Source organism: Streptomyces sp. MS191 (assembly GCF_008042125.1).
GTDB lineage: Bacteria > Actinomycetota > Actinomycetes > Streptomycetales > Streptomycetaceae > Streptomyces.
Genome location: NZ_RDBI01000040.1, coordinates 969,461 through 1,017,235 on the forward strand (window position 1 = coordinate 969,461; position 47,775 = coordinate 1,017,235).

The following is a 47,775-nucleotide window of genomic DNA, read 5'->3' on the forward strand; positions in this document are numbered from 1 at the left end:
GTGCACCCCCGTGTGCACCCCCGTGCCGGCAGGTGCGCGACCCCGCTCCGCCGCCCCGTGCCGGCGGTGCGGAGCCGCGCCCCTTCCGTTGCCCTCCACTCTTCCGTCCGCGCAGGTCGAAGCCCATCCGCGCAGCTACTCATCTCGCCGCCTAGGTACGGGTACTCAGCCGTCCGTGCCGATGCCCACGCGCGGGCCCGGCGGTCTGACTACGATCGCGACCGTGTCCGTACTCCCCCTGGTCTTCACCAGCGGCTGGGCGAGCGGGATCAACGCCTACGCGGTGGTCCTGCTGCTCGGCCTCTTCGGCATCACCGGCCTCAGCGACGAGGTGCCCCCGTCGCTGGAGCGCACCGACGTCCTGATCGCCGCCGGGGTGCTGTTCCTCTGCGAGGCGGTGGCGGACAAGATCCCCTACGTCGACTCGGTCTGGGACTCCGTCCACACGGTGATCCGGCCGATCGCCGGCGCCGTCGTGGGCGCCCTGCTCGCCGGCCAGTCGGGGTCGCTGCCGGAGCTGGCCGCGGGCGCGGTCGGCGGCACGACCGCCCTGCTGAGCCATGTCGTCAAGGCCGGGACCCGGATGGCGGTCAACACCTCGCCGGAACCGTTCTCCAACATCACCCTCAGCCTGGCCGAGGATCTCGGGGTGGCGGGGATCGTCACCTTCGCGATCTTCAACCCGCAGGCGGCGGCGGTCATCGCGGCCGTCCTGCTGGTGCTGGGGCTGGTGATACTGGGCTTCCTCGCCCACCGGATCCGCCGTTTCCTGCGCCGCAGGGCGCAGCGCCGTGAGGAGCGGCGGCTCGCGGCGGCGGGGGCCCGGGTTCCGGGACCGCCCGGCTGACCGAGGTGCCGGCGGGGGCGGATAGGGTCCCTGACATGGCACGGATTGTGGTGATCGGCGCCGGGATGGGCGCCATGGCGGCTGCGGCCCGGCTGGCCGTGGCCGGCCACCGGGTGACGGTGTACGAGCGCGCGGCGACGTACGGCGGTGGCGTCGGCCGCTTCGAGCGCGACGGCTTCGCCTTCGACACCGGCCCCCATCTGCTGCATCTCCCCGCCGTCTACCGTGACCTGTTCGTCAAGACGGGCAAGGAGCCGCTGGAGGACCGCGTCACGCTGACGCAGGTCGACCCGGCGAGCCGGCACGTCTTCGCCGACGGCACCCGGGTCGACCTGCCGAACGCCTCGCGCGCCGGCACGCTGTCCGCGCTGGACGCGGCGCTCGGCGCGGGCGCCGGGGAGCGCTGGGGGGACTTCCTGGTCCGGGCCCGCGAGACCTGGGACCGCACCCGCCGACCGCTGCTGGAGGAGCCGCAGCCCGCGGACGCCTCCGCGCTGGCCCGCGAGCCGTACCCGGCCCTGAAGGCGCCGTTCCTGCGGTCCCGCACCACCACCCTGGCCCGGGTCGGAGCGCGGGAGCTGCGCGACCCCCGGCTGGTCGCGCTGCTGGAGTCCTACGCCTGGTCGTACGGCTTCGATCCGGTCGGCGCCCCCGCCTCGGCGGCCGTCCTGCCGTACATGGAGCAGACCTTCGGCACCTGGTACGTGACGGGCGGCGTCCGGGCGCTCGCGGACGCGGTGTACGAGCGGTGCGTCGCGCGCCGGGTCGAGTTCGTCTTCGGGGCCGAGGTCACCGGCGTGCGGGAGAAGGACGGCCGGGCCGCCGGGATCGAGCTGGCGGGCGGCGAGGTGGCCGAGGCGGACCACGTCGTCGCGGGCGCGCCCGTTCCCGCGTTGTACCGGCATCACGTCGTGGGCCGGGAGAGCGGGGGCGACCGGCCGTGGGACCGGGGCGACCGCACGGGCCGGATGACGGTCTGTCTGGCCCTGCGCGGCGCGCGGGAGGCGGATGCCGTGCACCGGACGGTCGTCCACGGCGCCGGGGACCGCCCCACCACGACCGTGCTGCGGCCCGACGACCCGTCGGTGCGCCCCGACGGCGGCCACGAGGCGGTCGCCCTCACCGCGACCGTGAACCTCCACCCGGGACACGACTGGGCGGAGATCGCCCGGGAGATGGTGACGGCGGCCGAGACCGCCGTGCCGGGCCTTCGCGAGCGGCTGCTGTGGCAGGAGGTCCGCACCCCTGAGGACACCCGCCGGGAGACGGGCGTCGCCGAGGTTCCCGGCCCCGCCCTCGCGGGCGGCAGCGGGTCCTGGCTGCCGGCGGCCAACGCCTCCGCGCTGCCCGGCCTGTACTTCGCCGGCGGCTGGTCCCACCCGGGCGGCGGGCTCGCCCACGCCGGAATGTCGGGGGCGCTGGTCGCGGGCCTGATCGTGGAGGGCGCGGAGTTCCGCGGCTCGCAGTGACCGGCGGACCCGCGGGGCGGGGCGGACCCGGCCCCGCGGACGGGTCGCCCCGCCGGCCCGGAGTCCGTCAGTACCGGTACTGCTGGTCGTTGTCGTACGGCTCGTAGCCCGGCTGCTGCGGGGGCTGCTCGCCCTCCCGCTGCTGCGGCACCCACACTCCGCCGGGCGGGGTGTCGTAGCCGTACGAGGCGGCGTACGGGTCCTGGTAGGCGGCGTACTGCTGCTGACCGCCCGTGCCGTAGTCGTACGTGTACTGCTGGCCGTCCGTGCCCGGGCCGATGTACGGGTCGGAGTAGGCGGCGTACTGCTGCTGGCCGCCCGTCCCGTAGTCGTACCCCTGCTGCGGGTACGCCGAGGGGTCGTAGCCCTGCTGGTCGTAGCCCGTCCCGTAGGAGTCGTAGCCCGTGCTGTAGGCGGGCTGCTGCTCCTGCTGGGCGCCACCGGCGTAGGAGGTGTCGTAGACGCCGTACTGGCCGGTGTCCTCGGGCATCGGCTCGGGCTCGTAGACCGCGGTGCTCTCGGCCGGCGCGGGTTCCACCGGCTCGTAGGAGAGGTCGGTGACCTCCAGGGTGGGGCGTGCCTCGACCGGCGGGCCCGACCGGCGGCGACGGCTCGCGCCCGGGCTCCCGCCGATCGCCCAGCCGGTGGAGAAGCCGCGGCGGAACGACAGGGTGACGTAGGTCTGTCCGACGGCGAAGGCGACCGCCCCCGCGATGATCACGGCGACGGACGGCAGCAGGACGCCGAGGACCACCGCCAGGAAGCCGCTGAACGCGAGCAGGCGCCAGCGCAGCCGCGCCTTGTACTGGAGCAGTACCTCACCCAACAGCCACAACGCGACGACACCGAACGCGATGTAGAGGACCGTCCACCCCATGCCCGCCCCTCTCCTACGGCCACCGCCGCGGGTCGGGGGCGGGTACGCCGATCACGACTGCTCGTGCAGTCCGAGATTCTCGTAGATCTCCAGCGTCGCGGCAGAGTTGTTCAGCGTGATGAAGTGCAGTCCGGGGACACCCTCGGAGAGCAGACGCGCACAGAACTCCGTCGCGAACTCGATGCCAATGGAGCGTACAGCGGTCGGATCGTCCTTGACGGCGAGGATCCGTTCTTTCACGTCCCCGGGGAAGACCGCGTTGCTCAGCTGGGGCAGCCTGTCCAGGGTACGGGCGTTCACCACGGGCATGACCTCGGGGATGATCGGCGTCTCGCAGCCGGCCTTCTCGACGCTGTCGCGCATCCGCAGGTAGCTCTCCGGGTCGAAGAACATCTGGGTGATGGCGTAGTCGGCACCGGCGCGGCACTTGTCCACGAAGTGCCGGATGTCCGTGTCCCAGTCTTCGGAGCGGGGGTGCATCTCGGGGAACGCGGCCACGCCGACGCAGAAGTCGCCGGACTCCTTGATCAGCCGGACCAGGTCGGCGGCGTAGAGGACGCCCTCGGGGTGCTCGACCCAGGTGCCGAGCGGGTCGCCGGGCGGGTCGCCGCGCAGGGCGAGCATGTTGCGGATGCCCGCGTCGGCGTACTGCCCCAGGACGTTGCGCAGCTCGGCGACCGAGTGGTCGACGGCGGTGAGGTGGGCGACGGGCGTGAGGGTGGTGTCGGCGGCGATCTCCTGGGTGGCCTTGACCGTGCCACCGCGGGTGGAGCCGCCGGCGCCGTAGGTCACGGAGACGAAGCTCGGACCGACCTGCTCGACATGGCGCAGCGCCTTCCACAGGCTCCGCTCACCCTTCTCCGTGCGGGGCGCGAAGAACTCGAAGGAGTACGAGCACTTTCCGGACGCGAGGATGTCGCGCACCGTGCGGGCGCGATCCGACCGGGTGGAAGCGGTTCCGAGAGCCATACGGGCAGGTTAGACGTGGTCTCCCCACCGCAGAAGCCGGGTCCGCAGAATGGACACGTTTTTGGACAGGCTCCGGAGGGCGATACCGGGCGGATCCAGGAGGTGTCCCGTCGATCTTGCCGGGCCGCGGGCAGGATCGGCAAGACCCCGGGGGCTTTCCGGGCGGGCCTATGCCGTGCGCTCGCGGACCCGCTCGGCGAGCCGGGCGGCCGCCGCGGCCGGGTCGTCGGCCTCGGTGATCGCCCGGACGACGACGATCCGGCGGGCGCCGGCGTCGAGGACCTCGTCGAGGGTGGTCTCGTCGATCCCGCCGATGGCGAACCAGGGCCGGTCCTGCTCGAGGGAGGCGGCGTACCGCACGAGCCCGAGCCCCGGCGCGTACCGCCCCGGCTTGGTGGGGGTGGGCCAGCAGGGTCCGGTGCAGAAGTAGTCGACGCCGGGTTCCGCGGCGGCCGCGTCCACCTCGGACTCGGCGTGGCAGGAGCGGCCGACGAGGACGCCGTCGCCCAGAATCGCCCGGGCGGCGGGCACCGGCAGGTCGCCCTGGCCCAGGTGCAGCACGTCGGAGCCGATGGCGTGGGCGACGTCGGCCCGGTCGTTCACGGCGAGCAGCTTGCCGTGGCGGCGGCAGGCGTCGGCGAACACGGCGAGGTGCTCCAGCTCCTCGCCGGCCTCCATGCCCTTGTCGCGCAGCTGCACGATGTCCACGCCCGACGACAGCACGGCGTCGAGGAACGCGGGCAGGTCGCCCCGGCTCCTGCGGGCGTCCGTGCACAGGTAGAGCCGGGCGTCGGCGAGCCGGGCGCGAGGCGTGGGCATGGGTGGATCCCCCCGTCGGTGCGGCGGCGCCGCGGGGGCCGGGCCGGGCCCGGTCCCCGCGGAACCTCCTGTGGTGTCGTCGGTGTGTCAGACGGCGAGCGCCTGGGCGCGGCGCTTCACCTCCGTGCCACGATTCTCGCTGAGGGCCTGCGCGGGCGTGCCCGGCAGGCTGGGGTCGGGAGTGAAGAGCCACTCCAGCATCTCTTCGTCGGTGAAGCCGTCGTCCTTCAGGAGCGTCAGGGTCCCGGCGAGACCCTTGACCACCTTGTCGCCCTGGATGAAGGCGGCAGGCACCTGGAGCGCCCTGTTCTCACCGCGGCGCACGGCGATGAGCTGGCCTTCCTTGACCAGCTGCCGGACGCGCGTCACCTCGACGTCGAGCATTTCCGCGATGTCGGGGAGGTAGAGCCAGGCGGGGACGAGAGCATCGGTCTTTGCGTCAATCTCGGTCACGGGACAAGCCTGCCATCCCGGACTGACAGCCGGTAGTCGGGCCCGGTGGATGCCCCTCCGGATCGGGCCGGATCGGTGAATTCCGGGCGCTAGACCGCCGCCGCCTTCAGGGGGACGGCCGGGTCGGCCGCGCGGTCCGGGTCCATCCGGGCGCCCGCCTCGATCAGCTTGCGGCCCTGGGCCAGGTCGCGCGGGCGTCCGACGGCCAGCAGCGCGACGAGCACGCCGTCGCGCAGCCAGAGCACGGACCAGGCGGCGCCGGCCGGGTCGCCGCGGCGGACGAGGTCGCCGGCGCCGGCGTGGTGGCCGGCGTACTGCACGAAGCGGCCGAACTGCTCGGACCAGAAGTACGGGACCGGGTCGTAGTCCTCGGGGGCGTCGCCGACGATGTCGGCCGCGACCGTGCGCGGGCCCTGCAGGGCGTTGTCCCAGTGGTGGACGAGGAGCCGTTCGCCGTAGCGGGCGGACGGGAAGGAGGCGCAGTCGCCGACGGCGTACACGTCGGGCAGCGAGGTCCGCAGCCGCGCGTCGGCCGTGACGGATCCGCCCGCGTCGAGGGCGATCCCGGAGCCGTCGAGCCAGTCGGTGGCGGGCCGCGCGCCGATGCCGACGACGACCGCGTCGGCGGGCAGGTGCCGGCCGTCGGCGAGGACGACGTGGCCGGGTTCGACCGCCGCCACCCGCGCGTCGGTGAGGAGTTCGGCGCCGCTCTCGGCGTACCACCCGGCCATGGGCGCGGCGACCTCGGCGGGCAGCGCTCCGAACAGGGGCCGCTCGGCCGCCTCGACGACCGTGACGACGCACCCCGCCTCGCGCGCCGCGGTGGTGAACTCGGCGCCGATCCAGCCCGCGCCGACGACCACGATGTCGTGCCGCCGCTCCAGGACGGGCTTGAGACGGGCGGCGTCGTCCAGGGTGCGCAGCAGGTGGACGCCGGGAACGCCCTCGGTGCCCGGCAGGGTGACGGGCCGGGCCCCGGTGGCGAGGACGAGGACGTCGTACGGGACGGGGCCGGCCTCGGTGTCGATCTCGTGGTCGGCGGCGCGCAGGCCGGTCACGTCCAGGCCGAGGCGCAGCTCGATGCCGAGCGCCTCGAAGTCGACGTCGAAGGCGGAGTCCTCGGCCTTGCCCAGGAGGACCGCCTTGGAGAGCGGCGGCCGGTCGTAGGGCTGGTGCGGCTCGGCGCCGATGAGGGTGACGGGCCCGGTGAAGCCCTGTTCGCGCAGGGCGACGGCGGTCTGCACGCCCGCCATTCCGGCACCCACGACGACCACACGCTGCGATGACTGCTTCTGCTCGCTCACCCGTCCACCTTACGCATCTGACGATCCGTCAGTAAGGGTGGGCCCTGGGAGCGGAACGGGGCGGGGGCTAGTCTGGCCGACGTAAAGCACTCGCGGGAGCCCGGACGCACCGGGCTGAGAGGGAGGCTGGGACGGCCTCCGACCGTACGAACCTGATCCGGGTCATGCCGGCGAAGGGAGGGGCTGGACGCCCATGCAGCCACGTTCAGGATCGGACGTCCTCGTCATCGGGGGCGGGATCATCGGCCTGGTCACGGCCTGGCGGACCGCGCTGCGCGGACTGCGCACCGCCGTCGTCGACCCCGGACCGGGCGGCGGGGCCGCCGCCGTGGCGGCGGGCATGCTCGCCGCCGTCACCGAACTCCACTACGGCGAGGAGACCCTGCTCGGGCTCAACCTCGCCTCCGCGCGCCGCTATCCGGGGTTCGTCGATGAACTCCAGGACGCCACGGGGCACGACGTCGGCTACCGCGCCTGCGGCACGCTCGCCGTCGCGCTCGACGCCGACGACCGCGCGCACCTGCGGGAACTGCACGCGCTGCAGACCCGCTGCGGCCTGGAGTCGGAGTGGCTCAGCGGGCGCGACTGCCGGCGCCTGGAGCCGATGCTGGCACCGGGCGTGCGGGGCGGGCTGCGGGTCGACGGCGACCACCAGGTCGATCCGCGCCGGCTCGCCGCGGCGCTGGTCACCGCCTGCGAACGGGCCGGCGTGATCTTCCACCGGGCCGTCGCGGAACGGCTGACGGTGGCCCGGGACCGAGCCGTGGGCGCGGTGCTCGACGACGGCACGGAGCTCCTCGCGGACCGGGTCGTCCTGGCCGGCGGCAGCCTCAGCGGCCGGCTGGCCGGCGTACCGGACGAGGTCCTGCCGCCGGTGCGCCCGGTGAAGGGACAGGTGCTGCGGCTCACCGTGCCGCCGGCGTACGCGCCGTTCCTGTCCCGGACCGTACGGGCCGTCGTCCGGGGCAGCCACGTCTACCTGGTGCCGCGCGAGAGCGGCGAGCTCGTCGTCGGCGCGACCAGCGAGGAGCTGGGCTGGGACACGACGGTGACCGCGGGCGGGGTGTACGAGCTGCTGCGCGACGCCCACGAGCTGGTGCCCGGCATCACCGAACTGCCGCTCACCGAGACCCGGGCCGGTCTGCGCCCCGGCTCGCCGGACAACGCCCCCATGCTCGGCCCGAGCGCCCTGCCGGGCCTCCATCTGGCCACCGGCCACTACCGCAACGGGGTGCTGCTCACCCCCGTCACGGGTGACGTCATGGCCGAGGTCCTGGCCACCGGCACGCTGCCGGACGAGGCGCGTCCCTTCACCCCCCGCCGTTTCTCCCCCGCACSCCCGGTGCACGCACGTCAGGAGCAGCCCGCATGAACGTCTCCGTGAACGGGGAGCCGCACGTGCTCGCCGGCCCCCTCTCCCTCGACGTCCTGGTCGCCACCCTGACCACGGCGCCCTCGGGCGTGGCCGCGGCCGTCAACGAGGCGGTCGTGCCGCGCAGCCGGTGGGCCGCGACCGTCCTCGGCGAGGGGGACCGGGTCGAGGTCCTCACCGCGGTGCAGGGAGGCTGAGCGATGTCCGACGATCTCCTCGTCCTCGGCGGCACCGAGTTCTCCTCGCGCCTGATCATGGGCACCGGCGGGGCGCCCAGCCTCGACGTGCTGGAGCGTTCGCTGGTCGCCAGCGGCACCGAACTCACGACGGTCGCGATGCGGCGGCTCGACCCGACGGTGCAGGGCTCGGTGCTGTCCGTCCTGGACCGGCTCGGCATCCGGGTCCTGCCCAACACGGCGGGCTGCTTCACCGCGGGCGAGGCCGTGCTGACGGCCCGGCTCGCCCGCGAGGCGCTGGGCACCGACTGGATCAAGCTGGAGGTCGTCGCCGACGAGCGGACCCTGCTGCCGGACGCGGTGGAGCTGCTCGACGCGGCGGAGACCCTGGTCGACGACGGCTTCACGGTGCTGCCGTACACCAACGACGATCCGGTCCTCGCGAAGAAGCTGGAGGACGTGGGGTGCGCGGCGATCATGCCGCTGGGCTCGCCCATCGGCTCCGGGCTCGGGATCCGCAACCCGCACAACTTCTCCCTGATCGTGGAGCGGGCGCAGGTGCCGGTGATCCTGGACGCGGGGGCCGGAACGGCCTCGGACGCGGCGCTCGCGATGGAGCTGGGCTGCGCGGCGGTGATGCTCGCCTCGGCGGTGACCCGGGCGCAGGAGCCGGTGCTGATGGCGGACGCGATGCGGCACGCGGTGGAGGCGGGCCGGCTGGCCCGGCGGGCGGGCCGCATCCCCCGCCGGCACTTCGCCGAGGCCTCCTCGCCGACGGAGGGCCGGGCGCACCTGGATCCGGAGCGCCCGGCGTTCTGAGGGCCGGGCGCCGCGGGGCGGGGCGCAGCCGCGGCGGCCCGCCCGTCCCCGCGCCGTCACAGCTCGGCTGCAGTACGGGCCCGTCCCGGCCACGCGGACCGCGTCGTGCCCACGGACTCGTAAACTCGGGGCCGTGGACACGACCCTTCAGGACCCCCTCGTCGGGCAGCTGCTCGACGGCCGCTACCGCGTCGACGCGCGCGTCGCCGTCGGCGGGATGGCCACGGTCTACCGGGCCGTCGACATCCGGCTCGACCGGGTGCTCGCGCTCAAGGTGATGCACCCGTCGCTCGCCACGGACGCGACCTTCGTCGAGCGGTTCATCCGCGAGGCGAAGTCCGTCGCACGGCTGTCCCACCCGAACGTCGTGGGGGTCTTCGACCAGGGCGCGGACGGCGCGTACGTCTATCTCGCCATGGAGTACGTCGCCGGCTGCACGCTGCGCGACGTCCTGCGCGAACGCGGCGCCCTCCGGCCCCGCGCCGCTCTCGACATCCTGGAACCGGTGCTCGCCGCGCTCGGCGCCGCGCACCGGGCCGGGTTCGTGCACCGGGACATGAAGCCCGAGAACGTCCTGATAGGGGACGACGGCCGGGTCAAGGTCGCCGACTTCGGGCTCGTACGGGCGGTCGGCTCCGCCACCCAGACCACGGGCGCCGTCCTCGGCACCGTCTCCTACCTCGCACCCGAGCAGATCGAGCACGGCACCGCCGACACCCGCGCCGACGTGTACGCCTGCGGCGTCGTCCTGTACGAGATGCTGACCGGCGGCAAGCCGCACACCGGCGACACCCCCGCCCAGGTGCTCTACCAGCACCTGAACACCGACGTCCCGGCCCCGTCGGCCGCCGTCCCGGGCCTCGCGCTCGAACTGGACGAGCTGGTCGCGGGCGCCACCGCGCGCAACGCGGACGTCCGCCCCTACGACGCCGTCGACCTGCTGGCCCGGACCCGGGAGGCCCGCGCCGCGCTGAGCGACGAGCAGCTGGACCTGGTGCCGCCGCAGGCGCGCCAGGAGGGCGCCGCCGGGCCGGGAGCCCCGTCCGAGGACCCGACCAGCGTGATCCCGCGCGTGCCGTCCGAGCGCACCAGCAGACTGGGCCTGCCGCCGGAGCCCGTGCCGGCCGCGCACGCGACGCCCGGACTCCCCCCGGCCCCGAGAGCGGGCCGGGCCCCCCTGCTGTCCCGCGGTCCGCTGCTGGTCGTCGCCGCCGTCCTGCTGATCCTCGGGATCGGCACCGGCGTCTGGTACATCAATTCCGGCCAGTTCACCCGGGTCCCGGCCGTGCTCGGCCAGACGGAGGCCGAGGCCACGAAGCGGCTCGCCGACGCCGGACTCGACGTCGGCGCGACCGACCGCGCCTTCAGCGAGGTCTACGAGCGCGGCACCGTCATGGACACCGACCCGGCCCCCGGCGAGCGGATCCGCGGCAACGGCTCGGTGAAGCTGACCCTCTCGCGCGGTCCCGAGGTCGTGAAGGTCCCCCACCTCAAGGGCAAGCCGCTGGCGGAGGCGAAGAAGCTGCTGGAGCAGGAGGGGCTCGCCACCGGCGTGGTCACGAACACCTTCAGCCGGTCGGTCCCGCAGGGCGCGGTGATCGGCTCGGACCCCGAGCCCGGCACCGAGCGCGCCCCCGACTCCGCGATCGCCCTGGTCGTCAGCAAGGGCGCCCCGATCGACGTCCCGGACGTGACCGGCGAGAGCGTGGCGGACGCGACGAGCACGCTCCAGGAGGCCGGCCTCACCGTGCGGGTCGCCACCGAGCGGATCGACTCCCCCGAGGACGCGGGCACGATCGCCGCCCAGTCACTGGCCGAGGGCAGCCGGGCCGCCAAGGGGGACACGATCACCCTCACCGTCTCCAAGGGCCCGAAGATGGTCGCCGTCCCGGACGTCGTGGGCGCCACGGTCGACGAGGCGCGCGCGGAGCTGGAGGGCGCGGGCTTCGAGGTGAAGGTCGAGAAGTCCTTCCCCTACCTCGGGAACACGGTCGCGGAGCAGTCCGTCGACGGCGGCTCCACGGCGGCCGAGGGCTCCACGATCACCATCACGATCAAGGGACTGTAGAGACTCATGCGCAACCCCGTCGGCGGCCACGTCCCCGTGGCCGGCGGCCTCGCCACGGTCGGACTCGGCTACGCCCGCACCCTCGGCGCCGAGACCGTGCAGGTCTTCGTCGCCAACCCGCGCGGCTGGGCGACACCCGCCGGCAACCCCGCGCAGGACGAACGCTTCCGCGCGGAGTGCGAGGCCGAGGGCCTGTCCGCCTGGGTGCACGCCCCGTACCTGATCAACTTCGGCTCCCACACCGAGGCCACCGTCGAGCACTCGGTCACCTCGCTGCGCCACTCGCTGCGCCGCGCCCGGGAGATCGGTGCGCGGGGCGTGGTGGTGCACACCGGTTCGGCGACCGGCGGCCGGCCGCGCGAGGTGGCGCTGGCGCAGGTGCGGGAACGGATGCGCCCGCTGCTGGACGAGCTGACGCACGACGACGACCCGTTCCTGCTGCTGGAGTCGACGGCGGGGCAGGGCTCCTCGCTCTGCTCGCGGGCGGAGGACCTCGGCCCGTACTTCGACGCCCTCGACCACCACCCCCGGCTGGGGATCTGCCTGGACACCTGTCACATCTTCGCCGCCGGCCACGACCTGACCGGGCCGGACGGCATGGCGCGCACCCTCGACGAGCTGGTGGCGACCGTCGGAGAGGGCCGGCTGAAGCTGATCCACGCCAACGACTCCGAGGACGTCGTCGGCGCGCACAAGGACCGGCACGCGAACATCGGCGCCGGGCACATCGGCGAGGAGCCGTTCCGGACGCTGTTCAGCCACCCGGCGACCGAGGGCGTCCCGCTGGTCATCGAGACTCCCGGCGGGGCCGCGGGGCACGCGGCGGACGTGGAGCGGCTGAAGAAGCTCAGGGAGTGAGCGGCCCGGCACGCGCACCACACAGTTGAGGAATACCCCAGGGGGGTATACGGTTCCTGTAGAGGCAGGAACCGCTACTCGACGTTTGGGGCCCGTCATGGAGCACGAAGCGCACACCGAGCACCACAGCACCGGTCACCAGGGCCACGGGAGCCACGGGGGTCACGCGGGACACGACGCCGGCGGGCACGGGAGCGGTCACGCGCACCACGCCTCCGGCGGGGTCACCTGGGCCACGGCCGCCAGGGCGACGCTGCACTGCCTCACCGGCTGCGCCATCGGCGAGGTGCTCGGCATGATCATCGGCACCGCGCTGGGCTGGGGCAACATGCCGACGATGATCCTGGCGATCGTCCTGGCGTTCTTCTTCGGCTACGCGCTCACCCTGCGCGGCATCCTGACGGCCGGCGTCGGCTTCCGGACCGCCGTCAAGGTCGCGCTGGCCGCCGACACCCTCTCGATCGCCGTCATGGAGCTGATCGACAACGGCGTGATCGCCCTGTGGCCGGGCGCCATGGACGCGCACCTGACGGACGCGCTGTTCTGGGTCGTCCTCGCGATCGCGCTCGCCGCCGCCTTCGTCCTCACCACGCCGGTCAACAAGTGGATGATCGGCCGGGGCAAGGGACACGCGGTGGTGCACCGGTACCACCACTGAACGGGGCCGGGGGCGGACCCCTCGGAGCTACAGCTCCGGGCCGTCCCCGGGCTCCTCCTGGTAGGAGTAGCGCTGCTCCGTCCACGGGTCGCCGATGTTGTGGTAGCCGCGCTCCTCCCAGAAGCCGCGGCGGTCGGCGGTCATGTACTCCACGCCGCGGACCCACTTCGGGCCCTTCCAGGCATAGAGGTGCGGAACGACGAGCCGGAGCGGGAAGCCGTGCTCGGCGGTGAGCAGCTCACCGTCCTTGTGGGTGGCGAAGATCGTCCGGTCCGAGGCGAAGTCGGCCAGGCGCATGTTGGCGCTGAAGCCGTACTCGGCCCAGACCATCACGTGCGTGACGTTCGCGGCCGGCGGGGCCAGGTCGAGGATCGTCCGGGCGGGGACGCCACCCCATTCGGCCCCCAGCATGCTGAACTTCGTCACACAGTGCAGATCGGCCACGACCGTCGCGAACGGCAGGGCCGAGAACTCCTCGTGGTTCCAGCACCGCTTGTCGCCGTCCGCCGTGGCGCCGAAGACCCTGAACTCCCAGCGGTCCGGCTTGAACTTGGGAACGGGGCCGTAATGGGTGACCGGCCAGCCGCGTTGCAGCCGCTGTCCCGGCGGAAGATCCGACTGTCCTGCTTCCCGGTGTACTCCGCTCTCCGGCTGACCCATGTCATCCATGGTGACAGACCGCGAGGGGTGGTCATGACCAGGCAACCTCCGACCTCGCACGATTAGGGCAACTCCCACTAAGCCTGCACTTACTGGACGCCCCCCATGCGTGGTGCGAGGATGCCGCCATCCTGCCCAGTCACGACACAGACATGCGTGGAAGGAGCCTCTGCGATGCAGGGCGACCCCGAGGTCCTCGAGTTCCTCAACGAGCAGCTGACCGGCGAGCTGACGGCCATCAACCAGTACTGGCTGCACTACCGCATCCAGGACAACAAGGGCTGGACGAAGCTCGCCAAGTACACCCGCGAAGAATCCATCGACGAGATGAAGCACGCGGACAAGCTGACCGAGCGCATCCTGATGCTGGACGGTCTGCCCAACTACCAGCGGCTCTTCCACGTCCGGGTCGGCCAGACCATCACGGAGATGTTCCAGGCGGACCGCCAGGTGGAGGTGGAGGCGATCGACCGCCTCAAGCGCGGCATCGAGGTCATGCGCACCAAGGGCGACATCACCTCGGCGAACCTCTTCGAGGAGATCCTGGCCGACGAGGAGCACCACATCGACTACCTCGACACCCAGCTGGAGCTCATCGAGAGCCTGGGCGAGGCGCTCTACATCTCGACGCTGATCGAGCAGCCGAGCTAGGTCCGTCCGGGCACGGCGGACGGCAGGCGGCGCCGAGCGGGCAGCGGGGGCCTCAGGCGGCCTCGGAGAGCTCCTCCGGTACGGCCGGCTCACCCGTCAGGGCCGGGACGCCCTGGTCCAGGAGCTCCCGTCGCGGGCAGTTGCCACGGCCCAGAATGGCTTGAATGCGTCGTACGCAGGAGCCGCAGTCGGTGCCGGCCTTGCAGGCGGAGGCGATCTGGCGAGGCGTGCACGCGCCCGCGTCCGCATGCTCCTTGACCTGCCTCTCCGTGACACCGAAGCATGAGCAGACGTACACGCGGTTCACCTCCCGCCGGGATCGATAAGGCTAACCTAACCTTACCCGGCGGGTCTGGCGCGTAAAAGCCCTCATGACGACGGTGGGGCACGGATCACATCGATCCGTGCCCCACCGTCGTAGGAAGCTACCTACTGATCACGCTCACTGGTCCCGGTACATCTCCGCCACCAGGAACGCCAGGTCCAGCGACTGGCTGCGGTTGAGGCGCGGGTCGCAGGCCGTCTCGTAGCGCTGGTGCAGGTCGTCGACGAAGATCTCGTCGCCGCCGCCCACGCACTCGGTGACGTCGTCACCGGTGAGCTCGACGTGGATGCCGCCGGGGTGGGTGCCGAGGGCCTTGTGGACCTCGAAGAAGCCCTTGACCTCGTCGAGCACGTCGTCGAAGCGCCGGGTCTTGTGCCCCGAGGCCGCCTCGAAGGTGTTGCCGTGCATCGGGTCGGTCACCCAGGCGACGACCGCGCCGGAGGCGGTGACCTTCTCGACCAGCTCCGGGAGCTTGTCCCGGACCTTGTCGGCGCCCATGCGGACGACGAAGGTCAGCCGGCCCGGCTCGCGCTCGGGGTCCAGGCGGTCGATGTAGGTCAGCGCCTCGTCGACCGTGGTGGTCGGACCGAGCTTGATGCCGACCGGGTTGGCGATCTGCGCGCAGAACTCGATGTGCGCGTGGTCCAGCTGGCGGGTGCGCTCACCGATCCAGACCATGTGGCCGGAGGTGTCGTACAGCTTGCCGGTACGCGAGTCCGTCCGGGTCAGCGCGCCCTCGTAGGCGAGCAGCAGCGCCTCGTGCGAGGAGTAGAACTCCACCGCCTTGAACTCGGCCGGGTCGGTGCCGCAGGCCTTCATGAAGTTCAGCGCGTTGTCGATCTCGCGCGCCAGCTGCTCGTAGCGCTGTCCCGACGGGGACGACTTCACGAAGTCCTGGTTCCAGGCGTGCACCTGGCGCAGGTCGGCGTAACCACCGGTGGTGAAGGCACGCACCAGGTTGAGCGTCGAGGCGGAGGCGTTGTACATCCGCTTGAGGCGCTCGGGGTCCGGGACGCGGGCCTTCTCGTTGAAGTCGAAGCCGTTGACGGAGTCGCCGCGGTAGGTCGGCAGGGTCACGCCGTCGCGGGTCTCGGTCCCCTTGGAACGGGGCTTGGAGTACTGCCCCGCGATGCGGCCGACCTTCACGACGGGCACGGAGGCCGCGTAGGTGAGGACGGCGCTCATCTGGAGCAGCGTCTTGAGCTTGGCACGGATGTGGTCGGCGGACACGGCGTCGAAGGCCTCGGCGCAGTCGCCGCCCTGGAGCAGGAACGCCTCGCCACGGGCGACGGCTCCCATCCGGGCGCGCAGCTGGTCGCACTCGCCCGCGAAGACGAGCGGGGGATACGACTCGAGGTCCGCGATCACATCGCGCAGAGCCTCGGCATCGGGGTACTCAGGCTGCTGCGCCGCGGGCAGGTCTCGCCAGGTCGCCTTGGCGACGGCGTGGGGTTCAGCGTTCACGGTCACACGACCCACAGTACGTGGCCGAGGACTCCGTCCACGCCAGTGACCGCTTGATGAGACGGAAGAGACGGACGGGACATCTTGGATGGGCTACCATCACCGGCATGTTCGCGCAGACGACCCGTAACTGGTGGTGGACCGCTCATCCGGCGGCCCACTGAATGCGCGTACCCGAACACGCGAAGGCCGCCCGAGGGGCGGCCTTCTTCCGTTTCCAGGGCCGTTCCTCTCCGCTCCACGGAAGGAACGACGTACCGCATGGACCTCTCCCGTCTCCTCGACGACTCCTGCCCCCCGTTCGCGCTGCTGCGCCGGCGCACCCCCGGACGTGACCACGACACCGTCGAGGTGCTGATCGGCGCCGTCCACGAGGCCGAGCGGCTCGCCGAACTGCCGGTCGGCGAGCGGCCGACGCTCGCCCTCGTGCCGTTCCGGCAGATCCGGGAGCGCGGCTTCGACGTCCGCGACGACGGCACCCCGCTGTCCTTCCTCGTCGCCGAGGAGGCGTACGAGCTGCCGCTGTCCGAGGCGATGGAGCGGCTTCCGGCCCACGACGTACGGGTGGAGGGCGGCGGCTTCGACGTGTCCGACGAGCTGTACGCGCGGACGGTGCGCCGGGTCGTGGAGGAGGAGATCGGCTCGGGCGAAGGGGCGAACTTCGTCATCCGCCGGACCTACACGGGCGAGATCCCCGGCTTCGGGCGGGCCGACGCGCTCGCGCTCTTCCGGCGGCTGCTGGCGGGCGAGCGAGGGGCGTACTGGACCTTCGTCGTCCACACCGGGTCCCGCACCCTGGTCGGCGCGAGCCCGGAGGTGCACGTCCGGATGTCCGGCGGGACGGTCGTGATGAACCCGATCAGCGGCACCTACCGGTACCCGGCCGGCGCGGCCCCGACCCCCGAGGACCTGCTGGCCTTCCTGGCCGACCGCAAGGAGACGGAGGAGCTCTCCATGGTGGTCGACGAGGAGCTGAAGATGATGTGCACCGTCGGCGACCGGGGCGGAGTGGTGATCGGGCCGCGTCTCAAGGAGATGGCCCATCTCGCTCATACGGAGTACGAGCTGCGCGGCCGTTCGTCCCTCGACGTGCGGGAGGTCCTGCGGGAGACCATGTTCGCCGCGACCGTCACCGGCTCGCCGGTGCAGAACGCCTGCCGGGTGATCGAGCGGCACGAGACCGGCGGCCGCGGCTACTACGCGGGCGCGCTGGCGCTGCTCGGCACGGACGCGACCGGGACCCAGACCCTGGACTCCCCCATCCTGATCCGGACCGCGGACATCGCCGCGGACGGCCGGCTGCGGGTGCCGGTCGGCGCGACGCTTGTACGCCACTCCGACCCGGCGGGCGAGGTCGCCGAGACCCACGCCAAGGCGGCGGGGGTCCTCACGGCGCTCGGCGTACGGGAGGGGCGGCCCCTCGACGCCTCGCCGCGGGCGCCCCGGCTGGCCGACGACCCGCGGGTGCGCGCGGCCCTGGACGCGCGGCGGGCGGACCTCGCGCCGTTCTGGCTGAAGATGCAGGTGCGGGCGGCCGAGCTGACGGGCCACGCCCTGGTCGTCGACGCGGAGGACACCTTCACCGCGATGCTCGCGCACCTGCTGCGCTCCTCCGGCCTGGAGGTCTCGGTGCTCCGCTACGACGAGCCGGGCCTGCGGGAGCTGGCGCTCGGCCACGAGGGGCCGGTGGTGCTCGGTCCGGGGCCCGGCGACCCGGGTGACGCGGCCGATCCGAAGATGCGGTTCCTGCGCGCGCTCACGGCCGATCTCGTACGGGACCACCGGCACGGGCTGCTCGGGGTGTGCCTGGGCCACGAGCTGATCGCGGCGGAGCTGGGGCTGGAGATCGTGCGCAAGCGGACCCCCTTCCAGGGGGCGCAGACGCGGATCGACCTCTTCGGGCAGGAGCGGACGGTGGGCTTCTACAACAGCTTCACCGCGCGGTGCGACGACCGGGCCGCGACGGAACTGGCGCTGCACCGGATCGAGGTGAGCCGCGACGCCGCCACGGACGAGGTGCACGCGCTGCGCGGTCCGGGCTTCGCCGGCGTGCAGTTCCATCCGGAGTCGGTCCTGACCCGGGACGGCGCCGCGCTCACCGCGTCGCTGCTCGCGGGGGTGCTGGTCTAGGGGTGCTGGTCTCGGGGTGCTGGTCTAGGGGGTGTCGGCCGGGACCAGGACGTTCTCGCTGCGCCGGCCCGCGGTGTAGTCGAGGACGTTCCGGACGGTGGCGTCGATGATCTGGCTGACCGCGTCGACGGTGTAGTAGGCCTGGTGGGAGGTGACCAGGACGTTCGGGAAGGTCATGAGCCGGGCCAGGGTGTCGTCCCGGACGATCTCCAGGGACTTGTCGAGGAAGAAGAGCCCGGCCTCCGCCTCGTACACGTCGAGGCCGACCCCGGCGAACCGGCCGGCGCGGAGTTCGGTGACGAGCGCCTCGGTGTCGATCAGACCGCCGCGGCTGGAGTTCACCAGCAGGACGTCGTCCTTCATCGCCTTGAGCGCGGCGGCGTCGATCAGCCGCTGCGTGGCGGGGAGAAGCGGGACGTGGAGGCTGATCAGATCGGCCTCGGCGAAGAGCCGCTCCTTGTCGACGTACGTCATGCCGAGCTCCAGGCAGGCGGGGTTCTCGGCGATGTCCCAGCCGAGCAGCCTCATGCCGTAGCCGTGGGCGATCCGGGTGAAGGCCTCGCCGATCTTGCCGGTGCCGAGGACGCCCACGGTGCGGCCGCGCAGGTCGCGGCCCATCAGTCCGGCGAGCCGGAAGTCGAAGTCGCGGGTCCGGTTGGAGGCGCGGACGATCCGGCGGTTGACGGCCGTCGCCAGGGTCCAGGCGAACTCGGCGACCGAGTACGGGGAGTAGTACGAGACGCGGGCGATGGTGAGGCCGAGCCCGGCGGCGACGTCGAGGTCGATGTTGTTGAAGCCGGTGGAGCGCTGGGCGATCAGCCGGGTGCCGCCGGCGTGGAGGGTGCGCAGCACGCGGCCGCCGAGGTCGGCGTTGACGCTGCTGGAGACGATCTCGTAGCCGGCCGCGATGGGCGCGGTGTCCTCGGTGAGGAAGACCTCCAGACAGCGGACGTCGTGGTGGCCCTCGAAGGCCTTCTCGATCATCGGCTTCTCGTCCGCCTGCACGCCGAACGCCAGGATTTCCACGGAGCCCCTCCGGGGGTGTGCCGGAATTGTCTGGTCCCGGCGAATATACGGCCCCCGGAGGCGCCCGGCCCCCGGGCCGCCCGGCCTCAGCCGAAGAAGACCCCGGCCTCGGCGTAGAGGGCGGGATCGACCGTCTTGAGCCGGGCGGTGGCCTCCGCGATCGGCACGCGCACGATGTCGGTGCCGCGCAGGGCGACCATCGTGCCGAAGTCGCCGTCCCGCACGGCGTCGATCGCGTGCAGTCCGAAGCGCGTGGCCAGCCAGCGGTCGAAGGCACTGGGCGTGCCGCCGCGCTGCACGTGGCCGAGGACGGTGGTCCGGGCCTCCTTTCCGGTGCGGCGCTCGATCTCCCCGGCGAGCCACTCCCCCACGCCGGACAGCCGGACGTGGCCGTACGCGTCGCGCGTCGCGTCCTTGAGGACCGCGTCCCCGTCCCGGGGCATCGCCCCCTCGGCCACGACGACGATCGGGGCGTACGTGGCCCGGAAGCGCGAGGTGACCCAGCCGCAGACCTGGTCGAGGTCGAACCGCTGCTCGGGGATGAGGATGACGTTGGCGCCGCCGGCGAGCCCGGCGTGCAGCGCGATCCAGCCGGAGTGCCGGCCCATCACCTCCACGACCAGGACGCGCATGTGGGACTCGGCGGTGGTGTGGAGGCGGTCGATGGCCTCGGTGGCGATGCCGACCGCGGTGTCGAAGCCGAAGGTGTAGTCGGTGGCCGACAGGTCGTTGTCGATGGTCTTGGGGACGCCGACGCAGGGGACGCCGTACTCGTCGACCAGCCGGGCGGCGACCCCGAGCGTGTCCTCGCCGCCGATCGCGACGAGGGCGTCGACCCGGTGCTTGGCAAGGTTCTCCTTGATCCGGCGGATGCCGTTCTCCGCCGTGAACGGGTTGGTGCGGGAGGAACCGAGGATGGTGCCGCCGCGCGGCAGGATGCCGCGGACGGCCCGGATGTCGAGCCGTACGGTGACGCCGTCCAGCGGACCGCGCCAGCCGTCGCGGAAGCCGGTGAAGGCGTAGCCGTACTCCTGGACGCCCTTGCGGACGAGGGCGCGGACGACCGCGTTGAGACCGGGGCAGTCGCCGCCTCCGGTGAGTACGCCGACGCGCATGAAGGTCTCCTTCGCCGTGGCGGACGGGGTACGACCCTCTGATGGTGACGTGGGTCACTCCGACAGGGAAGGGAGAGTGAGCGACGCGCCGGCGCCGGGCCCGGTCTCAGGCGTCGTCGAGGCCGCGCTCGATGGCGTACCGGACCAGCTCCACGCGGTTGTGCAGCTGGAGCTTGCCCAGGGTGTTCTGGACGTGGTTCTGCACGGTGCGGTGCGAGATGACCAGGCGTTCGGCGATCTGCTTGTAGCTCAGCCCCTTGGCGACCAGGCGCAACACCTCGGTCTCGCGCTCGGTGAGCTGCGGGGCCTTCGGCTCGTCGGCGCCCGCGGCCGGCTCGGGCTCGGAGGCCAGGCGACGGTACTCGCCGAGGACCAGGCCCGCGAGGCCGGGGGTGAAGACGGGGTCGCCGACGGCGGTCCGGTGCACGGCGTCGATCAGCTCGGCGGTGCTGGCCGACTTGAGCAGGTAGCCGGTGGCACCGGACTTGACCGCCTCCAGCACGTCGGCGTGCTCGCCGCTGGCGGAGAGCACCAGGACCCGCAGCGTGGGGTCGGCGGCGACGAGCTCCTTGCACACCTGCACGCCGGGCTTGGCCGGCAGGTTCAGGTCGAGGACGAGGACGTCCGGGCCGACGGCCTTCGCGCGCCGCACGGCCTGCTCGCCGTCGCCGGCCGTGGCGACCACGTCCAGTCCGGCCTCGGCGAGGTCGCGGGCCACCGCGTCCCGCCACATCGGGTGGTCGTCGACGACCATCACCCTGACCGGGCCGCCGTGCGCCGGCCGGTCGGTCCGCGTCTGCTGCTCGCTCATCTATCCGTTCACCTTCCCCCGTGGGTCCCGCGGGACCTTCAGTTCCACTTCCGTGCCCTGGCCCGGTACCGAGATCAGCTCGGCCGTGCCTCCCAGATCCCGCAACCGTCCCCGGATGGACAGGGCGACGCCCATCCGGCCTTCGCCCTCGGCCTGCGCGAGCCGCCCCTCCGGGATGCCGGGGCCGTCGTCCCGGACCGTGACGACGACCTCGTCGGACCAGTCCTCGACCAGGATCCACGCCCGCGCGTCGCCGCCCGCGTGCACCCGGACGTTGTCCAGGGCGGCGAACACGGCGGCCGTCAGCTCGCGGGCGGCGGCCGGTGCCAGCAGGACCGGCACGCCCGGGTCGGAGAGTGTGACCCGGGCCCCGGCCCGCGGGGCGAGCAGGGCGCGCAGGTCGACCGGAGCGTCGTCGTCCGGCTCCTCGACGAAGCGGACCACCGCACCCTCGGACTCGTCCTCGGAGACCAGTGAGGCCCGGGTGAGCCCGCCGGCGACCAGGGTGCGCAGCGCGACCTCCTGCTCCCCGGCCATCCGGCCCAGCTCGGCGGCCTCGCCGCCCAGCGCCGTGCCCCGCCGCTGCACCATCGCCAGCACCTGGAGGACGCTGTCGTGGATGTCGCGGGCGAGCCGCTCCCGCTCGCGGGTGGCGGCCTCGATCTCCAGGGCGCGGGCCAGGGTGCGTTCGGAGGCGCGGGCGACCTCCACGACGTAGCCGATGGCGATGGACGCCACCCAGACCAGCAGGACGTTGTGGAGCGTGTCCCGGCTGGGGCTGCCGCGCTCGGCCAGGTTGGCGACGGCCACCAGGGAGGAGGCGAAGCCGGCCCAGCGCCAGCCGCCCTTGATCGCGTACGCGAGGACGGCTCCGGCCGTCCATATGGAGGGCAGTGTCGGGCCGTCGACCGACCGGGCCTGCTCGTCCGCGAGCGGGGTGAGCATGATCCCGACGAGGGCGATCGCGAGGTCGGCGACCAGGAAGCCCCTGGTGCAGCTGACCGCGTTCGCCACCTTCGGGAGGGTGGCCAGCGTCCACACGCACATCACGGCGAGGAACGCGACCGCCACCCACGGCCGTTCGAAGGCGTCACGGGAGAAGACGAAGATCAGTACCGCGTAGATCATCGTCAGGACGCGGTAGGCGGTCAGCGCGCGCCACAGCGGCTGCTCGACCGACATGCGCACGACACGCTCGCGCTTGGCCATCTCCCCCACCCACCCCGGGTCCGCCCCCGCAGGGGTTACGCGCCGGACTCTTCCCGCGCCGCGATCTCGGCCTTGACGGCCTCCTTCGCGGCCTTCTCGGCCTCCGCGATCTGCCGCTTGGCGGCGGTCGCGTAGATGTCGACGTACTCCTGGCCGGACAGCTTCATGATCTCGTACATGACCTCGTCGGTCACCGAGCGGAGGATGAAGCGGTCCCCCTCCATGCCCTGATAGCGGGTGAAGTCCAGCGGCTCGCCGATCCGGATCCCCGGGCGCATCAGCTTGGGGACGACCTTGCCGGGCGGCTGGATCTTCTCCGTGTCGATCATCGCGACCGGGATCACGGGCGCGCCGGTGGCCAGGGCCACGCGCGCGAGGCCGCCGGGCTTGCCGCGGTAGAGCCGCCCGTCGGGCGAGCGGGTGCCCTCGGGATAGATCCCGAAGAGCCCGCCCCCCTCGATGACCTCGATGCCGGCCTTGATGGCCGCCTCGCCCGCGCCGCGCGCGCCGGAACGGTCCACCGGAAGCTGGCCGACACCCTTGAAGAAGGCGGCGGTGAGCTTGCCCTTCACGCCCGGCGAGGTGAAGTACTCGGCCTTGGCGATGAAGGTGACCTTGCGGTCCAGGACGGCCGGCAGGAAGAACGAGTCGGAGAACGACAGGTGGTTGCTCGCGAGGATCGCCGGCCCCTCGGCGGGAATGTTCTCGAGGCCCTCCACCCAAGGCCTGAAGGCGAGCTTCAGGGACCCTCCGATGGAGAACTTCATTGCGCCGTAGATCAACTCGGGTACCTTCCGTGTGCTGTGGGAGAGACCTTATCCCGTACGGCCTCGGCCGGGCCGCGACGGGCTCGGCACCATCGTGCGAACGGCCCTGGTCGGTGTCGGTCCGGTCGCGTACGGTGAAGGTCCTTCCCCTTTTGTCGTCGCTTCGTCGAACCCACGAACAGGAGACCCCGGTGCCGGTCCTTCCTGGAGCTGAGCCGTACCGCCATGAGGGCGGGGAGGTAGGCGTCCTTCTCTGTCACGGATTCACCGGTTCCCCTCAGTCGCTGCGCCCTTGGGCCGAGTACCTGGCCGAGCGCGGGCTGACGGTGTCGCTGCCCCTGCTGCCCGGGCACGGCACCCGCTGGGAGGACATGCAGCTCACCACCTGGCACGACTGGTACGCGGAGGTGGACCGCGCCCTCCAGGAACTGCTCGCGCGGTGCGAGACGGTCTTCGTCTTCGGCCTCTCCATGGGCGGGGCGCTGACCCTGCGGCTCGCGGCCCGCCACGGCGACGCGATCCGCGGGATCGTCCTCGTCAACCCGGGCAACAAGGTGCACGGCCTGGCCGCGCACGCCCTGCCGGTGGCCCGCCACCTCGTCGCCTCCACCAAGGGCATCGCCAGCGACATCGCCAAGGAGGGAGCGACCGAGGTCGGCTACGACCGGGTCCCGCTCCACGCGGCGCACTCGCTGCGGCGCTTCTTCCAGGTCGTCGACGCGGAGCTGCCGCAGGTCACGCAGCCGCTGGTGCTGCTGCACAGCCCGCAGGACCACGTGGTCCCGCCGGCCGACTCGGCCCGCGTCCTGAGCCGGGTCTCCTCGACGGACGTGACCGAGATCCTGCTGGAACAGAGCTACCACGTGGCGACGTTGGACCATGACGCGGAGCGGATCTTCGAGGAGAGCTGGGCGTTCGTGGGCCGGCTCGCTCCGCTGGCGGCCGACGAGAAGGGGAGCACGAGCGGTGGCTGAACAGCAGGACGGCGAGCGCGAGCCGCAGCCCATCGACGAGGAGGCGGCCTGGGCCGCGATCGTCGCCGGGTACGGCGAGGAGCCGGCGGACCCGCCGGGGGCCCGGCCCTTCCGGTCGGTGGAGGACCTGGCGCTTCCGGAGGAGGACCAGGGCGGGGACGAGGACGACGAGGACCACCAGGGCCCGGCCGCCGACCCGGAGGAACCGGGGAAGCCGGAGAAGCCCGCCCTCGGCAGCTCGATCGTGTTCGCGCCCGGTGTGCGCGTAGGGACGGGTCCGCGGGACTACGCGGTGGCGGACCCGGACGACGAGACCGGTGACGACCGGACCCCCGACGGCCGCGACGGCGACGAGGGCCACTTCGTACCCCCGGAGCCGCCGCCGCTGCCCGAGGCCGACGCGACGACGAAGTTCGCGTGGCTGGGCGTGGTGGGCGGCCCGGTGCTGATGCTGCTCGCGGTGCTGCTCCAGTGGGACATGACCTGGTGGCTGACGACGGTCTGCGTCGGCGGCTTCCTGGGCGGCTTCGCGACGCTCGTGGCCCGGATGAGGCACGACGACGACGACGAGGACGGCTACGACGACCCGGGGCGCGGCGCGGTCGTGTAGCCGGGGACGCCGGCTCCCCCCGGCCGGCCGCGGCTCGCGCCGGCCGGCGTGTCACGCGCGCGTGCCGCCGGCCGTCCGGCGGCCCCGTCGGTCAGCCGGCCGGGATGCGGACCGCCGCCAGGACCGGGAGATGGTCCGTCGCCGCCCGCAGGTCCGCCTCGGGGAGGTCCGTCGGGACGCCGCACCCGAGGAACTCCACGCCCGGGGTGGCCAGGATCGCGTCGATGCGCTGGTGCGGGTCGCCGGACGGCGAGGTGTACTCGCCGCCCCACGGGCTGACCGCCCAGCCGTCCTGGAGTTCCTTGGCCAGGCGGGTGAAGCTCCGGCCGTCGGGGCGTTCGTTCAGGTCCCCGGCGACGAGGGTGTGCGGCACGCCGAGCGCGGCGACCCGGTCGAGCAGCATCCCGGCCTGGGCGTAGCGCTCGTCCTTCCGCAGGCTCAGATGGCAGCTGACCGCACCGACCCGGGCTCCGCCGAAGCGGACGACGGCGGTGGCGAAGCCGCGCCGGTGCAGTCCGGGCGTGAGCGGCAGCAGGACGTCCTCGGTGCGCTCCACGGTGGCCCGCAGCGAGCACATCAGCAACGGCCCCGCGGCCGTGGCGCCGCCGGTGAGCACGACCAGCTCGCTCTTCGCGGCGAGCCGGGCCGCGTGCTTGCGCCAGCGGAAGAACCGCGGCGCCTCCTGGACGAAGACCAGATCGGGCGCGCAGGCCCGGACGACCCGGGCGAGGGCGTCCTCGTCGTCCCGGAGGGACCGGACGTTGTAGCTGAGCACCCGGACGACGGCCGAACCGTCCTCCTCGGTGCGGGAGTTGGGCAGGTCACTGATCGCCATGGCCAGCAACATACGACAACGCCCGCCGCATCCGCGGGGGACGCGACGGGCGTACGGGGAGGGCGTCAGGGCGCCTCACCCGCCGTCCCCCGCAGGGGGGAGCGGCGGGAGCCGGCTCGGGGCCGGCAGGACTTTACGGCTCGTCCTAGGGCGTGTTGAACACGCCCTAGCCCTGGCGCGCCAGGTCGGCCGCGCCGACCAGGCCGGCCTTGTTGCCCAGCTTGGCGGCGAGCACCTGGGCGTGCGGACGCCACTGTCCGCCGATCAGCCAGCGCCGGAAGGACTTCCGGATCGGGTCGAGCACCAGGTCGCCCTCGTCGGAGACACCGCCGCCGACGATGAAGGCCGACGGGTCGAACAGCGACGCGAGGTCCGCGAGACCCGCGCCCGCCCAGCGGGCCAGCTCGCGGAAGGAGTCCACGGCCACCTTGTCGCCCTGGCGGGCGGCGGCGCTGACGTGCTTGCCCTGGATGCCCTCGGGCGTGCCGTCGCCGAGGCCGAGGAGGATCTCGGCGTTCTCCGGCGTCGCGTTGGCGCGCTGCCGGGCGTACCGGACGAGCGCGCGCCCCGAGGCGTACTGCTCCCAGCAGCCCTGGCTGCCGCAGCCGCACAGCAGGCCGTCCGGGACGACCCGGATGTGGCCGAATTCGGCGGCCACGCCGAAGCGTCCGCGCCGCAGCTTGTTGCCGATGATGATGCCGCCGCCGAGGCCCGTGCCGAGGGTGATGCAGATGACGTCCTCGTGCCCCTGCCCCGCGCCGAACCGGTACTCGCCCCAGGCCGCCGCGTTCGCGTCGTTCTCGACGACGACGGGGAGGCCCACCCGCTGCTCGACCTTGTCCTTCAGCGGCTCGTGCCGCCAGTCGATGTTCGGCGCGAAGAGGACGGTGGCGCGCTTGTCGTCGACGTAGCCCGCGGCACCGATGCCCACGGCCTCGATCCGGTGGCCCTTGCCGGCCTCGGAGACGGCCGCTGCGATCGCGTCGACGATGCCTTCGGGGGTCGGCGGGGTGGGCACCTTGTGCGTGTCGAGGATGTTGCCCTCCTCGTCGACCACGCCGGCCGCGATCTTCGTGCCGCCGATGTCGACGCCGATGGTGAGTCCCATGTGTCCCTCAGTTTTCGGTCGAGCCCCGCTATGCCCAACCGTACCCGAGGGGGCAGGTCGTCCCGGTCAGTCCAGGTCGATGTGCTGCCCGGTTCCGGGCCCCTCGTCGTCCTTGCGCGGCTCGTCCTCGCGGAGATCGTCGCCGCCGAGACCGTCCGTGCGCCGGTCGTCGTCCCGCGTCCAGCGGGTCTCGTGGCCCTCGACCGCCGACCGGTAGGCGGCGAGCAGCTCGTTGCCGGCCGCCGCGAGGTGGTCGAAGACCTGCGGGTTCCGCTCGATGACCGGCTCGACGGCCGCCTTCGCCTGGTTGACGAACTGCTGCACGGCTCCCTGGGCGGCCATGCCCGTCAGCGGGTTCCGCAGCGTGGAGACCTTGTCGGCGACGGCGTCGAAGAGCTTGCGGAACTCCTCGGCCGCGGAGCCGGGCTCCGCGCCGTTCCGCGCGCGACGGCGGGCCTTCTCGGCCTCCAGGTCCTCGGCGCAGGCCTTGGCCCAGGCGTCCGAATCGCTCATGGCGTACTCCTTAGGCTTCTACCGTCGACGGTACACGCCGTGTCACCGGGACTTCGGCCAGAGCCCGGGATCCGGGGTGAACCGGACGCGCAGGTCGCCCTCGACGAGGCCGGCTCCCGTGACGGTGCAGCGGCGCAGGGCGGCCGGCAGGGGCAGGCTGCGCCGGAACGCTCCGACGGCGAGCAGGAGTTCGTCGCCGCGGCGGACGAGCGAGACCTCGCCCTTGACGGCACCGGGCAGCGGCAGGTGCCAGACGAGGACCCCGTCCTGGTCGCGGCGGTCCTCGACGGTGTGCCCGGGGGCGTCGACGGTGTGCGCCTCGTGCCGGACGGCGCCGAGGAGGGCGAGGTCCTCGGGACCCCGGGGGTCCCGGCCGAGGTGCGGGAGCTCGTGGACGGACGGGTGGGCCTCGCGCAGGCGCGCCAGGTGTTCGTGCTGCTGCGCGGTCAGCCCGGCGAGCCAGGGGTCCGCGGACTCGGCGGGGAGCAGCCGGTTGGCGACGACGAGGTCGAGGGCGACGCCCTGGAGGGCGAGGCCGAGCCGGGCGGTGCGGAGGGCGTCGGTGGCGGCGGGGCCGGGTTCGACGACGAGCCGGACGGCGGTCCCAGGGGCGTCGACGACCGCCTGGACGGCGGCGAGCTCGGTCTCCCAGCGGGCGGTGGTCTCGTACAGCCACTGGGCGGGCATCGGGACGCCGGCGAGCTGGGCCAGCATCGGGCGCAGGGCGCGGGCGGCCTGCCGCTCGGGCGGCAGGAGGCGGCGCAGGTAGCGGCGCAGCTGTTCGGGCAGGGCCAGCACGGCGAGCGCCTCGGGCAGCGGGGGCATGTCGACGACGACGAGGTCGTGGTCCCCTTCGGCGGCGTCCCGCAGGGCGCGGAGCAGGGCGAACCGGTCGCTGCCGGGCAGCTCGGTGAGTTCGGCGTCCTCGAAGGGGGCCGCTCCGAGGAGGTCGAAGGCGGTGCCGAGCCGGGCCTGGAGGGCGAGGAACTCGCGGCGGAAGTCGGCGCCGGGGTCGGGGCGGTGGATCCGCAGGCCGGCGGGCAGGTCCCCGTCGCCGAGGACCGTGGCGGACGCGGCGTCCGCCGAGACCAGCAGCACGCGGCGGCCGGCCCACGCCTCGACGAGGGCGGTCGCCGCGGCGACGGTGGTTCGTCCGGCGCCGCCGGGGCCTGTGACAAGGATGATCCGCATGCGGCGACGGTACCGGGACGCGCGGCGGCGCCGGTCGGGCGCTACGTCCTGTCCGGGAGCGGCGTCGCCCGTCCGGAGCCGGGCGGGACCCTCCGGACGGGCGCTACGTCCTGTCCGGGAAAGCCCTCAGACGCCCGCTTCGACGCGCTTCTTCAGGCCGGCCAGCGCGCGGTCGATGATGACCTTCTCCGCCTTGCGCTTGATCATGCCGAGCATCGGGATCTTGACGTCGACCGTCAGCTGGTAGGTGACCTCGGTGCGGCCGCCGCCGGCCGCCGGGGCCAGCCGGTAGGAGCCGTCCAGGGCACGCAGCATCTGGGACTTGACCAGCGTCCAGCTGACCTCGTTGTCGCCGGTCCAGGTGTACGCCAGGGTGTGGTCGTCCTTGATGGCCCCGGCGTCCAGCAGCAGCCGGACCTTCTCGGCGCGGCCGGCCGCGTCGGTCTCCAGGACCTCGGCCTCCTTCACCTCGCCCGTCCACTCGGGGTAGCGGACGAAGTCGGCGATCACGCCCATGACGTCGGCCGGTGCCGCCTCGATGGTGATGCTCGAGCTGGTGTGTTCGGCCATCGCGGTGGTTCCTCCACTGTGCGGTCCGGCGGAAGTCGTAAGGGCACTGGCGTGCCGACCCGAAGGCTATCGCGCCCCCGGCACCCGCCCCGCACCGCTCACCACTCCAGCGCCCACGGCCTGCCCGTCGAGGCGAAGTGGCCGACGTTGACGCACTCGGTCGCGCCTATCCGCATCCGGCGCACCAGCGGCTGGTGGACGTGCCCGAAGAGCGCGTACCGGGGCCGGGTGCGGTGGATGGCGTCCAGCAGGGCGCGGCTGCCGCGCTCGAAGCGGCGCGCCACCGTGTCGTAGGTCAGTTCCGGCACGTCGGGCGGGATGTGGCTGCACAGCACGTCGACGTCCCCGAGGGCCTCGACCTTCGCCGCGTACTCCTCGTCGGAGATCTCGTACGGCGTCCGCATGGGGGTGCGCAGTCCGCCGCCCACGAAGCCGAAGACCAGTCCGCCGATCTCGGCCCGGCCGCCGTCGAGGACCGTGGTGCCGGGGCGTGCGTACTCGGGCCACAGGCCGGGCACGTCGACGTTGCCGTAGGTCGCGTAGGTGGGGGTCGGGAAGGCCGCGAAGAGTTCCTCGTACTGGCGGCGCACCGCGGACTCGATCGCGGTGTCGCGGTCGACGTCCAGCTCGGACCAGAGCCGCCGCCCCAGGTCACGGGCCTCGTCGAAACGGCGCGCGGTGCGCAGGGCGACGATCAGGTCGGCGTTCTCGACCCCGAACAGGTCGGGGAAGATCCCCCGGCTGTGGTCGGCGTAGTCGAGGAAGAGCACCAGGTCACCCAGGCAGATCAGGGCGTCCGCCCCCTCTCCCGCCCTGGCGAGGGCGCCGGCGTTACCGTGCACGTCACTGACCACATGGACTCTCATGCCTGGCATGGAATTCACCTTAGGGCGTCGGACCTGCGGTTACTTCCAAGTCGTCGAAGACGTGGACTACTGTGCGCGAAGCACCGCCACACGTATGTGACGCACCGAACATCTGGCCAGGACCCCCTATCGGGAACCGAGTACTGGTGGGTAACGTCCGAGCAGTCCAGTCGTGCTCACCCCCACTGAGCACCCCTGCCCGATCTTGGACCGCACCGGTGCATCACACAGAGCCGTGGCGCCGGCGCCCGATGAGGAGCAGCAGTCTTGCGCGAGTTCAGCCTTCCGGCCCTGTACGAGGTCCCCACGGACGGCAACCTGACGGATCTCATCCGCCGCAACGCCTCTCAGCACCCAGATGTCGCCGTGATGGGGCGCAAGGTGGCCGGCGTCTGGACGGACGTCACCGCCAAGCAGTTCCTCGCCGAGGTCCGCGGGGCTGCCAAGGGGCTGATCGCCGCCGGCGTGGAGCCGGGCGACCGGGTGGCCCTGCTGTCCCGGACCCGATACGAGTGGGTCCTCCTCGACTTCGCCATCTGGAGCGCCGGCGCGGTCACCGTGCCGGTGTACGAGACCAGCTCGCCCGAGCAGATCCAGTGGATCCTCGGCGACTCGGCGGCCTCCCTCGCCCTCGTCGAGTCCGCGGCGCACGCGGAGTCGGTCGAGTCCGTACGGGCGTCTCTGCCGGCGCTCAAGGGTGTCCGGCAGATCGAGGACGACGCCGTCGCCCGGCTGACCGCCGCGGGCGCCGAGGTCACCGACGAGCTGCTCGACGAGCGGATGTCGGCGGCGAACGCGGACGACATCGCGACGATCGTCTACACCTCCGGCACCACCGGCCGCCCCAAGGGCTGTGTGCTGACGCACCGGGCGTTCTTCGCCGAGTGCGGCAACGTGGTGGAGCGCCTGAAGCCGCTCTTCCGCACCGGCGAGTGTTCCGTCCTGCTCTTCCTGCCCGCCGCCCACGTCTTCGGACGTCTGGTCGAGGTCGCCTCCGTCATGGCGCCGATCAAGCTGGGCTGCGTGCCGGACATCAAGAACCTCACCGACGAGCTGGCCGCCTTCCGGCCGACGCTGGTCCTCGGTGTGCCGCGCGTCTTCGAGAAGGTCTACAACTCGGCGCGCGCCAAGGCCCAGGCCGACGGCAAGGGCAAGATCTTCGACAAGGCCGCGCACACGGCGATCGCGTACAGCCGCGCGCTCGGCACGCCGCAGGGCCCGTCCTTCGGTCTCAGGGTCAAGCACAAGGTCTTCGACAAGCTGGTCTTCTCCAAGCTGCGGGCCGTCCTCGGCGGCCGCGGCGAGTACGCGATCTCGGGCGGCGCGCCGCTCGGCGAGCGGCTCGGGCACTTCTTCCGCGGCATCGGCTTCACGGTGCTGGAGGGCTACGGCCTCACGGAGTCGTGCGCCGCCACCGCCTTCAACCCGTGGGACCGGCAGAAGATCGGCACGGTCGGCCAGCCGCTGCCGGGCTCGGTGGTGCGGATCGCCGACGACGGCGAGGTCCTGCTGCACGGAGAGCACATCTTCAGCGGCTACTGGCAGAACGAGGCGGCGACCGCCGAGGCGCTGGCCGACGGCTGGTTCCACACCGGCGACATCGGCACGCTGGACGAGGACGGCTACCTCGCGATCACCGGCCGCAAGAAGGAGATCCTGGTGACGGCGGGCGGCAAGAACGTCGCCCCGGCCGTCATCGAGGACCGGATCCGGGCGCACGCGCTGGTCGCGGAGTGCATGGTGGTGGGCGACGGACGCCCGTTCGTGGGCGCGCTGGTGACCCTGGACGAGGAGTTCCTGACCCGCTGGGCCGTCGAGCACGGCAAGCCGGCGGACTCCACGGCGGCCTCCCTCCGCGACGACGCCGACCTCCTCGCGGAGGTCCAGCGCGCGATCGACGACGGCAACGCGGCGGTGTCGAAGGCGGAGTCGGTGCGGAAGTTCAGGGTCCTGAACTCCCAGTTCACCGAGGAGGCCGGCCACATCACGCCGTCGCTGAAGCTCAAGCGCAACGTGGTGGCGAAGGACTTCGCGGACGAGATCGAAGCGATCTACCACGCCTGACGTACGCTCGGCACGCCCCCGGCAGCACCGCGACGCGGACCCGCCGGGGGCGTTCGCGCGCGCCGGGACACGCCGGCCCGATGAAACAAGAGGAGCAGGGGATTCATGCGGCTCAAGCGCACCGCGGTAGTGGGGGCGGCACTCGTCGCGCTGGTCAGTGTCACGGGCTGTGCCGGGGCCTGGGGCGAGGACGCCGGACTGCCGAAGGCCGGTGACATGGCGGGGCTCGAGAAGCTCGTCGGGCGGCACGCCCTCTGCAGCGACCTGCGGGCCGGCAGCGACAGCGGCGCCATGAGCCGGGAGTCCGGCGACCCGGCGTGGGGCATCGAGGCGCGTGCGGTGTGCGGGAACGACAGCAGGGTCACGCTCACCCTGCTGTCCGTCGCGGACATGGAGAAGTTCCAGCAGGCGAACCGCAAGGCCGCGGCCGAGGGGGCGGGGGGCCGCTTCCTGCTCGGCCAGGACTTCGCGCTCGTGGCGGACGACCGGACGTCCGCCGAGGAACTGAAGAAGTCCGGCGTCCTGCTCTTCACCTGCGAGAAGGACTTCGCGATACCCCAGGGCTACCGCCACGAGGAACTCCTCGTGGACGGCTGCGCGCTGACCGACTACCTGCCCGCCTGACGTCCGCGGCCGGGGCCCGCGCCGCGCGGTGGCCCGGGCGGCCGCGCGAGCGGTCCACCCGGGCCACCGGTCAGAGCAGTTCCCTCAGGCGCTCGGCGAGCAGGTCCCAGCGCCAGCGGTCCTCGACCCACCGGCGGCCCCGCTCGCCCATCCGCCGGCGCAGCTCCGGGTCGAGGAGCAGCGTCGCGATGCGGTCCGCCGACTCCTCGGGGATCCCGCCGCGCACGACCCAGCCGGTCTCGCCGTCCAGGACGGCGTCGGGCGCCCCGCCGGAGTCGCCGGCGACGACGGGCAGCCCGGTGGCCGAGGCCTCCAGGTAGACGATGCCGAGGCCCTCGACGTCGAGGCCGCCGCGGCGCGTGCGGCAGGGCATCGCGAAGACGTCCCCGGCACCGTAGTGCGCGGGCAGCTCCTCCCACGGCACGGCGCCGGTGAAGCGCACGGAGCCGGCCACCCCGGTCTCCCGGGCGAGCCGCCGCAGGTCGTCCTCGTACGGACCCCCGCCGACGATCAGCAGCACCGCGTCCGGCACGCGCCGCAGGATGTCGGGCATGGCCCGGATCAGCGTGTCCTGCCCCTTGCGCGGGACCAGCCGCGAGACGCAGACGACCACGGGCCGGTCGCTGAGCCCGAGCCGCTCCCGTACCGCCTCGCCGCCCGAGCCCGGGTGGAACGTCTTCTCGTCCACCCCCGGCGGGAGCTGCACCATCCGGCCGGCCGCGGCCGGGGTCAGGGCCGTCGCGATCCGGGAGCGGGTGTACTCGCCGAGGTAGGTGATCGTGTCCGTGCCCTCGCCGATCCGCCGCAGGAGCTGCCGGGCCGCGGGCAGCTGCGCCCAGCCCGCCTCGTGCCCGTGCGTGGTCGCCACCAGCCGGCGCGCGCCCGCCCGGCGCAGCGCCGGGGCCATCAGCCCGAGCGGAGCCGCCGCCCCGAACCAGACCGAGGTGCAGCCGTGCTCGCGCAGCAGCCCGGCCGCCCGCGCGGTGACGCGGGGTGTGGGCAGCAGCATGGTGGTGCGGTCGCGTACGACCGTGAAAGGCTGCTCGGCGTCGAACGCGGCGGTCGCCTCGATGCCCTCGCGGCTGCGCTTCCAGGTGGAGGCGTAGACCACGGTCCGCTCGGGATCCAGGCGCAGCGCCATGTTGTGCAGGAACGCCTGGATTCCACCGGGGCGGGGCGGGAAGTCGTTGGTTACGATCAGGGTCTTGTGCATCGTGGCCGAATGTACAGGGGCCGCACTCGCCGCCCGGCACCACCACCTCCGCGCGAGCGGACCGACAGGACAAGGACGAGGTAGGGATGACGGGCGTACTGGGCGGGGCGCGCACGGGCACGGGCACGACTCCGAACCCGGGTTCGGACACGGACGCGGCTTCGGGCGCGAGGCCGGCGGGCGACGCGCGGCCGGACACGGGGACCGGCCCCGACAGGTCCCCGCGGGCGCTCCTGCGCCACCCCGTCACGCTGTGGAGCGTCACCCGGATCGTCCTGCTCCTCTGCGTCTTCAAGGTCGTCACGGTCCCCGGCCCTGACGTCACCAGTGACGTCGAGCAGATCTACCAGGGCTGGTTCGAGGTCCTGAGAACCGGCACGTACCCGCTGGACGACGTCACCTGGCAGTACCCGCCGGCCGCCGCCCTGGCGATCCTCTCCCCCGCGCTGCTGCCGTTCCTGGGCTACTCCGCCGCCTTCTTCGTCCTCGCCTTCCTGTGCGACGCGTTCGTCTTCGGGCTGCTGCGGTACACCGGCCGGCGGCCGGGGCGTTCCCAGCGCGGTGCCTGGATCTGGGTGGCGGGCGTCCCGCTGCTCGGCCCGACCGCGTACGCGCGGTACGACCTGATGGTCACGGCGGTGGCCGTCGCCGCGCTGCTCGCCGGGCTGCGCCACCCGCGGCTGATGGGCGCCCTGGCCGGCTTCGGCGCGACCCTGAAGGTCTGGCCCGCGCTGCTCCTCGCGGGCACCCCCCGCGGCCGCGCCACCTTCCGCTCCTGGTCGACGGCGGCGGGCGCGGCGGCGGGGGTGCTGCTCCTGTGCACGCTCGCGGCGCCGGGGGCGCTGGCGTTCCTGACCTTCCAGCGCGACCGGGGCACGGAGGTCGAGTCGCTGGGCTCGCTCGTCTTCCACGTGGCCCGGCACTTCGGCTGGGAGGGCGAGGCCCGGCTGAACTACGGCTCGGTGGAGTTCCTGGGCCCGTACGTCTCCACCGTCACCTCCGCCGCGATGGTGCTGACGGTCGCGGCCTTCGCCTGGCTGCTGCTGTGGCGCATACGGGCGCGCGCGTTCTCGACGACGACCCCGGCGGACGCGGCCTTCGTCGCGGTGCTGCTGTTCACCACGACGAGCCGGGTGATCAGCCCGCAGTACATGATCTGGCTGGTCGGCCTGGCCGCGGTGTGCCTGGTCCACCGGACGAGCCGGATGCGCCGGCCGGTCCACCTGGTGGTGTGGGCCACCGCCGTCACGCAGTTCGAGTTCCCCGTGTGGTTCTCGCACGTGTCGCACAGCGATCCGCTGGGCATCGCCCTGCTGCTCGTGCGCAACGGCCTGCTCGTCGCCGCCACCCTCTCCGCCTGCCGCGTCCTGTGGCACCAGACGGTGACGGAGCCGCGTCTCACGCCGGCGTCGGTGCCGGCTCAGCGTGACCGCTCGAGGACCCTGCCGGTCGCCTGAGGGGCGGGCGTGCGGCGGTGCAGCAGGCCGAGGGCCGCGCACTGCCCGGCCATCGCCAGCCCCATCGCCAGTGTCACGCCCGGCAGCCCGAACCCGGAGAGCGCGTACGCCAGCGGGAGCTGGGCGAGCACGCCCGCGACCGTGATCCTGGCGAGCAGCGGGCTGCCGCCGCTGCCCTCGAAGACCCCCGCGAGCGCGATGAACCCGGCCATCAGCACGAGATAGGGCCCCAGGCAGCGCAGGAAGAGGGCGCCGGCGCCCGCCACGTCGGGGGACGCCCCGAAGCCGCGCATCACGAGGTCGGCGGTGAGGAACAGCAGGCAGGCGGCGGCGCTGCCGAGGACCCCGCCGAGGACGAGGGCCTGCCGGCCGACGGCCGCGCGCTCGTCCACGCCCGCTCCGAGCAGGTGCGCCGTGTGGATGGCGGCCGCCTGGCGGACGGAGTAGAAGGCCATGGTCGCGACGTACATGGCCTTGGTGGCGATGCCGTACGCGGCGACCTGGGTGACGCCGAGGCGCGCGACCACGGCGACGAGGGCGAGGGTCCCGGTCATCCGGACGACGAAGTCGACCGACATCGGCAGCCCGGTGGCGACGGTGCGCCGCAGGGCGGCGACGGTGCCCTCGGCGGGGCGGGCGGCCCGTGCCGCGCGCAGGAGGGGGTTGCGGCGCAGCACCCACAGGCCCACGCCGAGGGCGGCGGAACGGCCCAGGACGGTCGCGAGGGCGGCGCCCGGCACTCCGTGGGCGTGGATGAGCAGCGGGTCGAGGACGAGGATCAGGCCGTTGGCGAGGAAGGCGAGCCGCATCGGGGTGCGGGTGTCGCCGGCCCCCTTGAGGATGCCGTCGAGGACGGTGGTGGCGAAGAAGACGGCCATGCCCGGCAGGGAGATCGCGAAGTAGGCGGTGGCCAGGGCGAGAGCGGAGGCGCCGTCGCCGCCGAGGACGAGCCGGGCGAGGGGTTCGCGCAGCAGGAAGCCGCCGACGGTGACCGGCGGGACGAGCAGGGCGGCGAGCGCCCAGCCGCCGCGGACGGCGGCCCGTACGGCGCCGGGGTCCCCGGCACCGCGGGCGCGGGCGACGAGGACGGTGGTGCCGGAGGCCGCCATGAGCACGACGCCGAGGAGGACGTTCTCGACGTTGGTCGCGACGGCGACGGCGGCGACCGCGTCCCCGCCGAGCCGGGCGACCCAGACCATGGAGATGATCCCGGCGGCGACCCCGGCGAGGAGTTCGCCGTAGACCGGGTACGCCAGCCGGACCAGGGTGTGCCGGTGCCGGATCGTCATGCCTGCCCCCTCGTTTCGTTGTACCTCGATTCGAGGCACCTCGAAAAGAGGTAGCATGGAGACGACGTCCGGGACAAGCGATAAGGAGGGGCCGGATGCTGGAGCTGTCGATCCTCGGCTTTCTGCACGACAGGCCGCTGCACGGGTACGAGCTGAAGGACCGCATCCAAGGGCTCAGCGGCCACGTGCGCCCCGTCAGCGACGGCGCCCTCTATCCGGCGATCACCCGCATGGTGAAGGCCGGGCTGCTGGAGCGCCGTACGGAGCCGGGCACCGGCGCGGCACCGCGCCGGACGCTGTCGCTCACACCGGAAGGCCGTGCGGAGCTGCTCGCCCGCCTGCGCGAGCCCAAGGAGGCCGACATCACCGACGGCCAGCGCTTCTTCACCCTGCTCGCCTTCCTGAGCCTGCTCCCCGATCCCGCCGAGCGGGCCGCGGTGCTGCGCCGCCGCCAGGTCTTCCTCCACACGCCCGCGAGCTTCTTCTACGAGGGCGGCGCGCCGGTGCGCGCGGAGGACGAGCCGGACCTCTTCCGCCGGGGCATGCTCCGGATCGCCCGGGCGACCGGCACCGCGGAGAAGGAATGGCTCGCGGAGGCGCTGGCCGAGCTGGAGGCCGCGAGCGCCGGCCAGGACTCCCCCGGGGCTCCCTGAGCGCACCCGGCCGCTTCCCGGCGCCCGGGCCCCCGCCGGGGCTCCGGAGCGCGAGCGCGGCGGTCGGACCGGTCCCGGCGCTCAGGCCAGACGTCGCGCGAGGTAGGCGCGCCAGGTCGCGGTGAAGTCCTCCGGGGTGGTGTCCAGCACGTCCCGCAGGGCCTTCTCCACGGCGCCGTCCCGGCCGGGATGCCCGCCCACCGCGCGGTAGAAGTCGGTCAGGGCCTTCTCGCCCCAGCGGCCGGCGATCAGCTCGCAGGCCAGCCAGCCGCTCTCGTAGGCGCGGGCCAGCGCCTCCGCGTCCCCGCCGAAGGCGAACTCCCCGTCCTCGGGGAGCCGTGCCGGGGTGTCGCCGGCCCGGACCGCGCGCCGCAGTTCCGGCGCGGCCTGGGCGGCGGTGCGCCCGGTGCCCCGGTAGGCCGCCCAGTCCGCGAAGCCCTCCGAGAGCCAGACCGGGGTGGCCGCCGAGGTGTGCGCGCGGGTGGCCACGTGCGTGGTCTCGTGGGTGAGGACCACCTGCCGGCCGAAGCCGCCGAGCACCCCGTACGCGTCGGGGTTCACGATCACCCGGTCCGCGGGCGCGTCCGGACCACCGCCGACCTCGCCCGTGGTGACGGCGGCGATCCCCCGGTACGAGGCGCCCGGCGCTCCGAGCAGTCCGCCCATCCCCTCCAGAGAGGCCGGGACGAGGACGACCACCCGGCCCGCCCACGGCACCGGCCAGGCCGCGGAGACCGCGGGGACCGCCCGGTCCGCGGCCGCCGCGATCTCCGCCAGCCGCTCGCGCGGCTGTCCGACGCCGAGGACGAGGCTGCGTCCGCCCCGGACCGCGTCCACGTCCCCCTGCTGCCAGAGCTGCTGGGTGGCGCCCTTGCCGGGCCGGTCCGCGGTGACGTACCAGCGGCCGTCCCGCTCGGTCAGGTCGAGCACCCGCTCGGTGGTGACGGGCCCGGTGTCGTAGCCGCTGATCCGGTAGCTGAGTTCGGTCCGGGCGGTCGCCCGGCCGCCGTCCGCCCGGTCCACGTCGGTCACCCGGTAGCCCCAGGTGCCGAGCGGCACCTCGGCGAGCCGGTCGAACTCCTTCAGGGCGGTGGGCGCGCGCGCCGGATCGACCCCGGCGACGAAGGCCGCCTCGTCCCGGGCGAGCAGCGCGCGGGCGTGCCGGTCGAGCAGGCTCTGGATCTCCCGGGACGCCGGATCGGTCGCGCCCCCGGATCCGGGGGCGACGCATCCGGCCAGGGCCAGCAGGGTCACCAGCAGACAGGCCGCCGCCCGTCGCACCGTTCCGCACCCCTGACCTGCCACGCCTTCGATCGTACGGGCAGGCACCCGGGCGGGCGTACGAGCGGACGGACGGCCCGGCAGCCGGTCAGACCCGGGTCACCGTCGCGTGCGACATCATCCCGACCGGGTCGTAGCGCACCCGCGCCCCGGGGTACGGGGCGTGGATCACCTGCCCGTTGCCCGCGTAGATGGCCACGTGGCTGGCGTCGCTGCGGTACGTGACCAGGTCGCCGGGCTGCGCCTGCGCGAGCGGCACCTGCCGTCCCGCGTACCGCTGCGCCGAGGAGGTCCGCGGCAGACTGATGCCGGCCTGCCGGTACGACCAGACCATCAGCCCGGAGCAGTCGAAGGCGGACGGTCCCGTCGCGCCCCAGACGTAGGGCTTGCCGATCGCGCTGCGCGCGGCGATCACCGCGGCCGCGGCCCGCCCCGAGGCCGGGCCGAGGTCGGCGAGCGGCGGCAGGGACTCCTCGCGACCGGACCGCGAGGCGCGCGCGGAGCGGTCGAAGTCCGCGCGCTCCGGCCCGCTCAGGGACTGCAGCACCCGCCGGGCCTCGGCGAGCTTCCGCTCGACCGTGCGCTTGTGCCGGGCGACCTGGGTCCGGCTGCGCTCCAGCTCCGCCAGCAGCCGGGTCGCCTCCGTCCGCTGCTGGTGCAGCCGCCGCTGCTCGTGCCGGAGCCGGCCGAGGTCCGCGCCCTGCCGGGCGGTGACCCGGTCGAGCACCGAGGCCCGCTCCAGGTAGGAGTCGGGATCGGCCGACAGCAGCAGGGCGAGGGCCGGGTCGATGCCGCCGGAGCGGTACTGCGCGCCGGCGACCATGCCGAGCGAGCCCCGCATGAGGTTGATCCGCTCCTGGCCGCGCGCCACGCTGTCCTGGGCCCGGGAGACCGTCCTGCGCAGGGCGTCCGYCCGCTCGTCGGCCTTGTTGTAGCCCTCGGTGGCCCGTTCGGCCTCCTCGAAGAGACGGTCGACGGCGGCCCGGCCGGCGGCCGGGGTACCGCTCGGGTCGGCGCTCGCGGGTACGGCGCCGAGGGCCGTGGCAGCGGTCGCCGCCGCGGCGGCGGTCAGGACGGTGACCCTCACGGGTCGTCGGTGGGACGCCACGTATCGCGCTCCGTTCGGCATCTACGCAGACTGGCGCGGCAGACAGTAGCCCGAGATCCACCCCGCTCCAACGAAGGCGCCGGGCACACAAAGTGACGCCCCGCCGGAGACCACAGGTCACCGGCGGGGCGTCAGGTCAGTCGCGAACGCGACGAACCACCCGATTGGGCGTCGTGTCGGAGGCTCCCGGAGGGGCTCCGCACGACGATGTCGGAGGCGTCAGACGCGCACACCGAACTGGAACGTGCCCATGTAGCTCATCGACTCGTAGCGGACCGAGGCGCCCGGCTTGGGGGCGTGCAGGATCGTGTTGTTGCCCGCGTACAGGGCCACGTGGGACAGGTTGTTGAAGAAGACCAGGTCGCCCGGCTTGAGCTGGCTGCGGCCGATCTTCACACCGTCGTTCTGCTGGGTGTACGTGGTGCGGGTGAGCGACACGCCGGCCTGGCGGTAGGCCCACTGCGTCAGACCCGAGCAGTCGTACGAGTTGGGGCCCTCGGCGCCGGAGACGTACGGCTTGCCGATCTGGGTGGCGGCGGCGCTGAGCGCGGCGGCGCCACGCTGCGAGGCGGGCACCTCGTTGCCGAGGTCGACCCGGTCGCCGGCGGCGCGGCTGGCACGCAGCTCGTCCTGCTGGATCTTGGCGCGCTCGGCGGCGGTCAGCGAGTTGAGCAGCTTCTGCGCGTCGGCGAGCTTGCCCTGGTAGGCCTTCTTCTTCTCGCCGAGGGTCTTGCGGACGTCCTCGAGGTCGGCGAGCTTCGTCGTCGCCTCGGCCCGCTGCTGGGCGAGGGTGCGCTGCTTGGCCTGGATCGACTGGAGCACGTCGGCCTGCTTGGCGCCGAGCTGGTCGATCGCGGACGCCTTGTCGAGGTAGGTGTCCGGGTCGGAGGAGAGGAAGAGCTGGATCGCCGGGTCGATGCCACCGGAGCGGTACTGCGCGCTGGCGACCGAACCGATGTTGTCGCGCAGGGTGTTGAGCTCCTGCTGACCGCGGGCCACCTTGTCCTGGAGAGCCCCGATCTCCTTCTGCAGCTTGCCGCGGCGCTCCTCGGCGAGGTTGTACTGCTCCGTGGCCTCCTCGGCCTCGTGGTGCAGCTTGTCGACCTTCGACTTCACGTCGTCGATCTTCGGCTTCGGAGCCGCCTGGGCGCCGGACTGGGCGGTGAGCGCGACAGCGGCAGCGGCGGTCACGGTGAGCACGGTCACACGGGTGCGGCTCGGCTGCTTGGGACGACGGTGGGACGCCACGAAGGCGATCTCCTTCTTCCTCGAGCCGCCAACCAGGCTGCGGCAGGCGGTTCCTCCGCTGCCATCCCCGATAGATGATCAACCGCGCGAAGGTTCGAGGCCTGACCCTAGTGACCTAGTTGTGATCAGTTCAAATCCTCAGGGGCAAAATCTCGCTCACGCAGCACATTATTTACAGACACCGCACGGGCAGTAATGGCCACTTGACGATGCGCCCTCCAGAATTCGGGCATTAGCCCCAGGAGTTACGAGAAGTCACGAGACGCGCGAAAGGCGCTTCAGCAACAAGGCGGACGCGACCGGCCGGGCTCCGGACTTCGCGACTCCGTCGGCGACTTCGCGGTCGGTGGAGACCACCACGACGGGACGGCCCGGCGGCTCGGCACGCACCAGCTGGCGGATCAGCTCGTCGGCGGTGACACCCGGCTTCGAGAACAGCACCCGCACCCCGCGCGGCGGCGCGAGCAGCACCGGGGCCGCCAGTTCGGCCCCGTCGAAGACACAGGTGATCTCGGCGCCCGAGCGGGCGGCGAGCGCGGAGAGCCCGCCGAGCAGGCGCAGCCGCTGCTTCTCCAGCGGCATGGTCGGATATCCGGTCTTGGTGACGTTGTAGCCGTCCACGACCAGGTGCGCCTGCGGCAGTTCGAGCAGCTGGTCGAGGAGCGCCGGGTCGGTCTCCGAGAGGGCGCGGGCCGCGATGTCCTTCGGCGACATCCGGCCGGGCTCCACCGCGTCGACGGTGTCGGCGGGATGCATGGAGGCGGGCGGCAGGGCCAGTTCGCGGCGCAGCCCCTGCGCCGATTCCAGGACGGTGTCCAGCAGCAGTCGCAGGCGCATGTCCTCGACCGAGCGCCCCTCACGGGCGGCCCGGCGGCTCGCCTCCAGCGCCGCCTCCACCTCGCCGAGCCGCGACTTGAGCCGGCGGCTCTCGCTCTCGGCGGCCGAGACCTGGGCCGCGGCCTCCGCCTTGACGGTGTCGATCTCGGCCTGGGCGCGGCGCAGGGCGGCCTCGCCGCGCTTCACGTCGCTCTGGGCACTGCGCAGCTTGCGGTGAAGCGATTCCGCTTCCTTGCGGGTCGTCTCCAGGTCGTGGCGCAGCTGCTCGGTCTCGCTCCGGCCGCGCTCCTTGGCGTGCGCGACCTCCTCGCGCAGCCGCTCCAGCTCGCGCCGCCCGGCCTCGTCGGCCCGCTCGGCGTCCGCGCGCTGAGCCTCCTCGCCGGCGGCGGCGACCAGCTTGACCCAGCCCGCCGGGCGCAGGACGTAGGCCGCCGCGGCGACGTCGACGGGGTCGGCGGCGGCCGGCGGGGCACCGGACTCGACCGCACCGGCCAGCTCGGGCTGGGCGTCCTTGAAACGCTCGCCGATACGCTGCCGGAAGAGCGGGTCGCTCTCCAGGGCCGCGGCCATCGCGTTGCCGGCGAACTTGGCCCGCCGGCTCGAGGTGAAGCGCGCGTACTGCCGCAGAGGCGCGGGCAGCTCCGCGACGGTCAGCCCGCCGAAGGCGTCGGCGACCAGCGCGACGACCTTGCGCCGCACGCCGTCCGGCAGCGGCCGGTCGAGCGCCTCGGCGGCGTCGTCCGCCGCGCCGGCCGGTTCGTCACCACGCGTGGGCTGCTCCACGATCCGTCACCCCACTGTCATTCGCAGCGCTCCGTCAGGACGCGCTGCCCGGCCTGTCCACCAGCTCGATCTGGTCCACCGCGTTGCACCAGCGACAGCGGACCGACTCGATGGTCTCACTGACCACCTCGCGCTCCTCCACCTTGGGCTCCCCGGCAAGGTCCAGATGGATGTACTCGACGACCTTGGAGGAGCGGGTCACGTCGAAGCGGGTCAGATTGCCGCAGAGTGTGCAGCGCCAGCGGGTCTCGGCGGTCGGCTGGGGAATCGCCGTCATCGTGCCGTCCTCGTTTCTTGGTGCGTGATACCAGGTGCGGGAGCCGCGGTGCGCCGTCGAACTGCGGATGTGATGCCCGTACCCTACGGCCATCGGGGTACGCCCTGCTCGGGCGGAGCACGGCGCACGGGCCGGTACCGCGCGCCCCGGCGAGGCGCTCTGCCCAGGTCGCCCCCGGTACGTCATGATCTGTCCATGATCGACTGGCGGGGAGCGGCCCTCGGCGCCTGGCGCGGCACGCGGAACGGACCGACGGTGACGTACGGCCTGATCGCCGCCTGCTGCCTCGCGTTCCTGATCAGCCCGGTCTCCGGGCTGGTCCCGGCGCACGGCACCGCGGACGCGTCCCTGATCGCCCAGAGCGCGTACTTCCACCGCTGGGGAGTGGTGCCGGCGGAGCTGATGGACAGCGAGCCGCGCGCCCTGCTGACCCCCCTCACGGCACTGTTCGTCCACGGCAGCTGGCTGCATCTGCTCGGGAACATGCTGTTCCTCTACGTCTTCGGCGCGATGGCCGAGGAGCGGATGGGGCCGGTGCCGTTCCTGCTCTTCTACCTCGCCTGCGGCTACCTCGCCCTGCTCGGCTACGCCGCGGCCTACGCGAGCAGCGAGCAGACCCTGGTCGGGGCGTCGGGGGCGATCTCGGGGGTGCTCGGGGCGTTCCTCTACCTCTTCCCCCGCTCCCGGGTCACCAGCCTCTTCCCTTTCCTCCTCTTCCTGCCGCTGCGCTTCCCCGCCTGGATCGTGCTGGTCTTCTGGTTCGTGCTGCAGTGGCTGGCCGCCCGGGCGGCCGGGGCGGGGCCCGGGGTCGCCTATCTGGCGCACGTGGTCGGCTTCGCCGTGGGCTTCCTCTACGCCTGGGGCCGGTACCGCCGGCGGGGCGGCCGCGGGGTGCTTCCCCGGCGCGACGGCGACGGAAGCCGGGCGGGCTAGAGTGAAGGCCCCACCCGCGGCGACCGAGGGAGTAAGCCAGCCGTGATCACCGCGATCGTGCTCATCAAGACCAGCGTGGACCGCATCCCCGAGATCGCGGAGTCGATCGCCTCGCTCGACAGCGTCAGCGAGGTCTTCTCGGTCACCGGTACCTACGACCTGATCGCCATGGTGCGCGTGCCGAAGCACGACGACCTGGCGGACGTCATCCCGGGTCGCATCAGCAAGATCCCCGGCGTCGAGGCCACGGACACGCACGTCGCGTTCCGTACGTACTCCCAGCACGACCTGGAAGCGGCCTTCGCCATCGGCCTGGAGTCGTAGCAGCCGTCACGAGTGAAGGGGGCCTCCCGTGGGAGGCCCCCTTCACTCGTACGAGTGGGTGGTCAGCCGCGGTCCGGCACGCAGCGGCCGTCCTCGGTGCGGTACTTCCACTGCGCGCCGTCGCGGACGAGCTCCCGGACGGCGCCGACGAAGCGCTCCACGTGCTCGTCCGGCGTACCGGCGCCGAAGCTGACCCGGATCGCGTTCAGCGACCGCTCGCCCGGCTCGGCCTCCGGGGCGCCGCACTCGCCGACGTCCTGCGGGTCGCTGCCCAGCAGGGTCCGCACCAGCGGGTGGGCGCAGAAGAGACCGTCGCGGACACCGATGCCGTACTCGGCGGAGAGCGCGGCGGCGAAGTGGGAGCTGTTCCAGCCCTCCACCACGAAGGAGATGACGCCGACGCGCGGGGCGTCGTCGCCGAACAGCGAGAGCACCCTGACCTCGGGCACCTCGGCCAGGCCCGCGCGCACCGTGGCGATCAGGTGCTGCTCGCGGGCGACCAGGGCGTCGAAGCCGGCTTCGGTCAGCGCCTTGCAGGCGGAGGCGATCGAGTAGACGCCGATGACGTTCGGGGATCCGGCCTCGTGGCGGGCGGCGGTGGTGTGCCACTCGACGTCCACTCCCCCGTCGGCGCGCCGGGCCACCTTGCGGGAGGCGCCGCCGCCCGCAAGGTACGGCTCGGCCTCCTGGAGCCAGTCGGCACGTCCGGCGAGGACACCGGAGCCGAAGGGGGCGTACAGCTTGTGGCCGGAGAAGGCCACCCAGTCGACGTCCGACTCCCGGACGGAGACGGGGTGGTGGGGCGCGAGCTGGGCGGCGTCGAGGACGATCCGGGCGCCGTGGGCGTGCGCGGCGGCGGCGAGCTCCTTGACCGGCCACAGTTCGCCGGTGACGTTGGACGCGCCGGTCACGCAGACCAGCGCCGGACCGTGCGGCTCGCGGGCGGCCAGGGCCTGCTCCAGGATCTCGACGGCCTGGGCGGGCGTGCGCGGCGCGTTGAGGTAGCTGACCTGGGCGTCCTTCCAGGGCAGCAGCGAGGCGTGGTGCTCGGTCTCGAAGACGAAGACCTGGCAGTCGGCCGGGACCACGGCGGCCAGCAGGTTCAGCGAGTCGGTGGTGGAGCGGGTGAAGACGACCTGGTCGTCGGGGCGGCAGTCCAGGAACTCGGCGACGGTGACCCGGCTGTTCTCGAAGAGGTCGGTGGACAGCTGCGAGAGGTAGCCGGCGCCCCGGTGGACGCTGCCGTAGTAGGGGGCGTACGCGGCGACGTCGTCCCAGACCCGCTGGAGCGCCGGGGCGCTGGCCGCGTAGTCGAGCGCGGCGTAGCTGACCTCGCCGCCGGTCACCAGGGGGACGGTGACGTCCCGGCCGAGCACCGGGAGCGGGGCCGCGCAGCAGGGGTCGGCGGAGTCGGCGGCGGTGACGGGCTCGCCGGCCGCGGCGGGCACGGTGGCGGTGACGGAAGCGGTGGCGGCGTTCGGGCACGCGGACATGGCGAAGTCTCCCTGCGGGACGGGGTGTCCCCTCGGACGAGGAGGGGATGGTGACGTGAGAAGCCCGCAGGGCACGACGAAGAAGGGTGCCGCGTACGGGAGTTGCCTCGACAGACGGCACGGAGGGCCGCATGGAGGGAAAGAAGGAGGGCCGGAGGCCCTAGCACATTCGCTTGCTCACGAGACTGCTCCCTCGAGGACCAAGGACCCCAGGGTTCCGCAGGGGTCCGCGCTTGCCGCGGACCTTGCTGTCCACGGCCTGGTCTTCACCCGGGGCACCCCGCCACGGACGGAGGGTTGCCGGACAGCAAGCCGGGGCCTGAACGCTGTCACTCATGACCTGCTCCGAAGTTATGCCACGTGATCGCTCCGGCGCAACCCGTGTCCGGATCCCGGGACACGAAAGGACCCCGCCGCTGCGGGGCCCCATCGGTCGTTCCCAGGGGGTGTCCTGTCGATCCGCGCCGAGCCCGGCAGGACCGGCGAGACGCTCCCTACGCGTTGCTGGCCGCGACCCAGCGCTCCAGGGCCTGCCGCGCCGCGCCGGAGTCGATCGACTCCGCCGCCTTCGCGATGCCCGACGCGAGCTGCTCCGTCAGCGTGCCCGTGCCGGGGTCGAGCGCCGTGAGCGCGGCGGCCGAGTTGAGCAGCACCGCGTCCCGTACCGGGCCGGTCTCGCCCGCCAGCAGCCGGCGGGCCACGTCCGCGTTGAAGGAGGCGTCGGCGCCGCGCAGCGCCTCCACCGGCACCAGCTCGATGCCGACGTCCCGCGGGTCGAAGGCCTCCTCGCGCACCGCGCCGTCCCGGACCACCCACACCCGGGAGGTGGCCGTGGTGGTGAGCTCGTCGAGGCCGTCGTCGCCGCGGAAGACCAGGGCCGAGGAGCCGCGCTCGGCGAGTACGCCCGCCATGATCGGGGCCATCCGGGCGTCGGCCACGCCGGTGGCCTGGGACCTGACCCGGGCCGGGTTGGTGAGCGGGCCGAGGAAGTTGAAGACGGTGCGCACGCCGAGCTGGCCGCGGGCGGTGGCGACGTGACGCAGCGCCGGGTGGAACTTCACCGCGAAGCAGAACGTGATGCCGGCCTCCTCCGCGACCTCGGCCACCCGCCGCGGGGTGAGCTCCAGGTTGACGCCGAGCTTCTCCAGGACGTCGGAGGCGCCCGAGGCGGAGGAGGCCGCCCGGTTGCCGTGCTTGACGACCTTGGCCCCGGTACCGGCCACCACGATCGCCGACATGGTGGAGATGTTGACCGTCTTCGCGCCGTCGCCGCCGGTGCCGACGATGTCCACGGTGCGGCCGGGCACCTCGATGGTGTTGGCGTGCGCGTACATCGTGCGGACGAGGCCGGTGATCTCCTCGACGGTCTCGCCCTTGGCGCGCAGCGCGACCGCGAAGCCGGCGATCTGCACGTCGGTGGCCTCGCCGCTCATGATGCGGTCCATCGCCCAGGCCGAGTCCTCGGTGCCGAGGTCGCCGCCGTCCAGCAGGGTGTTCAGCACGGCCGGCCAGGAGCGGCCCGCCGTGGTCGGTCCTCCAGCGGGGGTCACAGCGCTCATGGCAGCTCCAGGTTCGACGCGTGTCTGTGGTGATCCCACCCTATCGAGCCGGCGGCACGGCAAAGAGCCCCGTCCATCGAATGGACGGGGCTCCTGCCGTGGCGACCCTCAGGTCAGGTGATCAGTGGTGGCCGTGGCCGCTGGTGATCTCCTTGTACTCCTCGGCGGTGGGCTTGGCGATCTGGCTGTCCTCGCCGTAGTAGCTCCGGTTGAGCTTGACCCGGAGCTTCTCGATGGCGCCGACCTTGCGCTCCACACCGTTCTCGTCGACCAGCGGGCCGAGCTCGGCCGGCTGGTTCTGCTCGTGCGCCGTGAGGCGGTACAGCTCGCCCTGGCTGAGCGGCTGGTGGACCTCGACGAACTCACCGTGCGGCAGGCGCTTGATGATGCCGGACTCGCGTCCGTGCAGCACCTTGTCCTTGTCCCGGCGCTGGAGGCCGAGGCAGATCCGCTTGGTGACGACGAACGCGATGATCGGTCCGACGAAGAAGAAGATCCGGACGAACCAGGTGATCGAGTTCAGCGACAGGTGGAAGTGGGTGGCCCAGAGGTCGTTTCCACCACCGATGAGCATGACCATGTACGCGGTGATCCAGGCGACACCGAAGGCAGTGCGCGTCGGAGCGTTGCGCGGGCGCTGCGCGATGTGGTGCTCGCGCTTGTCGCCCGTGATCCAGGACTCGATGAACGGGTAGACCGCGATGGCCGCCAGGACCGCCGGGAAGATCGCCAGCGGGATCATCACGCCCAGGACCAGCGTGTGGCCCCAGAGGTTGATCTCCCAGCCCGGCATGACACGGATCAGACCCTCGGCGAAGCCCATGTACCAGTCGGGCTGGGCGCCGGTGGACACCTGGTCCGGCCGGTACGGGCCGATCGCCCAGATCGGGTTGATCGAGGCGATCGCCGCGACGACCGAGATGACACCGAAGACCAGGAAGAAGAAGCCTCCGGCCTTGGCCATGTAGACCGGCAGCAGCGGCATGCCCACGACGTTCTTGTTCGTCCGGCCGGGGCCCTCGAACTGCGTGTGCTTGTGGTAGAAGACCAGGATCAGGTGGGCGACCACCAGACCCAGCATGATGCCGGGCAGCAGCAGGATGTGGGCCGAGTAGAAC

General features: G+C 72.9%; 47 protein-coding genes, 1 pseudogene and 2 riboswitches. Of the genes and pseudogenes, 19 read left to right on the top strand and 29 right to left on the bottom strand.

What is annotated here, in order from left to right:
* The first annotated feature begins 223 nt into the window (after nt 1–223).
* Together EAO71_RS11405 and EAO71_RS11410 are read left to right on the top strand one after the other, a co-directional pair.
* The gene (locus EAO71_RS11405; RefSeq protein ID WP_187282637.1) at nt 224–847 is read left to right on the top strand and encodes a DUF4126 domain-containing protein; all 624 of its coding nucleotides are present in this window, start codon (nt 224–226) and stop codon (nt 845–847) included.
* A 35-nt stretch (nt 848–882) separates the two neighbouring features.
* Nucleotides 883–2,316, top strand: a complete 1,434-nt coding sequence (locus EAO71_RS11410; protein WP_147977619.1) for a phytoene desaturase family protein — start codon at nt 883–885, stop codon at nt 2,314–2,316.
* Nucleotides 2,317–2,383: 67 nt separating this feature from the next.
* Here EAO71_RS11410 and EAO71_RS11415 read toward each other — a convergent pair whose 3' ends face one another.
* The 5 genes from EAO71_RS11415 to EAO71_RS11435 all read right to left on the bottom strand — a co-directional run bounded on the left by EAO71_RS11415 (nt 2,384) and on the right by EAO71_RS11435 (nt 6,687).
* Nucleotides 2,384–3,193 carry a hypothetical protein gene (locus EAO71_RS11415; RefSeq protein WP_147977620.1) on the bottom strand — a complete coding sequence of 270 codons (810 nt, stop codon included), beginning with the start codon at nt 3,191–3,193 and terminating at the stop codon, nt 2,384–2,386.
* A 51-nt stretch (nt 3,194–3,244) separates the two neighbouring features.
* Nucleotides 3,245–4,162, bottom strand: coding sequence for a methylenetetrahydrofolate reductase [NAD(P)H] (metF, locus tag EAO71_RS11420; protein WP_147977621.1), 918 nt, complete (start codon nt 4,160–4,162; stop codon nt 3,245–3,247).
* A gap of 168 nt (nt 4,163–4,330) precedes the next feature.
* Entirely contained in the window at nt 4,331–4,981 is a 651-nt protein-coding gene (thiE, locus tag EAO71_RS11425; RefSeq protein WP_147977622.1) for a thiamine phosphate synthase, read from the bottom strand.
* Between the two features lie 87 nt (nt 4,982–5,068).
* Complete coding sequence (locus tag EAO71_RS11430; RefSeq protein ID WP_147977623.1) at nt 5,069–5,434, bottom strand: Rv2175c family DNA-binding protein; 366 nt, start codon at nt 5,432–5,434, stop codon at nt 5,069–5,071.
* Between the two features lie 89 nt (nt 5,435–5,523).
* Complete coding sequence (locus EAO71_RS11435; RefSeq protein WP_399755806.1) at nt 5,524–6,687, bottom strand: NAD(P)/FAD-dependent oxidoreductase; 1,164 nt, start codon at nt 6,685–6,687, stop codon at nt 5,524–5,526.
* A 133-nt stretch (nt 6,688–6,820) separates the two neighbouring features.
* Nucleotides 6,821–6,934, top strand: a riboswitch (TPP riboswitch).
* Between EAO71_RS11435 and thiO the strand changes: the two genes are divergently transcribed.
* From thiO to EAO71_RS11465, 6 genes are all read left to right on the top strand, one after another.
* Complete coding sequence (thiO, locus tag EAO71_RS11440) at nt 6,932–8,110, top strand: glycine oxidase ThiO (RefSeq protein WP_147977625.1); 1,179 nt, start codon at nt 6,932–6,934, stop codon at nt 8,108–8,110. It overlaps the preceding riboswitch by 3 nt.
* Nucleotides 8,107–8,307, top strand: a complete 201-nt coding sequence (gene thiS / locus EAO71_RS11445; RefSeq protein ID WP_147977626.1) for a sulfur carrier protein ThiS — start codon at nt 8,107–8,109, stop codon at nt 8,305–8,307. Before thiO ends, thiS begins: the two co-directional genes overlap by 4 nt.
* Before the next feature lie 3 nt (nt 8,308–8,310).
* The gene (locus tag EAO71_RS11450; RefSeq protein WP_147977627.1) at nt 8,311–9,105 is read left to right on the top strand and encodes a thiazole synthase; all 795 of its coding nucleotides are present in this window, start codon (nt 8,311–8,313) and stop codon (nt 9,103–9,105) included.
* Between the two features lie 133 nt (nt 9,106–9,238).
* The gene (pknB, locus tag EAO71_RS11455; RefSeq protein WP_187282638.1) at nt 9,239–11,173 is read left to right on the top strand and encodes a Stk1 family PASTA domain-containing Ser/Thr kinase; all 1,935 of its coding nucleotides are present in this window, start codon (nt 9,239–9,241) and stop codon (nt 11,171–11,173) included.
* A 6-nt stretch (nt 11,174–11,179) separates the two neighbouring features.
* Nucleotides 11,180–12,031 carry a deoxyribonuclease IV gene (locus EAO71_RS11460; protein WP_147977628.1) on the top strand — a complete coding sequence of 284 codons (852 nt, stop codon included), beginning with the start codon at nt 11,180–11,182 and terminating at the stop codon, nt 12,029–12,031.
* Nucleotides 12,032–12,128: 97 nt separating this feature from the next.
* Nucleotides 12,129–12,689: a DUF4396 domain-containing protein gene (locus tag EAO71_RS11465; RefSeq protein WP_147977629.1), complete on the top strand. Its 561-nt coding sequence runs from the start codon at nt 12,129–12,131 to the stop codon at nt 12,687–12,689.
* Nucleotides 12,690–12,716: 27 nt separating this feature from the next.
* Here EAO71_RS11465 and EAO71_RS11470 read toward each other — a convergent pair whose 3' ends face one another.
* A complete protein-coding gene (locus tag EAO71_RS11470) occupies nt 12,717–13,349 on the bottom strand; it encodes a sulfite oxidase-like oxidoreductase (RefSeq protein ID WP_147977630.1) in 633 nt (210 codons plus the stop codon).
* A gap of 174 nt (nt 13,350–13,523) precedes the next feature.
* On the opposite strand from EAO71_RS11470, the gene bfr reads away from it, so the two are divergent.
* Nucleotides 13,524–14,000, top strand: coding sequence for a bacterioferritin (bfr, locus tag EAO71_RS11475; protein ID WP_147977631.1), 477 nt, complete (start codon nt 13,524–13,526; stop codon nt 13,998–14,000).
* 52 nt (nt 14,001–14,052) lie between these two features.
* On the opposite strand, the gene EAO71_RS11480 is transcribed toward bfr, so the two are convergent.
* Nucleotides 14,053–14,307, bottom strand: coding sequence for a (2Fe-2S)-binding protein (locus tag EAO71_RS11480; RefSeq protein WP_147977632.1), 255 nt, complete (start codon nt 14,305–14,307; stop codon nt 14,053–14,055).
* A gap of 135 nt (nt 14,308–14,442) precedes the next feature.
* Entirely contained in the window at nt 14,443–15,795 is a 1,353-nt protein-coding gene (locus EAO71_RS11485) for a class II 3-deoxy-7-phosphoheptulonate synthase (RefSeq protein WP_384868671.1), read from the bottom strand.
* Nucleotides 15,796–15,896: 101 nt separating this feature from the next.
* On the opposite strand from EAO71_RS11485, the gene EAO71_RS39995 reads away from it, so the two are divergent.
* Together EAO71_RS39995 and EAO71_RS11495 are read left to right on the top strand one after the other, a co-directional pair.
* On the top strand, nt 15,897–15,953 hold the full coding sequence (locus EAO71_RS39995) for a trp operon leader peptide (RefSeq protein WP_093653364.1): 57 nt from the start codon (nt 15,897–15,899) through the stop codon (nt 15,951–15,953).
* Nucleotides 15,954–16,050: 97 nt separating this feature from the next.
* A complete protein-coding gene (locus EAO71_RS11495) occupies nt 16,051–17,919 on the top strand; it encodes an anthranilate synthase family protein (RefSeq protein WP_147977634.1) in 1,869 nt (622 codons plus the stop codon).
* Between the two features lie 24 nt (nt 17,920–17,943).
* Here the strand turns inward: EAO71_RS11495 and EAO71_RS11500 are convergent, their stop codons facing one another.
* The 5 genes from EAO71_RS11500 to EAO71_RS11520 all read right to left on the bottom strand — a co-directional run bounded on the left by EAO71_RS11500 (nt 17,944) and on the right by EAO71_RS11520 (nt 22,862).
* Nucleotides 17,944–18,945: a 2-hydroxyacid dehydrogenase gene (locus EAO71_RS11500; RefSeq protein ID WP_147977635.1), complete on the bottom strand. Its 1,002-nt coding sequence runs from the start codon at nt 18,943–18,945 to the stop codon at nt 17,944–17,946.
* Between the two features lie 86 nt (nt 18,946–19,031).
* A complete protein-coding gene (locus tag EAO71_RS11505) occupies nt 19,032–20,060 on the bottom strand; it encodes a 6-phosphofructokinase (protein WP_147977636.1) in 1,029 nt (342 codons plus the stop codon).
* A gap of 106 nt (nt 20,061–20,166) precedes the next feature.
* Nucleotides 20,167–20,871, bottom strand: coding sequence for a response regulator (locus tag EAO71_RS11510; RefSeq protein ID WP_147977637.1), 705 nt, complete (start codon nt 20,869–20,871; stop codon nt 20,167–20,169).
* Complete coding sequence (gene macS, locus EAO71_RS11515) at nt 20,872–22,080, bottom strand: MacS family sensor histidine kinase (RefSeq protein WP_147977638.1); 1,209 nt, start codon at nt 22,078–22,080, stop codon at nt 20,872–20,874.
* A 35-nt stretch (nt 22,081–22,115) separates the two neighbouring features.
* The gene (locus tag EAO71_RS11520; RefSeq protein ID WP_187282639.1) at nt 22,116–22,862 is read right to left on the bottom strand and encodes a lysophospholipid acyltransferase family protein; all 747 of its coding nucleotides are present in this window, start codon (nt 22,860–22,862) and stop codon (nt 22,116–22,118) included.
* Between the two features lie 176 nt (nt 22,863–23,038).
* On the opposite strand from EAO71_RS11520, the gene EAO71_RS11525 reads away from it, so the two are divergent.
* Nucleotides 23,039–23,821, top strand: coding sequence for an alpha/beta hydrolase (locus EAO71_RS11525; protein WP_147977639.1), 783 nt, complete (start codon nt 23,039–23,041; stop codon nt 23,819–23,821).
* Nucleotides 23,814–24,431 carry a hypothetical protein gene (locus EAO71_RS11530; RefSeq protein ID WP_147977640.1) on the top strand — a complete coding sequence of 206 codons (618 nt, stop codon included), beginning with the start codon at nt 23,814–23,816 and terminating at the stop codon, nt 24,429–24,431. The genes EAO71_RS11525 and EAO71_RS11530 overlap by 8 nt, the downstream gene beginning before the upstream one ends.
* 91 nt (nt 24,432–24,522) lie before the next feature.
* On the opposite strand, the gene EAO71_RS11535 is transcribed toward EAO71_RS11530, so the two are convergent.
* From EAO71_RS11535 to EAO71_RS11560, 6 genes are all read right to left on the bottom strand, one after another.
* Entirely contained in the window at nt 24,523–25,266 is a 744-nt protein-coding gene (locus tag EAO71_RS11535; RefSeq protein ID WP_147977641.1) for an endonuclease/exonuclease/phosphatase family protein, read from the bottom strand.
* Nucleotides 25,267–25,432: 166 nt separating this feature from the next.
* Complete coding sequence (locus EAO71_RS11540) at nt 25,433–26,374, bottom strand: ROK family glucokinase (RefSeq protein ID WP_147977642.1); 942 nt, start codon at nt 26,372–26,374, stop codon at nt 25,433–25,435.
* Between the two features lie 66 nt (nt 26,375–26,440).
* On the bottom strand, nt 26,441–26,887 hold the full coding sequence (locus tag EAO71_RS11545) for a DUF5304 domain-containing protein (protein ID WP_147977643.1): 447 nt from the start codon (nt 26,885–26,887) through the stop codon (nt 26,441–26,443).
* A 42-nt stretch (nt 26,888–26,929) separates the two neighbouring features.
* A complete protein-coding gene (locus tag EAO71_RS11550) occupies nt 26,930–28,078 on the bottom strand; it encodes an ArsA family ATPase (protein WP_147977644.1) in 1,149 nt (382 codons plus the stop codon).
* Nucleotides 28,079–28,204: 126 nt separating this feature from the next.
* Nucleotides 28,205–28,648, bottom strand: coding sequence for an SRPBCC family protein (locus tag EAO71_RS11555; protein ID WP_147977645.1), 444 nt, complete (start codon nt 28,646–28,648; stop codon nt 28,205–28,207).
* A 98-nt stretch (nt 28,649–28,746) separates the two neighbouring features.
* A complete protein-coding gene (locus tag EAO71_RS11560) occupies nt 28,747–29,514 on the bottom strand; it encodes a metallophosphoesterase family protein (protein WP_147979237.1) in 768 nt (255 codons plus the stop codon).
* 267 nt (nt 29,515–29,781) lie between these two features.
* Between EAO71_RS11560 and EAO71_RS11565 the strand changes: the two genes are divergently transcribed.
* On the top strand, nt 29,782–31,578 hold the full coding sequence (locus EAO71_RS11565) for an AMP-dependent synthetase/ligase (RefSeq protein ID WP_147977646.1): 1,797 nt from the start codon (nt 29,782–29,784) through the stop codon (nt 31,576–31,578).
* Nucleotides 31,579–31,683: 105 nt separating this feature from the next.
* Complete coding sequence (locus EAO71_RS11570) at nt 31,684–32,202, top strand: hypothetical protein (protein ID WP_147977647.1); 519 nt, start codon at nt 31,684–31,686, stop codon at nt 32,200–32,202.
* Between the two features lie 70 nt (nt 32,203–32,272).
* On the opposite strand, the gene EAO71_RS11575 is transcribed toward EAO71_RS11570, so the two are convergent.
* Complete coding sequence (locus EAO71_RS11575; protein WP_147977648.1) at nt 32,273–33,415, bottom strand: glycosyltransferase family 4 protein; 1,143 nt, start codon at nt 33,413–33,415, stop codon at nt 32,273–32,275.
* A 251-nt stretch (nt 33,416–33,666) separates the two neighbouring features.
* On the opposite strand from EAO71_RS11575, the gene EAO71_RS11580 reads away from it, so the two are divergent.
* Nucleotides 33,667–34,872 (top strand): glycosyltransferase family 87 protein, encoded by a 1,206-nt coding sequence (locus EAO71_RS11580; RefSeq protein ID WP_261992224.1) that lies wholly within the window; start codon nt 33,667–33,669, stop codon nt 34,870–34,872.
* On the opposite strand, the gene EAO71_RS11585 is transcribed toward EAO71_RS11580, so the two are convergent.
* Nucleotides 34,836–36,161 (bottom strand): MATE family efflux transporter, encoded by a 1,326-nt coding sequence (locus EAO71_RS11585; RefSeq protein ID WP_147977650.1) that lies wholly within the window; start codon nt 36,159–36,161, stop codon nt 34,836–34,838. The genes EAO71_RS11580 and EAO71_RS11585 overlap by 37 nt on opposite strands.
* 95 nt (nt 36,162–36,256) lie before the next feature.
* Between EAO71_RS11585 and EAO71_RS11590 the strand changes: the two genes are divergently transcribed.
* Nucleotides 36,257–36,814 (top strand): PadR family transcriptional regulator, encoded by a 558-nt coding sequence (locus EAO71_RS11590; protein ID WP_147977651.1) that lies wholly within the window; start codon nt 36,257–36,259, stop codon nt 36,812–36,814.
* An 81-nt stretch (nt 36,815–36,895) separates the two neighbouring features.
* Here the strand turns inward: EAO71_RS11590 and EAO71_RS11595 are convergent, their stop codons facing one another.
* The 5 genes from EAO71_RS11595 to EAO71_RS11615 all read right to left on the bottom strand — a co-directional run bounded on the left by EAO71_RS11595 (nt 36,896) and on the right by EAO71_RS11615 (nt 42,348).
* The gene (locus EAO71_RS11595) at nt 36,896–38,119 is read right to left on the bottom strand and encodes a hypothetical protein (RefSeq protein ID WP_147977652.1); all 1,224 of its coding nucleotides are present in this window, start codon (nt 38,117–38,119) and stop codon (nt 36,896–36,898) included.
* A gap of 64 nt (nt 38,120–38,183) precedes the next feature.
* Nucleotides 38,184–39,224 carry a C40 family peptidase gene (locus EAO71_RS11600; protein WP_147977653.1) on the bottom strand — a complete coding sequence of 347 codons (1,041 nt, stop codon included), beginning with the start codon at nt 39,222–39,224 and terminating at the stop codon, nt 38,184–38,186.
* Nucleotides 39,225–39,422: 198 nt separating this feature from the next.
* Nucleotides 39,423–40,451, bottom strand: coding sequence for a C40 family peptidase (locus EAO71_RS11605; RefSeq protein WP_147977654.1), 1,029 nt, complete (start codon nt 40,449–40,451; stop codon nt 39,423–39,425).
* A 255-nt stretch (nt 40,452–40,706) separates the two neighbouring features.
* Nucleotides 40,707–42,071 (bottom strand): NYN domain-containing protein, encoded by a 1,365-nt coding sequence (locus tag EAO71_RS11610; RefSeq protein ID WP_147977655.1) that lies wholly within the window; start codon nt 42,069–42,071, stop codon nt 40,707–40,709.
* Nucleotides 42,072–42,105: 34 nt separating this feature from the next.
* Nucleotides 42,106–42,348 carry a hypothetical protein gene (locus EAO71_RS11615; protein ID WP_147977656.1) on the bottom strand — a complete coding sequence of 81 codons (243 nt, stop codon included), beginning with the start codon at nt 42,346–42,348 and terminating at the stop codon, nt 42,106–42,108.
* 195 nt (nt 42,349–42,543) lie between these two features.
* On the opposite strand from EAO71_RS11615, the pseudogene EAO71_RS11620 reads away from it, so the two are divergent.
* Nucleotides 42,544–43,327 (top strand): annotated as a pseudogene (locus tag EAO71_RS11620) (rhomboid family intramembrane serine protease).
* Entirely contained in the window at nt 43,324–43,605 is a 282-nt protein-coding gene (locus EAO71_RS11625) for an Lrp/AsnC family transcriptional regulator (RefSeq protein WP_147977657.1), read from the top strand. Before EAO71_RS11620 ends, EAO71_RS11625 begins: the two are co-directional and overlap by 4 nt.
* Before the next feature lie 62 nt (nt 43,606–43,667).
* Here EAO71_RS11625 and EAO71_RS11630 read toward each other — a convergent pair whose 3' ends face one another.
* The 3 genes from EAO71_RS11630 to EAO71_RS11640 form a co-directional block, all read right to left on the bottom strand.
* Nucleotides 43,668–45,098: an aminotransferase class V-fold PLP-dependent enzyme gene (locus EAO71_RS11630; RefSeq protein WP_261992097.1), complete on the bottom strand. Its 1,431-nt coding sequence runs from the start codon at nt 45,096–45,098 to the stop codon at nt 43,668–43,670.
* A gap of 224 nt (nt 45,099–45,322) precedes the next feature.
* Nucleotides 45,323–45,439: riboswitch (SAM riboswitch) on the bottom strand.
* Nucleotides 45,440–45,592: 153 nt separating this feature from the next.
* Entirely contained in the window at nt 45,593–46,657 is a 1,065-nt protein-coding gene (trpD, locus tag EAO71_RS11635; protein ID WP_147977658.1) for an anthranilate phosphoribosyltransferase, read from the bottom strand.
* A gap of 121 nt (nt 46,658–46,778) precedes the next feature.
* A partial coding sequence (locus tag EAO71_RS11640) for a cytochrome b (RefSeq protein ID WP_187282641.1) occupies nt 46,779–47,775 on the bottom strand: 997 nt, incomplete at its 5' end.

What these genes read in the sequence shown, in the direction of transcription:
- EAO71_RS11410 (WP_147977619.1), top strand. Translation starts at nt 883, where the DNA reads ATGGCACGGATTGTGGTGATCGGCGCCGGGATGGGCGCCATGGCGGCT.
- EAO71_RS11415 (WP_147977620.1), bottom strand. Translation starts at nt 3,193, where the DNA reads ATGGGGTGGACGGTCCTCTACATCGCGTTCGGTGTCGTCGCGTTGTGG.
- metF (WP_147977621.1), bottom strand. Translation starts at nt 4,162, where the DNA reads ATGGCTCTCGGAACCGCTTCCACCCGGTCGGATCGCGCCCGCACGGTG.
- thiE (WP_147977622.1), bottom strand. Translation starts at nt 4,981, where the DNA reads ATGCCCACGCCTCGCGCCCGGCTCGCCGACGCCCGGCTCTACCTGTGC.
- EAO71_RS11435 (WP_399755806.1), bottom strand. Translation starts at nt 6,687, where the DNA reads ATGGCGGGCGTGCAGACCGCCGTCGCCCTGCGCGAACAGGGCTTCACC.
- thiS (WP_147977626.1), top strand. Translation starts at nt 8,107, where the DNA reads ATGAACGTCTCCGTGAACGGGGAGCCGCACGTGCTCGCCGGCCCCCTC.
- EAO71_RS11450 (WP_147977627.1), top strand. Translation starts at nt 8,311, where the DNA reads ATGTCCGACGATCTCCTCGTCCTCGGCGGCACCGAGTTCTCCTCGCGC.
- EAO71_RS11460 (WP_147977628.1), top strand. Translation starts at nt 11,180, where the DNA reads ATGCGCAACCCCGTCGGCGGCCACGTCCCCGTGGCCGGCGGCCTCGCC.
- EAO71_RS11465 (WP_147977629.1), top strand. Translation starts at nt 12,129, where the DNA reads ATGGAGCACGAAGCGCACACCGAGCACCACAGCACCGGTCACCAGGGC.
- EAO71_RS11470 (WP_147977630.1), bottom strand. Translation starts at nt 13,349, where the DNA reads ATGGGTCAGCCGGAGAGCGGAGTACACCGGGAAGCAGGACAGTCGGAT.
- bfr (WP_147977631.1), top strand. Translation starts at nt 13,524, where the DNA reads ATGCAGGGCGACCCCGAGGTCCTCGAGTTCCTCAACGAGCAGCTGACC.
- EAO71_RS11495 (WP_147977634.1), top strand. Translation starts at nt 16,051, where the DNA reads ATGGACCTCTCCCGTCTCCTCGACGACTCCTGCCCCCCGTTCGCGCTG.
- EAO71_RS11505 (WP_147977636.1), bottom strand. Translation starts at nt 20,060, where the DNA reads ATGCGCGTCGGCGTACTCACCGGAGGCGGCGACTGCCCCGGTCTCAAC.
- EAO71_RS11510 (WP_147977637.1), bottom strand. Translation starts at nt 20,871, where the DNA reads ATGAGCGAGCAGCAGACGCGGACCGACCGGCCGGCGCACGGCGGCCCG.
- macS (WP_147977638.1), bottom strand. Translation starts at nt 22,080, where the DNA reads ATGGCCAAGCGCGAGCGTGTCGTGCGCATGTCGGTCGAGCAGCCGCTG.
- EAO71_RS11535 (WP_147977641.1), bottom strand. Translation starts at nt 25,266, where the DNA reads ATGGCGATCAGTGACCTGCCCAACTCCCGCACCGAGGAGGACGGTTCG.
- EAO71_RS11540 (WP_147977642.1), bottom strand. Translation starts at nt 26,374, where the DNA reads ATGGGACTCACCATCGGCGTCGACATCGGCGGCACGAAGATCGCGGCC.
- EAO71_RS11545 (WP_147977643.1), bottom strand. Translation starts at nt 26,887, where the DNA reads ATGAGCGATTCGGACGCCTGGGCCAAGGCCTGCGCCGAGGACCTGGAG.
- EAO71_RS11550 (WP_147977644.1), bottom strand. Translation starts at nt 28,078, where the DNA reads ATGCGGATCATCCTTGTCACAGGCCCCGGCGGCGCCGGACGAACCACC.
- EAO71_RS11555 (WP_147977645.1), bottom strand. Translation starts at nt 28,648, where the DNA reads ATGGCCGAACACACCAGCTCGAGCATCACCATCGAGGCGGCACCGGCC.
- EAO71_RS11560 (WP_147979237.1), bottom strand. Translation starts at nt 29,514, where the DNA reads ATGAGAGTCCATGTGGTCAGTGACGTGCACGGTAACGCCGGCGCCCTC.
- EAO71_RS11570 (WP_147977647.1), top strand. Translation starts at nt 31,684, where the DNA reads ATGCGGCTCAAGCGCACCGCGGTAGTGGGGGCGGCACTCGTCGCGCTG.
- EAO71_RS11575 (WP_147977648.1), bottom strand. Translation starts at nt 33,415, where the DNA reads ATGCACAAGACCCTGATCGTAACCAACGACTTCCCGCCCCGCCCCGGT.
- EAO71_RS11585 (WP_147977650.1), bottom strand. Translation starts at nt 36,161, where the DNA reads ATGACGATCCGGCACCGGCACACCCTGGTCCGGCTGGCGTACCCGGTC.
- EAO71_RS11590 (WP_147977651.1), top strand. Translation starts at nt 36,257, where the DNA reads ATGCTGGAGCTGTCGATCCTCGGCTTTCTGCACGACAGGCCGCTGCAC.
- EAO71_RS11615 (WP_147977656.1), bottom strand. Translation starts at nt 42,348, where the DNA reads ATGACGGCGATTCCCCAGCCGACCGCCGAGACCCGCTGGCGCTGCACA.
- EAO71_RS11630 (WP_261992097.1), bottom strand. Translation starts at nt 45,098, where the DNA reads ATGTCCGCGTGCCCGAACGCCGCCACCGCTTCCGTCACCGCCACCGTG.
- trpD (WP_147977658.1), bottom strand. Translation starts at nt 46,657, where the DNA reads ATGAGCGCTGTGACCCCCGCTGGAGGACCGACCACGGCGGGCCGCTCC.